This is a genomic window from Bradyrhizobium sp. Pa8 (assembly GCF_052588265.1).
In genome coordinates, this window is sequence record NZ_CP176767.1 from 1,016,765 (window position 1) to 1,074,435 (window position 57,671).

The following is a 57,671-nucleotide window of genomic DNA, read 5'->3' on the forward strand; positions in this document are numbered from 1 at the left end:
GTGCATCGCCGCAGGGTCGAGCAGGTGATCGAGTTCCTCGATCTCGAACCCTATCGCGACAAGCTGATCTCCGGCCTGCCCTATGGCGTGCGCAAGGTGATCGAGCTGGCGCGCGCGCTGTGCTCGGAGCCGAAACTGATCCTGCTCGACGAGCCGTCCTCCGGCCTGAATGTCGAGGAGACCGGCGACATGTCGTTCTGGATCCGCGACATGAAGAACGAGCTCGGCGTCACCGTTCTGATGGTCGAACACGACATGTCGCTGGTCAACCGCGTCTCCGATCGCGTCATCGCGCTGAACTATGGTCGCGTGCTGGCGATGGGCTCGCCCGCCGAGGTGCAGCAGCATCCCGATGTCGTCGCCGCGTATCTGGGAGCCTGACGCATGGACGCCGCCGTCACGCCCGACATCATCCTGAAACTCTCCAACATCGAGAGCTATTACGGGCCGATCATGGCGATCCGCGGCATCTCGCTGGAGGTGCCGCGCGGCCGCATCGTCACCCTGCTCGGCGCCAACGGCGCCGGCAAGACCACGGTGCTGAAGACGATCTCGGGCATTCTGGATCCGCAGAAGGGCACGATCGAATTCATGGGCAAGTCGATCCAGCGCATGGAGGCGGACCGGATCGTGCGGCTCGGCCTCAGTCACGTGCCGGAGGGGCGCGAGGTGTTCCCATTCCTCTCGGTGCGCGAGAACCTGATGATGGGGGCGTATCCGCGCCGGGATCGTGATGGCGTCGCGGAGGATCTGGAGCGCGTTTACGGCTATTTCCCGCGGCTGAAGGAGCGCATCAACCAGCCGGCCGGCCAGCTTTCCGGCGGCGAGCAACAGATGCTCGCGATCGGACGCGCACTGATGAACCGGCCGACCTTGCTGCTGCTCGACGAGCCCTCGCTCGGCCTGTCGCCGCTGCTGGTGAAGGAGATTTTCACCATCATCCGCCGCGTCAACGAGGAGCAGGGAATGTCGATCCTGCTGGTCGAGCAGAATGCCAAGGTGGCGCTGGAGACGGCGCATTACGGCTACGTGCTCGAGATCGGCCGCGTCGTGATGAACGACACCTGCGACCGCTTGATGCATTCCCAGGACATCCAGGAATTCTACCTTGGCGCCAAGGAGGCGGGCGCACGAGGCGAGCGGCGCTGGAAAAAGAAGAAGACTTGGCGCTAAGGGAAGGCGTTAAATGGATTGGCCCATCCGCAACGACAGACCGCCGGCAAGGCAGGCAGCGGAGGGGAGAGCGACAAGGAGGAGACGCGCATGGCCCGACCGGCGGTGCTGACGGTCGCTGATACGATCGCGAAGAGCTTCTTGCGCGCCGCCGAGACGCGGGGCGACAGGCCGGCCATCCGCGAGAAGAAATTCGGCATCTGGCAGCCGACCAGCTGGCGCGAGTGGCTGGAGATCTCGAAGGAGATCGCCTACGCGCTTCACGCCTCCGGCTTCCGGCCCGGCGACGTCGCCTCCGTCATCGCCAATGCCGTGCCGGAATGGGTTCATGCCGACATGGGGATCTTGTGCGCCGGCGGTGTTTCCTCTGGAATCTATCCGACCGATGCATCGTCCCAGGTCGAATATCTGGTCAACGATTCCCGGACCAAGGTGATCTTCGCCGAGGACGAGGAGCAACTCGACAAGGTGCTCGCCTGCCGCGCGCGCTGTCCGTCTCTGCAAAAGATCATCGTTTTCGACATGGAGGGCCTCAGCGGCTTCTTCGACGACATGGTGATGTCGCTCGACGAGTTCCGTGCGCTCGGCCGCAACCACATGGTCGGCCGCGAGGCGCTGTGGCAGGAGATGATCGACAGCCGCAGCGCCGGCGACCTCGCGGTGCTGGTCTACACCTCGGGCACCACCGGTCCGCCCAAGGGCGCGATGCATGCCAACCGCAGCGTCACGCACCAGATGCGGCATGCCAATGACTTCATTCCGGCCCGCGAGGACGAGGATAGGCTGATCTTTCTGCCGCTCTGCCACGTCGCTGAGCGCATCGGGGGCTACTACATCTCCGTCGCGCTCGGCTCGGTGATGAACTTTGCTGAAAGCCCTGAGACGGTCCCGGACAATCTGCGCGAGGTGCAGCCGACCATCTTCCTTGCGGTGCCGCGGATCTGGGAAAAATTCTATTCCGCGATCACCATTGCGCTGAAGGATGCGACGCCGCTGCAGCAATGGGTCTATCACCGCGCCATCAAGGTCGGCTATCGCATGGTCGATTGCCGGATCGAGGGCAGGGCACCGCCGCTCTCTCTGCGCATCGCCAATGGCATCGCCTACCGGCTCGCGTTCCGCAACATCCGCCGCATGATGGGGCTCGACCGCTGCCGCATCGCGTTCACCGGCGCTGCGCCGATCGCGCCCGAGCTGATCCGCTGGTATCTCGCGCTCGGCATCGACATGCACGAGGTCTATGGCCAGACCGAGAATTGCGGCGTCGCGACCATGATGCCGGCGGAGCGTATCAAGCTCGGTTCGGTCGGCACCGCCGTGTCCTGGGGCGAGGTCGCGCTGTCGCCCGATGGCGAGATCCTGATCAAGGGCGACTTCCTGTTCATGGGCTATCTGAATCAGCCCGAGAAGACCGCCGAGACCATCGACCATCGCGGCTGGCTGCACACCGGCGATGTCGGCACCATCGATAACGAAGGCTTTGTCCGCATCACCGACCGGATGAAGGACATCATCATCACCTCCGGCGGAAAAAACGTGACGCCGTCCGAGATCGAGAACCAGCTCAAATTCTCGCCCTACATCTCGGATGCCGTGGTGATCGGCGACAAGCGGCCCTATCTGACCTGCCTCGTGATGATCGACCAGGAGAATGTCGAGAAATTCGCCCAGGACCGCGACATCCCCTTCACCAATTATGCGAGCCTGTGCCGCGCGGCGGAGATCCAGGACCTGATCTGGCGCGAGATCGAAGGCGTCAACGGCAATTTCGCCCGCGTGGAGACCATCAAGAGATTTTACCTGATCGAGCGCCAACTGACCCCGGAGGACGAGGAGCTGACGCCGACCATGAAGCTGAAGCGCGGCTTCGTGAACAAGCGCTACGCTGCCGAGATCGAGGCGATGTATCGCCAGCGCGCGGTGGCGTAACCCACATGCCCCCGGAAAAGTGGGAACCGGTTTTCCGATAAGGGGCATGTGCAGAAAAGAAAGCCTGCCATTCGAGAAAGCGAAGGAGCTGTGGCCCCCGCCCTTCGCGCCATACGGGCCCAAAGGAGAGGAGACGTCAATGTCGAAATCGTTCAGCACGTTCGGCTTTGCTGTGAGTGCCGTGGTGCTCACCTGTCTGCCGGCCGCGGCGCAAACCAAGGTCACCAACGAAGGCATCTCGGCATCCGAGATCGTCATCGGCACCCATCAGGACCTGTCGGGGCCGATCAAGGGCTGGGGCGTGCCGGTTGCAAACGGCATGAAGATGGCGACCGACGAGATCAATGCGGCGGGTGGCATCAACGGCCGCAAGGTTCGACTGGTCGTCGAGGACAGCGGGTACGACCCGAAAAGGGCTGTGCTGGCTTCGCAAAAGCTGATCGAGCGTGACAAGATCTTCGCGATGGTGGGGCCAATGGGATCGCCGACCGTGCTCGCTGCGCAGGACATCCTGTTCGACGCCGGCGTGCTGCAGCTCTTCCCGCTGACGGCGGCCGAGTTCACCTTCAAGTTCGATCCGGCCAAGCCGCAGGAGCGGCTGAAGTTCAACAATCTGCTGCCCTATGTCGAAAGCACGCGGGCCGCGCTGAAATACATGATGGAGTGGAAGAAGTTCCAGAAGCCCTGCATCATGCATCAGGACGACGAGTACGGTAAGAACGTGCTCGACGGCTTCAACCAGCAACTCACCGCCATGAAGGTGCAGCCGGCCTCGATCACGAGCTACAAGCGTGGCGCTTCCGATTTCAGCGCGCAGGTCGCCAAGATGAAGTCCGACGGTTGCGATCTCGTCCTGCTCGGCACCATCCTCCGCGAGACCATCGGCGCGATGACGGAAGCCAGGAAGCTCGGTTGGGACGTAACCTTCCTGGGCGCCTCGCCGACCAACGTGCAGGAAGTTCCAACGTTGGGCAAGGACTCTGTTGAAGGACTCTATGCAGCGAGCCTCTTCGAGATTCCCTACGAGGACAGCGCCAAGGGCAAGGTGAAGGACTGGCTGGTCAACTACAAGAAGATGTTCAACTCCGACGCCAACACGCAGGCGATCATCGGCTACAACGCGATGATGACCTTCGCCTTCTATGCCGATAAGGCGGGCAAGGATCTGACCGGACAGAAGATGCTGGACTCGCTGGAGTCGGGCGAGAAATTCCTCGACATCTTTAACTCGCCTCCGACAAAGTTCTCCAAGACCGACCACCTCGCCAACACCATCACCCAGGTGCAGCAGGTCAAGGGCGGCCGCTGGGTGCTGGTGAAGGACAATCTGATGTTTTGATCTGGCTGACCCTCCCCTGGAGGGGGAGGGTCGATCGCGCAAAGCGCGAGCGGGGTGGGGTGATCTCTCAACACGGGCAGCGCTCGATGTGGAGAGACCGTCACCCCACCCCGCTACGCATTCCGCTTCGCTACATGCGTAACGACCCTCCCCCTCCAGGGTAGGGCTATCGCATATGAGCAAGGACAGTGAGGAGGAAGTCGTTGTTCCACCTCGCCTGAAGCATTTTATGGCTCGTTCGTGCCGGACCCGGCGTGGCTTGCAGGGCATTGATGGCCAGCTTGCGGATGACGGCAAGATTTTCGGGGGCGTGGTCCCTGCGGCTGCGGCAGGCATCCTCGTCGAACAGGACGTCAAGGACCCAGTGCAGGTTGTTCTCGATGCTCCAGTGGGCGCGGACGGCCTCCAGCAGCTTCTTGGCCGGCAGCAGGCGTGAGGCCAGAAAGTATCGAGCTGTGTGCTTGGCCGTCTTGCCCGTGCTGGAGCGCCAACTGTCGATGCGGCCGACGGCAGCGATCGCGGGGAAGGCGTATTGCTTTGCCAAATCCGGTGCCGGCGCGACGACGGCTTGCCGACGTTCGATGCGGCCGTGAGCCGACGCCTTGGGCTGGGACGCGCGTGCTGGCTTCCGAGCAGTGTCCAGCAGCGCCTTGGCGGCCTTGAAGAGCCGACCACGATTGCTCTTGATCGCCAATACATAATGCCCGTTGCGGTCGCGAATGGCCTGGGCAATGTCGGGGCGGCAATGCAGGGCGTCAGCTGTGACAAGAGCGCCATCCAGATCAAGCAAAGCCAGGACTTCGAGAACCCCGGCAACCTCGTTGCGATTGGGAGCCTTCCTCTGAGCCAACGCCATGCGTGTGCCTGCCGCCCAGACATTGACCATATGCAGCGGCGTGGCCTGCCGGCCCCGCGCGAAGGCGCCGCGTAACGCCTTGCCATCGATACTGACCACGCCCTTGACGCCGAAGCTCTTGCTGAACTTGCGCAAAACCGCCTCCAGCCCTTTAGGGTCCAGAGCGCGGAAGACGTTACTGAACGTATCGTGGCTGGGAATGCCGTATCTGAGCTGCAAGAATTGACGCAACAACTCCTCTCGACCTTTGCCGAAGAACTCGAACTCCGTGCAATTCTTGGCGCCGGCCAGTGTTGCCGCCAGGGCAATGACGATGATCTCCACCAGATCGTGTCGAACGTTGCTGGCGCGAGGATCCTTGAGCGGTCGAAGCAGGCGCTTGAGCTGGCGCATTCTGGTCTCCCTCGGGAAGCGAGAGAGACCCAAAGAATCCAGTTCCAACCGCTTGGCAACAGCCCTCCGCAGCCATATGCGATTCCCCTACCTGGAGGGGGAGGGTAAGAGCCCCTACGATCCCCCACCCGCCGTCCCCGAATTCACCGGCGCCAGCTCGTCTTCCCGGCAGCGCCAGCCGTCGGCGGCTTTCACGAAGGCGAAGGTCCGCTGGATTCTCAGGCGGCGCGTGACGTTGAAGGCCTCGCCGGATCGCTCCTTGCTGCCGACGCCGGGCTGCGGACGGCCGGTCCTGGGGTCCCAGCAGGTGCCGGTGCAGGTGGAAGCGACCTTGCTGCACATGGTGAAGGGCGCCAGCACGACCATCTCGATCTCGCCCGTGACCTGCGCCTCCTGGTCGGTCACCTGGCTGTCGAGCGCGTAGACGCGGTTGATGCGGAGGAAATTGCCGCACGAATTGGCGGCGTGAATCCGCGCGGCGCAGAAATCGACGGCATCGGTGTCGGGCGAGCGGGCCGCGACCTGCCGGCCGAACACTTTCTTCGGATCGCCCTTGGCGGCGGCGATCTCCTCGGTCTTGCGCTTCAGATGGTCGGCGAGACAATCTTCCGCGGACGAAAGCTCGGCAAGCGGCACGTTCTCCTTGCCGACGAGATTGCACTTGCGATCGCGCTCTCTCGTCCATCGGCCGTATTCGGCGAAGGCAAAGCGGGCCGCGGTCGGGTCCAGCCTGCCGATCAGGCCCAGCACCTGGCTGTTGAGCTCGGTTTCGGTGAGCGCCAGCGACGGGTCCGCGCAGATCAGCGCGCCCGCGGCCGTGTTGGCCGCGAGACAGTCGAAATCAGGATCACGCACGATTGCGGCGCGCTCTTCGGTGACCTTGAGGAGGCACGCCTTCACGCGGTCGAAATCGTCGGTGCGGATCGCGGTCTGGCCGACGATGCCGCAGCCGAGGTTGCGCTGTCGGATCCAGATCGCATTCTCCTCGATCGCGGGCAGGCGATCGGGCAGGCGGGCGAGCCGCGCCTCGATTGCCGTGCCGAGCTTCTCGGCGGCGGCGGCAAGCTCGGCGTCACCGCAGATCAATTGATTGCCGGGATCGCGGATCTGCTGGCAGTTGTTTCGGGCAAACAGCGGCAGCCTGTCGGCGATGGAGCGGTCGGATGGGCCCGATTGCGCGGAGCCTGGTGCCGCCGGCAATACCAGCAGCGCAAGCACAGACAGCACGATGAACCGCATTCCAGTCGCCCCCGCAAAGGCGCCATGCTAGCGCCCCGGATCGCGCGGCGAAACGGCTTTGTGGCGGGTGGTTCAGTGCGCCTCCGGCGCGGCCATCGACAACCGTACGGGTTCGTCGACATATTTCATCACGGCGGACTGGTAGAGCACGAACAGCGGCTGGTAGGTCTGGGCCGCGTCGTCCTCGACCATCGCCATGCGGCGGTTGTCGAGCATCAGCCAGTGGCCGTCCAGCTTTGCTGCGGCAACCGCATGCTCTTCGCCGGCCCTGACGTCGCGCACCACGACGATGCGGAGGTCCTCGTTGGCAAATCCGGCAAGCCGCAGCGCAGCCAGCTTGGCGATGGCATAGTCTTCGCAATCGCCGGCGCCCCGCGCGAAGGTCGCGAGCGGCGAGCTCCAGACGTCGTCGGCGCCGTCATTGGCGGCCCGGATGGCAAGATTGATGGCGCGATTGGTCTCACCCAGCTTCGCGCGGCCGTCGCGGCTGCGGGCCTGGTCGACGATGGCGATCAGCTTGAGCGCCGCGGGCGACGCGCAATTGTCCCGGTCGCCGTCGCACAGTGCGAGCTGCACCATGTCGTCGTCGAGCTTCTGCTTCAGCGCGAACCATTTCTGCTGGAGGCTGCCGGACGAGATGGCGAAGGCGAACACGCCGAACGGCTCGGCGGATTTGCGCACGAGGACGCCGGCTCCAGGCGACAGCAGCGTGCCGGCGCGGAGCTCGGCGGCCGATCCGAGCAGGATCAGTCCGCACAGCACAAGGACAGCGCGCCAGGCGCGCGAGCGAGCAGCGGTCTCCATCTGACATCCCCTTCCGGCTTCGCTAGGTCCCCCTCGACCTGTACGTGCCGGGCTTTGTTGCTTTCGCGGAGATAGTGCGAGACGGGCCGTTTTGTTCTGCTTAATGCGCCCGGCAGGGCTCCCAAAACCGTGGGACAGGCTGAAACGGGCCTGTCCAAATTGCGTAAAATTTTACGATTCGCCGGCTAGGAGGGCGCCGTCGCCGCGAAATGGAACCAATTGCAGGGAGAAGTTGCGGGCGGGCTGATTCTACCGCTTATGGCTAACAGCCCGCTATTTCACGGGTTCTGTTAGTTGGGTCACAGATTCTGTCCCGTATTTGCCGCAGGATGCTGCGGGGCACTACGAATAAAAGATGACACAAGTATCCGTCGTTTGATTTAACCGACTGATTACTTTGGATGACTGGAAATGCGTGAAAAGAAGCCGAAAACCGACCTCGGAATATTTGAAGAATTACTTCGGCTTCTCTGTGAAAGCGCCGCTACTGGGGGACTCCTCCGGCCAAGTGATGCGAATCACACAAGCAATAGATGGTTTCGCTAAGGACTTGGTAATGCTATTCAAGCTTAGGCGGTCGTTACTTACTTAAATTTTAACTCTTTTTGCGGTGCCCGGTTGAATTACGCTGGCAAATTTGACGCCACGATTCCCCTTGATGGCGAGGGTTCCCGCTCGGCCGCGGACGTTCATGTCGATTCCTTTACGGCCAAGCCTTTTATCGCCAAGCCCTTTATCGCGAAGGCGCACGGTCACGTGCCCGACGGCACGTTCGTTGTTCCCGATCCGAACCTGATCTTCAATGGCGAGTTCAAGCGCGCAGGTCTCGACCTCGTGCTGTCCCACGAGGGGCACGAGTTCGTCGTTCACGATTATTTCAAGGGCGACAAGCGCGCAGCGATCGCCTCGCCCGATGGCGCCCACCTCACTGGCGACGTCGTCAACGCACTCACGGGCCACGTCCAGGTTGCGCAGGCCGCGCCCGGTATCGCCGCCGCGCAGGTCATCGGCCATGTCACGAAACTCTCCGGCAGCGCGACCGCGGTCCGCAACGGCGTCTCGGTCACCCTGAACAATGGCGACAACGTCGAGAAGGGCGATGTGGTCTCGACCGGCGCGGATTCGACGCTCGGCATCACCTTCATCGACGGCACCGTGTTCGGCCTGTCCTCCAATGCGCGGATGGTGCTGAACGAGATGGTCTACGACCCCAACGGGTCGAGCAATTCCTCGCTGCTGAGCCTGGTCGCGGGCACCATCACCTTCGTCGCCGGCGAGACCGCCAAGCACGGCGACATGAAGATCGACACGCCGGTCGCCACCATGGGCATCCGCGGCACGGCGGTGCTGACCCAGATCAACTTCGTCGTTCCTGCCGGCGGCGGCGATCCGCAGCCGCAGGCGAGCTTCCAGGTGCTGGTCGAGCCGAACGGTACGACGGGCTCCTACATCCTGTTCGACAAGGTCACGCTGCTGCCGATCGCGACGGTCAACCAGGCCGGCCAGATGATCCAGATCAGCGGTGGCAACGTCTCGATCACCAACGGGCTGCTGTCGCCGGACGTGCAGAAGCTGATCACGGACGTGTTCACGCTGAAGTTCACCGACAACAACACCAACACCAAGCTGACCACGAACTTCACCGACACGATCACGCAGACCAGCGACGGCCTGGTGATCAAGACGCCGGCCGGCTACATCGCGACCGCGGTTTTCACGAACCTCAATCCGCAGGGAACGCAAGGGTCCGGCGATCACACGACGCCTTTCAACCGTTACCCCGGCAAGCCCGATGCGCGCAGCCTCGATAGCAGCGGCAATGTGAAGACGGCGTTCGCGCTGACCGAACGCGCGGACACAACCGGCGACACGACGCACTCCGACACGATCTCCGGCCGGATCACCTTCGTCGACCAGAACCTGGGCGACCGGCCCACGGTGAGCGTGAATCTCGCCGAGGCGCCGAACTATGTCTACAAGAGTGCCGGCCAGGACGTCACCGGCTCGCTCACCGCGCTCCAGAAGCAGGACATCGCGGCGACGCAGATCCAGATCAACGTCGTCGCCGACAGCGGCAACAACAACAACGGCTCGGCGGTCTGGACCTACACGATCCCCGACCACGTCTTCGACTTCCTCGCTGCCGGCGAAACGCTGACGCTGACCTACATGGTCCGCGTCGACAACAATTTCTCGGTCAGCCCCGAGACCGCCTTCATCCCGATCACGATCACGATCACCGGCACCAACGACAAGCCGGTGATCACCACCAGCGTTCCGGTCATCACCTTCGAAGGCGGCACCAGCGTGCCGGGCGGCCCGCTTACCAGCGATGTGCCGACGACGGGCACGCTGAACTTCGACGACGTCGATCTCACCGACAAGCATACGGTGTCGGTGGCGCTGACCAGCGCGACCCTGCCTGATGGCACCGTTCCGCCGGGCCCGCTCGCGGCGTTCCAGAGCGCGATGTCGGTCGCGATCGCGGCGGGTGCCGACAGCACCGGGGATGGTTCTGGCACCATCAACTGGTCGCTGGCCGATCTGCCGGTCTATCTCGCCGACTTCATCCCGAAGGGCGAGACGCTGACGCTGGTCTACACCGTGACGCTGACGGATTCGCAAGGCGCGACCTCGCAGCAGACCGTCACCGTCACCATCACCGGCACCGATGCGCCCGCGGTGGTGTGGATTGCGACGGACAAGGCCGGCGCTCCCTCGGGCGGCTTCTGGAACGACGCGGCGAACTGGGCAACCGGTACGGTCCCGACCATCAATGACGACGTCATCGTCATCACCGATCAGCTGCACGGCCTGACGCCGTCCTATCCGGTGACGATCGACACCGCGGCCTACGCCAAGTCGGTGACGATGAACGATTTCGGTGGCCCGCCGCCGAAGGTGATCGTTCAGAGCTCGCTGACGATATCAGGCGCGCTCAACATGGGCGCCGATTCGATCCTCACGACCGCCGCGACCGGAACGATGTCGGTCGGCGGCAAGGCCGAGATTCTGGGCACGAGCGTGCTCACCAATGCCGGCTATCTGACGCTCGCGGGCGGCGGTGATTTCGCCAGCGGCACCACGATCACCAATTCCGGCACGATCGAGCTGTCCGGCGGCACGCTGAAGACGCTCGCCACGATCCACAATGCCGGCGGCTTGCTGAGGGCCGATGCCGGCGCGACGCTGATCGTCGACAGCGCGACGGTCGATGGCGGCACCGTCAGCATTTTGGGCACGCTGGAGCTCGACGGCATCAGCCTGATCGAGAACGGCACGCTGAACAATTCCGGCACCGTCAACGTCAAGGGCACGGTCGAGTTCGCCCACGAGACCGTGTCCAACACCGCGGCCGGTGTGATCGAGGTGCTGGCCAACGGCTGGCTGACGATCCATCAGGGCTCCAGCGTTATCAATGACGGCCAGATCACGGTTGATGCCAGCGGCAAGCTGATCGTCAGCAATGCGACCATCGACGGAGCTGGTGCGGTGATCGGCACCATCGGCGGTGATGACGAGGGGGGCCCCGTCCTCAACGCCGGCATTCGCGGCGCAGGCACGATTACCAACAACGGTGAGATCGATCTGACCGGCGATGCCGTCCTTAGCGGCGGCATTCTGAACAACAACGCCGTCTTCAAGGCGAGCGGTGCGCGCAATGCGCTCAGCGATGAGGCCGTCATAAATGCCGGCATCATCGAAGTGCTCGCCAACGGCGCGCTCGCGATCGATCAGGGCTCGACCGTCGACAATTCGAGCGGCGACGTCATCGTCGACGGAAATGCCGCGCTGACGCTGGACAATGCCACGATCAGCGGCGGCGCCATCAAGGGTGCCGGCACGATCGACGTCACCGGTGCCAGCAAGATCGACAGCGGGGCTACGGTCAGCATCAGCACCCTCACGGTCGAGAGCGGCGTCACGCTGACGCTCGACGACGCGACCGTTTCGGGCACCGCGATCGTCAATCACGGCACCGTCAATGTCGATGCCGGCAAGACGCTGACGTTGAACGGTGCGAGCCTGGCCGGCGGCACGCTCACCATCGCCGGCACGCTGGAATCGACCGGCGCGAGCGCCATCGACAACGCCGACGTCGGCAACACTGGCACGATCTCCGTCACCAGCGGCACGCTGACGATCGATCCCGGCATCCTCCACGCCATCACCAATCACGGTCTGATCGAGGCGGTGACCGGCGGCACGCTGAAGCTCACGGCCGCCACCATCGCCAACGTCGGCGGCATCATTTCGGTCGACGGCGCGTCAAAACTCTATCTGACCGACGTCTCGATCAATGGCGGCAGCGTGACCAATGCCGGCAATCTCTACAGCGTCGCCGGCCTCAACACGATCACGGGCGGCGTCACCAACACCGGAACCATCGAAGTCCAGAGCGGCACGCTCAACCTGTCCGGCGGCATCACCGGCGCCGGCACGCTGATCATCGACGATAACACGACGCTGGAGCTTGGTGGTGCGGACGCGCAGACCGTCACCTTCGCCGGCGGCACCAATACGCTCGAGCTCGACAAGACGAGCCATGCCTTTACCGGCACTATCGCCGGTCAGGCCTCGACCGGCGGTACCTTTACGGTCACCGGCGATGCCGACATCAATTCGGGCAAGGGCGACGCGCTCGACTTCACCGCTTCGGGCGGGACGATCGGCAATCGCGGCAATATTGTGCTGACGCCGACCGGCACGCTGACCGGCGCGACCAACGGCATTGTCGTCACTCAGAATGGCATCGGCGACATCTCGCTGACGACATCAGGCGACATCACCGGCCAGACCGGCAACGGCATCGTGCTGCATGACGGCGCGAACGGCGCGGGCGATATCACGGCGACCATCGGCGGCGGCGTTTCCGGCGCGGTCGGTCTGGACATCGTCTCCCATGGCAACGGCGCAGTCACCGTCACCAACAACGGGCACATCACCGGCACGACCTCGTTCGGCATCAATGTCGACCAGGACGATGCGGGCGCGACCGGCTCGACGCACATCACCAACACCGGCTCCGTGGTCGGCGCCGATGGCGTCGCTGCGATCTCCATCCAGGAGAATGCCACCGGCGCTGCGACGATCATCAACTCCGGCACCATCGGGCCAGCCGATGCCGGCAGCGTGACCTCATCGACCTATGCGATCGTCGAGACTGGCGGCGAGATCACGATCAACAACACCGGCCACATCAACGGCAATATCTCGGTCGCCACCGCCACGTTCAATAACAACGCAGGCGGCACCTGGACGGTCGCCGGCAGCGGCGTGTTCGGCGATGCGTCCTCGATCGTCAATCACGGCGACATCGATCTGCATGGGGCCTCCATTTCCGGGACCGGGCTGAGCATCGCGAATTATGCGACCATCGATAGCTGGGGCACGGCGTCGATCTCGGGCACCATCGCCAATACCGGCACCATCGAAGTCCATGGCGGGGACCTGACGCTGTTCGGCTCGCTGTCGGGCACCGGCTCGGTCACCGTCGATGCTGGCGCGCTGCTGACGCTCGAGGGCACGGTTTCGCAAACGATCACGCTCGCCGGCGACGGCGCCCATCTTCAGATTGATACGTCGACATTTGGCGGATCGATCGCGGCGTTGTCCGCGACCGACACCATCGACCTGTCGACCATCAAGTACGGCCCCGACACCAGCGCCGTCTATGTCGCCAATGCCGATCCTGCGACCGGCGGTGTGCTGACGGTCACTGGTGACGACGGCCAGAGCATCAGCCTGAAGCTGACCGGCGCCGACTACAGCCACGCGCATTTCGCCGGCAGCGATGACGGCACCGGCCATACGCTGATCACGATCAACGCAGATGACGATGCGCCGGTCTTCACCACGCTCGGCGCGACGCTGACCGCAACCGTCCCCGAGCGCGAGAACACGACCGGCTCCGCCGCGCTCGACCCCACGCCGGCTGCCGCGACCGGCTCGATCGACTTCAAGGATATCGACCTGACCGACCGGCCGACGGCGGAGATCACGGGCCAATCCGTGACCTGGTTCGATACAGATGGCACGACTCACCTGGCGCTGACCGGCCAGGAAGCCGCGCTCGAGCACGCCCTGACACTCCTGTCGCAGACCGGCAACAAGAACAACGGCGCGATCGGCTGGACCTATTCGGTCGCCGACGGCGCGCTGGATTTTCTCGGCAAGGACCAGACCGCGAAAATCGTCTCCACCATCACGCTCGATGACCACGCGGGCCAGAAGACCACGACCGATGTCACCATCACGATCACCGGCACGAACGACGCGCCGGCGATCAACACCGACCAGATCAGCGTCACGCAGGAAGGAGACAAGGTCTTCGTCCACGGCCTCTCGGTCACCGACGTCGATGCCGGCGCCCATGAAACGTTCACGCTCGCCGCGACCGCGGCCTCCGGTAGCTGTGTCGATCCCGCATCGGCAGGCGACACGTTGGCCGACGTCAACTCGGCACTCCAGACGCTGGCCTATGCCGAGCCAAACGGGCCCGCGACGGACCCGGTTGCGGTGACGGTGACCGACGGCCATGGCGCGAGCGACAAGGTCAACCTGATCTTCAACCTGACCGGGGAAGGTCCGGTGACTCTCGCCGGCACGGCCGACAAGGACGTGTTCTTCGGCACCGGCTATCAGGACCAGTTCGTATTCGCGGCCGGTTCGAACCACGACACGATCGTGAACTTCACCTCGGGTACGGACAAGATCGACCTGTCGGCGGTGGTGACTTCCGATCCTCAGAGCTGGATCGATCAGCACGTGACCGCGTCAGGGACGGCGGACACCCTGATCACGATCAACGCAACGGACAGCATCCTCCTGAAGGGCGTCGCCCACGTCCAGGCGAGTGACTTCATCGTCCATGCCTGATGGCCGCTTCAGGCGCCGCGACCGCCTGCAGATCCGCTGCCGTTCGCCGCGAAAGCGTGATATCCAAGCCGAATGAAACGTCTGAAGATCCTGCGGCGGTGGTTTGCGCGGAAGCTTGGCTTCGCGCGGCTGATGTGCCTTGCGCTGCTGGTCGTCTTTGCAGGCTTTCGCGTCTGGGATCCGCCGCCGATCCAGGAATTGCGTCTGCGGACCTTCGACATGTTCCAGCTGATCGATCCGCGCCACAAGGCGGCGCGGCCGGTCACCATCATCGACATCGACGACAAGAGCCTCGCCAAGCTCGGCCAGTGGCCGTGGCCGCGCACGCGGATCGCCGACCTGATTGTCAACCTCACCAATCTCGGCGCGGTGACGATCGGCTTCGACATGGTGTTTTCCGAGGCCGACCGGCTCAACCCGGATCTCGTCGCGGGCCAGATGCGCTCTCTGGACGACGCCACCCGCGCCAAGCTGCGCGAGCTGCCGTCCAACGACCAGATCCTCTCGGACGCGATCAAGCGCTCGCAGGTGGTGCTGGGCGAAACAGGTCAGTCGGCCATTTCGTCCGAGATCGACAAGACGCTTCCCTTCACCGGCGTGGCGACGGTCGGGGAGGAGGGCGCCGAACGCTTCCTGTTCGAATTCCCCGGCCTGTTGCGCAATGTGCCCGAGATCGAGAAGGTCGCCGCCGGCCGCGGCCTGTTCACGATCAAGACCGAGCGCGACGGTCTGATCCGCCGCGTGCCGATGGTCATGCGCGCGCAGGGCCACATCATGCCCTCGCTCAGCCTCGAGATCCTGCGCGTCGTCACGAGAACGCCGACGCTGCTGGTCAGGACCGACAAGACCGGCGTGCGGGCCGTGCGTCTCAAGGGCGTGGAGATTCCGACCGACAAGAACGGCCAGCTCTGGGTGCACTATGCTCGCCAGGACCCATCGATCTACGTCTCCGCTGCCGACGTGCTCGACAACAGCGTGCCGCAGAGCAAGATCGCCGGCAAGCTGGTGCTGGTCGGCACGTCCGCGGTCGGGTTGAACGACCTCAAGACCACGCCGGTGTCCTCGACCATGCCGGGCGTCGAGATCCATGCCCAGGTGCTGGAGAGCGTGCTCAGTGGCGCGATGATCTCGCAGCCGAACTATGCGCTCGGCGTCGAGCTGATCGCCGCGCTCGTGATCGGCCTGCTCGTCATCATCTTCACGCCGAATCTCGGCCCTGTCCGTCTGGTGCTCGCGGGCGCGATGTTCGCCGCCATCCTGGTCGGGGTGTCCTGGTTCTTCTATGCGCAGGACCGCTACCTCATCGACTTCACCTATCCGCTGCTCTCGACTACCGCGATCTATCTGACACTGATCTTCGCCAGCTTCGTGCGCGAGCAGCGTCAGCGCGTGCAGATCCGTGGCATGTTCGCGCAATACATGTCGCCCGTCCTGGTCGAGCAGCTCGCGCAGTCGCCCGAAAAGCTCGTGCTCGGCGGCGAGGAGCGCGAGATGACGATCATGTTCTCCGACGTGCGCGGCTTCACCACGATCTCGGAGAGCTACAAGCAAGATCCGCAAGGCCTGATCGCGCTGATGAACCGCTTCCTGACGCCGCTGACGGACGTCATCATCGATCAGAAGGGCTACATCGACAAGTACATGGGCGACGCCATCATGGCGTTCTGGAACGCGCCGCTCGACGATGCCGAGCACGAGGTCAACGCCTGCGAGGCCGCGATCCAGATGCTGGAGCAGATCGACGTGGTCAACAAGGAGCGCGAGCAGGAGGCCGTCGACGGCGGTCCCGTCTACATCCCGCTCAATGTCGGCATCGGCCTCAACACCGGCATCGGCGTCGTCGGCAACATGGGCTCCGAACTGAAGAAGAACTATTCGGTGCTCGGTGACAGCGTGAACCTCGCCTCGCGCCTGGAGGGGCAGTCGAAGGAGTACGGTTTCCCGATCATCGTCGGCTCCAGGACCGCGCTCGCCGCCAAGGACAAGTTCGCGATCCTCGAACTCGACTTCATCATGGTCAAGGGCAAGACCGAGCCGGAGGTGATCTACGCCATCGCCGGCCGCGAGGACGTGATGCATTCGGGCGCCTTCCAGCGCCTGCGCAACGTCACCATCGAGATGCTCGGCTGCTACCGCGGCCGCGACTGGCAGAGCGCGCTGGACGCGATCGAGCGCGGCCGCCGCAGCGAGGACGCCGACACGCTGGAAAAACTGTTCAAGCTGTACGAGGCGCGGATCAAGGAATTCCAGATCAATCCGCCGGCGGAGGGATGGACCGGGGCGTATGCGCTGCTGACGAAGTAGCGGTGTGAGTGTGTGGCCATCGCCGGCGCTGCACTGAAAGTGTCTTCCCCGCGTACGCGGGGACCCATACTCCCAGGGAGATGTTATCGCGCGAGCTGGTAACTCCGAGTCTTCGTCAAACTACTCCCTGTGGTTATGGGTCCCGGGCTCGCGACGACGTCGCGCCCCGGGACGACAGCGGTGTTTGACGCGGTAGCTTGGCGCCACGCTACCTGCGCCAAACATCAACTCCCGTAGGGTGGGCAAAGGCGCGCAAGCGCCGTGCCCACCATCTCTCGTCGCGTCGCTCGAAGTGGTGGGCACGCTTCCGCCTTCGCTCTACGAGCTACGGCGGACAAGTCGCTTTGCCCACCCTACGACACCGCCGCCCCCTCACTCCGTCCCGATCGTCGTCAGATCCTGGAACCAGTGCTGCGCCTGCACGAACTGCTTGATCTTCGGCGACAGCGCGTGCGGGTTGGTGTCGTGGACGACCCAGACCAGCGCGGCATCGTCGACGATCAGCGCGTGCGCCTGCGCGATCAGATCGTCCTGCTTGGCGGTATCGAACGTCTGCTTGGCCTCGCTGATCAGCGCGTCGACCTTCGGGTTCTTGTAGCCGCCCCAGTTGACGCCGACGGGCGCGATCTGGTCGGAGGCGAAGAAGCGGACGATGGCGTAGAGCGGGTCGGAGGTGACATAGGCGATGTTGTTGGCGGTGATGCCGGCGTTCATCTCGTCGGCCGCGCCCTTGCGCCAATGCGTATATAATGTCTCGAGCTCGACCACCTTGAAGTCGATCTCGATGCCGACCTCCTTGAAACTCTGCTGCAGGAATTCGTTCATCGGCAGCGACAGCATCTGGCCGGTGCCGCCCTGCGCGATGATGAAGGTGGCCTTCAGCGGCTTTGCCTTGGAGTAGCCGGCCTCTTCGACCAGTTTCTTGGCTGCAGCCAGATCATATTTCAGCTCGAAACTCGGTTTGCCGAACCACGGGCTCGACGGATCGACCTGGCCCTTGGCCGGTTTTGCGAGGCCATTCATCAGGCCGACGACTTCGTCACGATTGATCGCGAGGTTCAGCGCCTTGCGCAGGCGGATGTCGGTCCAGGGCGAACCCGGCAGCACGCTGAGATGATAATTCCAGACATGCGGCGTGACGTTGTCGACGATTTTCATGCCGGCCGCCTTCAGCTGCGGCACGGCGTCCGGCGCCGGCGTCTCGATCAGGTCCACTTGCCCTGCGAGCAGCGCATTGGTGCGCGTCAGCGCTTCCGGCATCGGCACCAGCACGATCTTGTCGGCCTTCGGAATGCGCTTCTTGTTCCAGTAGTCCGGATTCTTCGTGAGCTCCGCAAGTTCGCGCGGCACGAGCTTGGTCAATTTGAACGGACCGGTGCCGGAGGGCTGGCTCGCGAACTTGTCCCAATCCTTGCCGAGCTTCTCGTATTGCGCCGGGCTCGAGACCAGGAACCACAGCATCTGATAGGGAAAAAAGGAATCGACTGTCTTGGTCGTGATCTCCACCGTGAAATCGTCGATCTTGGCGTAGCTCGCGACCGAAGGCAGGCGGGTCTTCACCTGCGCGCTCTGTCGCTTGTCGAATTGCGGCGCCTTGTCGTTGAGCACCTTGTCCAGATTCCAGATCACCGCATCGGCGTTGAACTCGCTGCCGTCGTGAAACTTCACGCCCTTGCGCAAAGTGAACCGCCATTTGGTCTTGTCGGCATCATCCACCTTCCATTCGGTGGCGAGCCCGGGCACCAGCTTGCCGGGGCGGTCGGCGACATCCATCTCCCAGGCGACCAGCGGATCGTAGATCGTGTATGCCGTGAACTGATAGGCGCCGGCGCCGCGATCGGGCTGCCCCGTCGTCAGCGGGATGTCCGCCATCGAGATGCCGTAGCGCACCACCGTTTCGGCGCGCGCCGTGATCGCGGATAACGCCAGCGCAAGCACGGCGAGGCAGGTCGATAGTCGGATACGCATGGCCCAGAGCTCCCAGGAGATTTCAGGGCCAAACTTGCAATCTTGATGCCAGAATAGGCAGCGCGGGGCTCGCGCCAGTGCGCGACAACATGGACTTGTCGCAGCAGGGCCAATCTGCAGAATAAATTAGCCTGCTGGCATAGCCATTGCATACGATTGCATCAAAATTAATCATCGGAAGCCGGAAAGGGACTGAAGCGATGCTTATGAAGATGACGACACGCGCGGCGCTGGTTGCGGCGCTGGCTCTGACGACAGCGGCCGCGTGGCCGCGCGCGGCTAGTGCAGAGACTGTGCTGCGGATCGGCATGACGGCTGCCGATATTCCGCGCACATTGGGCCAGCCCGATCAGGGCTTTGAAGGCAACCGCTTCACCGGCCTCACCATGTACGACGCGCTGACCGGCTGGGACCTGTCCTCTGCCGACAAGGCGAGCGTGGTGATCCCTGGCCTTGCGACCGAGTGGAAGGTCGACGACGCCGACAAGACCAAGTGGGTCTTCAAGCTGCGCCCCGGCGTCACCTTCCATGACGGCTCGCCGTTTAACGCGGACGCCGTGGTGTGGAACGTCGAGAAGGTGCTGAAGCAGGATGCGCCGCAGTTCGACGCCAGCCAGGTCGGCGTCACCGCATCGCGCATGCCGACGCTGGCCTCCGCCAGGAAGATCGACGACATGACGGTCGAGCTCACCACCAAGGAGCCCGACAGCTTCCTGCCGATCAACCTCACCAATTTGTTCATGGCGAGCCCGGCGAAGTGGCAGCATTTCTACGACAAGGCGGAAAGCGCCGACGCCAAGGCGAAGTCGCAGGCCGCGTGGACTGCCTTTGCCAAGGATGCCGCGGGCACCGGCCCGTGGAAGATGGCGAGCTTCACTCCGCGCGAGCGGCTCGAGCTGGTCAAGAACGCGGCCTATTGGGACAAGGCGCGCGTGCCCAAGGTCGACAAGATGGTGCTCTTGCCGATGCCGGAGGCGAACGCGCGCACCGCGGCGCTGCTCTCGGGGCAGGTCGATTGGGTTGAGGCGCCGGCGCCGGACGCGCTGCCCGAGCTGAAGCAGCGCGGTTTCAAGCTCTACGCCAATGAGCAGCCGCATGTCTGGCCCTGGCAGTTCTCGCGCGTCGAGGGCTCGCCCTGGAACGACATCCGCGTGCGCAAGGCCGCCAACCTCTGCGTCGATCGCGAAGGTCTCAAGGACGGCCTGCTCGCCGGCCTGATGGTGCCGGCGACCGGCACCTTCGAGCCCGGCCATCCCTGGCGCGGAAAGCCGGCTTTCGAGATCAAATACGACAAGACTGCTGCGCAAAAACTGATGCAGGAGGCCGGCTTTGGTCCGAGCAAAAAGTTGACGGTGAAGATCCAGACGTCGGCGTCGGGCTCGGGCCAGATGCAGCCGCTGCCGATGAACGAATATCTCCAGCAGGCGCTCGCCGAATGCTATTTCGACGTGAAGCTCGACGTCATCGAGTGGAACACGCTGTTCACCAACTGGCGCCGCGGCGCCAAGGACCCCAGCGCCAACGGCTCGAACGCGACCAACGTCACCTATGCGGCGATGGACCCGTTCTTCGCGCTGGTGCGCTTCCTGCAATCGGGCATGGCGCCGCCGGTCTCCAACAATTGGGGCTTCATCCACGAACCCAAGTTCGACGAGCTGGTGAAGAAGGCACGCCAGACCTTCGACCCCGCCGCGCGCGACGCCGCGCTCGCCGAGCTGCACGCGGCCTCCGTCGACGACGCCGCCTTCCTCTACGTCGCTCACGACGTCGGCCCCCGCGCCATCAGCCCGAAGGTGACGGGCGTCGTGCAGCCCAAGAGCTGGTTCATCGACTTCTCGCTGGTGTCGATGCAGTAGTTCGCGCCACACGCTCAGTGCACCCTCTCCACTTGTGGGAGAGGGTGGCTTCGCGGCAGCGAAGCCGGGTGAGCGGTCTCTCTCCGCGAGCGACCCTCTCTCTCATTCGATAACGCTGTATCTGCGGATAGATACCCCTCATCCGGCCCGCTGATCGCGCGCCACCTTCTCCCGCAAGGGGAGAAGGAAGAAAGAAGACCAGTGCTCGCCTATATTGCTCGCCGCATCGTCTATGTCATTCCGATCGTCATCAGCGTGGCGCTGGTGTGCTTTCTGCTCGTGCACATCACGCCGGGCGATCCGCTGGTTGCCGTGCTGCCGGCCGACGCCTCGCAGGAGCTCGCGGCGCAGCTCCGCGCCGCCTACGGCTTCGATCGCCCGCTGCCGGTGCAGTTCGGGCTGTGGCTGCTGCGCGCGCTGCACGGCGATCTCGGCAACTCCATCGCGACGGGGCGCCCGGTGCTCGCCGAGGTCATGCGCGCGGTCAGCAACACCGTCACGCTCGCGATTGCGGCCGCCATCATCGGCTTCACCATGGGCATCCTGCTCGGCCTGATCGCCGGCTATTTCCGCGAGACCTGGATCGACAAGGTCGCGACCTCCTTCGCCATCGCCGGCGTCTCCGTGCCGCATTACTGGCTCGGCATGGTGCTCGTCATCATCTTCTCGGTGCAGCTGAACTGGCTGCCCGCGGTCGGCGCCGGACCGAACGGCTCCAACTCCTGGGCCTGGGACTGGGCGCATCTGAAATATCTCGTGCTGCCGGCGATCACGACCTCGGTGATCCCGATGGGCATCGTCACCCGCACCGTGCGTGCGCTGACCGGCGATATCCTCTCGCAGGATTTCGTCGAGGCGCTGCGCGCAAAAGGCCTGCACGAAACCGGCGTGTTTCGCCACGTCATCAAGAATGCCGCGCCCACCGCGCTCGCGGTGATGGGGCTTCAACTGGGTTACATGCTCGGTGGCTCGATCCTGATCGAGACCGTGTTCTCCTGGCCTGGATCGGGCTTCCTGCTCAACTCGGCGATCTTCCAGCGCGACCTGCCGCTGCTGCAGGGCACGATCCTGATCCTGGCGCTGTTCTTCGTCTTCCTCAATCTGCTGGTCGACATCGCGCAAGCCGCGATCGACCCGCGCATCAAGCGGGGCTAGCCGATGAGCGAGCTTCCGTTGTCCGCCACCGCCGATGCCGCGCTCCAGGCCGCGCCCGCGACCAAGGCGCGTGGCTATTGGGCGACCGTTGGCCGCCGCATCGCCCGCGACAAGGTCAGCATGGCCTGCGCGCTGGTGCTGCTTCTGATCTTCCTGTCCGCGGTGCTCGCGCCGTGGCTCGGACTTGAAGATCCTTACAAGGGCTCGATGATCCGCCGCCTACGCCACATCGGTACGGTCGGCTACCCGCTCGGCACCGACGAGCTCGGCCGCGACATGCTGGCGCGTCTGGTCTATGGCGGGCGGTTGTCGCTGGTCATCGGCATTTTGCCCGTGATCCTCGCCTTCTGCATCGGCACCTCGCTCGGCCTCGTCGCCGGCTATGTCGGCGGCAAGCTCAACACCGCGATCATGCGCACGATCGACGTGTTTTATGCCTTTCCCTCCGTGCTGCTGGCGATCGCGATCTCCGGCGCGCTCGGTGCCGGCATCCTCAATTCCATCGTGTCGCTGACGGTCGTGTTCGTGCCGCAGATCACCCGCGTCGCCGAGAGCGTTACCACCGGCGTGCGCAACATGGACTTTGTCGAAGCCGCGCGCGCGTCAGGCGCGGGGCCCTTTACCATCATGCGCGTGCATATCCTCGGCAACGTCTTGGGCGCGATCTTCGTCTATGCGACCAGTCTCATTTCGGTCTCGATGATTTTGGCCGCAGGTCTCTCCTTCCTCGGCCTCGGCACAAAACCGCCGGAGCCGGAATGGGGGCTGATGCTGAACACGCTCCGCACCGCGATCTACGTCAATCCCTGGGTCGCAGCATTGCCGGGCGCGATGATCTTCGCGGTCTCGATCTGCTTCAACCTGCTCTCGGATGGCCTGCGCAGCGCCATGGACATCAGGAACTAGGCCATGAGCGAGAGCAACACATCCGTTGAAATGCTGGAGCCGGTCGAGGACGTCGGCGGCGTCGCGCAGCCACTGCTCCAGGTTAACGGCCTGACCAAGCATTTTCCTGTTCGCGGCGGGCTGTTCGCCGCGAAACGCACCGTGCGCGCGGTGGACAATGTCTCCTTCTCGGTCGCGAAGGGCGAGACCGTCGGCATCGTCGGCGAATCCGGCTGCGGCAAGTCGACCACCGCGCGGCTGCTGATGCATCTGATGCCGCGCGATATCGGCGACATTATCTATGACGGCATGACCGTCGGCCAGTCGCTGTCGTTGCGCGAGCTGCGCCGCGGCATGCAGATGGTGTTCCAGGACTCCTACGCCTCGCTCAATCCGCGCCTGACGATCGAGGAATCGATCGCGTTCGGCCCGAAAGTGCACGGCATGGCGGATGGAACGGCCCGGGCGCTGGCCCGCGAGCTGCTCGGCAAAGTCGGCCTGCGGCCGGAAAACTTCGCCAACCGATATCCGCACGAGATCTCCGGCGGCCAGCGCCAGCGCGTCAACATCGCGCGTGCGCTGGCGCTGTCGCCGCGACTGGTGATTTTGGATGAAGCCGTCTCGGCGCTCGACAAGTCCGTCGAGGCACAGGTGCTGAATTTGCTCGCCGATCTCAAGCGCGAGTTCGGCCTGACCTATCTCTTCATCAGCCACGACCTCAACGTCGTGCGCTACATCAGCGATCGCGTGCTGGTGATGTATCTCGGCGAGGTCGTCGAGCTCGGCCCGGTCGACCAGGTCTGGGATGACCCTGCGCATCCCTATACGCGCGCGCTACTTGCCGCGATGCCCTCGTCGGACCCGGATCGTCGCACCGAGAAGCCGCCGATCACCGGTGACCCGCCCAATCCGATCGATCCGCCGCCGGGCTGCCGCTTTCACACCCGTTGCGCGTTTGCGGAGCCGCTCTGCGCAAATGCAGCACCAAAGCTCACTGCTGTCGATAGAATAGGCCACGAGGCCGCGTGCTACATGGCGATTCCGGGTTCAGGCCATAGCCGCGCACCCGCAGAGGAAACAGCATGACAAGACCGACACCCAAAGAGATCAAGCCGATCGCGCAGATCGCCGGCGTCCCTGTTGATGACGAGATCGCGACGCGTATCTCCAATTCCATCGGGCCGGCGTTCGAAGGCTTTGCGGCCATCGCCGGCACGCTGCCGTTCGATCTCGAGCCCGCGCTCTATCCGATCGCGCAGACGCAGAAGGTGTCGAAATGAGCCGAGAGCCTGCATTGATGACGCTCACCGAGGTCGCGCGCGCGATCGCGATGAAGAAGGTGTCCTCGCATGAGGTGACGCGCGCGCTGCTGCACCGCATCGCGCAGTGGCAGCCGCATCTGAACGCCTTCATGTCGGTTGAAGCCGAGTCCGCGTTGAAGGCTGCCGCGGCTGCCGACGCCGAGCTTGCGACGGGCAATGTCCGCGGTCCGCTGCACGGCGTGCCGCTCGCGCACAAGGACATGTATTACGACGCAGGCCACGTCTCGACCTGCGGCTCGCTGATCCGCCGCGATTTCGTGCCGGCCGTCACGTCGACGGCCTTGCAGCGGCTGAAGGACGCCGGGCAGGTCCGCCTCGGCACGCTGCATCTGGCCGAATTCGCCTATGGACCGACCGGCCACAACGCCCATTACGGCCCGGTCTGCAATCCCTGGAACGTCGCGCACATCACCGGCGGCTCGTCCTCCGGCTCCGGCTCGTCGGTCGCGGCGCGCCTGACTTTCGCGGCGCTCGGCTCGGACACCGGCGGTTCGATCCGCATGCCCGCGCATTTCTGCGGCGTCACCGGGCTGAAGACCACCGTCGGCCGCGTCAGCCGCGCCGGCGCGATGCCGCTGTCGCAATCGCTCGACACGGTCGGCCCGCTCGCGCGCACCGCCGAGGATTGTGCGCTGCTGCTGGCGCTGATGGCTGGCGCGGACCCTGCGGATTCCACCTGCAGCCACGAGCCGCTGTCCGACTATGTCAGCGCCACCAAGGGTTCGCTCAAGGGCCTGAAGATCGGCGTGCCCGCGTCCTTCTATATCGACGATCTCGACAGCGAGGTCGCGCGCGTGCTGGACGAGACCATCGCGGTGCTCAAGCGCGAGGGTGCCGACATCGTCACAGTCGAGCTGCCGGACCAGCGGCAATTGTCTTCGGCAAGCCAGCTCGTGCTCGCGGCCGAAGCGGCCGCCTTTCACAAGCGCTGGATGATCGAGCGTCCGCAGGACTACGGTCCGCAGGTCCTGATGCGGCTTCAGAACGGTCTTGCCGTTCCCGCCATCACCTATCTGGAGGCCATGCGCTGGCGCGGCCCCGCACTCGCCGCGCACAATGCGGCCACCGCCGGTGTTGACGCGATCATCGCGCCGGCATCGCCGGTGCCGGCACCGACGATCGAGGAGAGCGACGTCGGCGGCGGTCCGAACGCGCCGGCCATGGTGCAGCGGCTGACGCTGTTCACCCGCCCGGTGAATTTTCTCGGCCTGCCGTCGCTCACCATTCCCTCCGGCTTCACCAAAAGCGGCCTGCCGGTCGGCATGCAGCTGATCGGCCGCTCCTTCGATGAAGCGACCTTGCTCACCATCGGCGCCGCCTTCCAGCGCGTCACCGACTACCACGACCGGGTACCCAAACTGCCGTCATGACAAAGCTCGTCGACATCTCAGGCCTCAACATCCGCTTCACCGGGGAGCGCACGGTCTATGCCGTGAACGATCTCAGTCTCTCGCTCGGTGACGGCGAGGTGCTGGGCCTGCTCGGCGAGTCCGGTTCCGGCAAGAGCGTGACCCTGCGTGCGCTGATGCGGCTGCTGCCGAAGAAGCGCACGCAAATTTCGGGCAAGGTCAACGTGATGGGCCGCGACGTGCTCGCCATGAACGACGAGGAGCTGTCGTCGTTCCGCGGTCAGACCGTCTCGATGATCTTTCAGGAGCCCGCGCTCGCGCTCGATCCGGTCTACACCATCGGCGCGCAGATCGCCGAAAGCGTCGTGCGCCACGAAGGCAAGAGCTTTGCCGAAGGGCGGGCGAGGGCGCTCGAAATGCTCGAGGTCGTGCGCATTCCCTCCGCAAAGCGCCGGCTCGATGCCTATCCGCACGAGATGTCCGGCGGCATGCGCCAGCGCGCGATGATTGCGCTTGCGCTCGCCTGCCGCCCGAAGATCTTGCTCGCGGATGAGCCGACCACCGCGCTCGATGCCACCGTGCAGATCCAGATCCTGCTGCTGCTGCGCGAGCTTCAGCGCGAGTTCGGCATGTCCGTCATCTTCGTCACCCACGACATCGGTGTTGCGATCGAGATCTGCGACCGCGTCGCGGTGATGTATGCCGGCCAGATCGTGGAGCAGGGGACGCTCCGCGACATCGTCCGTACGCCGGTGCACCCCTATGCCAAGGGCCTGCTCGCCTCCACCATCCACGGCGCCAAGCGCGGCGCGCGGCTGGAGACCATCCCCGGCACCCCGCCCTCGCTGGCCGAAAAGCCGAACAACTGCTCCTTCGCCCCCCGTTGCGCGGTGACCCAGCCGCGGTGTCTGGAGCAATTGCCTGCGAATGTGGAGGTCGGACCGGGCCGAGCGGCGAGGTGCGTGCTGGCGGAGCCGGTGACGGCGCTGTCGAGCACGTAAGAGATCAAGCGCAGCTATCTCCAGGAGCACAACTGCGCTCCCTCCCCCGCAAGGGGGGCGAATGAGAGAGCGGCGCGTCCCTCACTTCAAATCGCGCACTTCTTCAGAATCCCTCTACGACAACACCGACTTGTCACAGTTCACCTCGCGCCACCGGCCAACTGCACCCCTACTGTGTATGGGGTTGTTTTCGACTTTTTTGTTTCCGCAGCCGCAACCGGGGCGCGGGGAACAGCATTCAGACCCCGTTCATCCCGGTTCCCGTTCCATGCCGGGCATTCCTAGGAGAGGGACCTCACTTATGTACATTTCCAACGAAGGCCTGCTCGTCATCCTGTTTGTCGGCTTGATCGCCGGCTGGCTGGCGGGAAAGATCGTGCGGGGCGCCGGGTTCGGCATCATTGGCGACATCGTGATCGGCATCGCCGGCGCGCTGGTGGCGAGCCTCTTGTTTCCAAAACTGGGCATCCGCCTCGGCACCGGCCTCGTGTCCGAGATCATCTATTCCGCCATCGGCGCCATCATCCTGCTCCTGGTGGTGCGGCTGGTGCGCGGCGGCGGCCGGTTCTAGCGTCACATTGGCTCAGTGGGTCAGAACTTTCGCCTCTCCCCCGCTGGGGAGAGGCCGCGATGTCTGCTATAAAAAGCCGCAAAGACTGTGAAATACCGGACTTGCGTGCGAGGCCGTCAGGGGTTGATGTGCCCATCAGGGTTCTGGATTAAATCGGCTGCGCTGGTTGCAGGGGAATACGATGTTAATCCAGGTCGAGTACCCCTGAACCGCCTGTGAAATCGGGGGCTCTGGCCCCTCATCTGAAAGAGATCAGACTGATGGCAGCCGTACCTGGCGTCCGCCGTTCAGAGCTCGGTGACGCCCTGCGTGCTTGTCGCACGGCGTTCATCGGCGTCGGCTTGATGAGCTGCATGATCAACCTGCTCTATCTGACCGGGTCGATCTTCATGCTGGAGGTCTACGACCGGGTTCTGCCGAGCCGCAGCGTTCCGACTCTCGTCGGCCTGATCATCCTCGCCGGCTTCCTTTATATGGCGCAGGGCGTGCTCGACATGATCCGAAACCGGATCCTGGGGCGGGTCGGCACGGCGCTCGATGAAGCCCTCAACAAGCGCGTGTTCGACACCGTCGTGCGCCTGCCGCTCCTGGTCGGCAGCCGCAATGAGGGCCTGCAGCCGCTGCGCGACCTCGACAATGTCCGCTCCTTCCTCGGCGGCATGGGCCCGAGCGCGTTCTTCGACCTGCCCTGGCTGCCGCTCTATCTCGCCATCTGCTTCGCCTTCCACGTCATGATCGGCCTGACCGCCTTGGTCGGCGCCATCATCCTGGTCGGGCTGACGCTGGTCACCGAGTTCCTGTCCCGCCAGCCGGCGAAGGAGGCGATGGGCCTTGCCGCCCAGCGCAACGATCTCGCCGCCTCCAGCCGACGCAACGCCGAAGTCATGGTGTCGATGGGCATGACCGGCCGGATGAACCAACGCTGGAGCGAGGCCAACGAAAAATACCTCGACGGCAACCAGCGTGCGAGCGACGTGGCCGGCGGTCTCGGCGCGGTCGCAAAAGTGCTGCGCATGATGCTGCAATCGGCCGTGCTCGCGGTCGGCGCCTATCTCGTCATCCACCAGGAGGCGACCGCAGGCATCATCATCGCCGGTTCGATCCTCTCCGCCCGCGCGCTCGCGCCGGTCGATCTCGCCATCGCGCACTGGAAATCCTTTGTCGCGGCACGTCAGAGCTGGCAGCGCCTCACGCGCCTGCTGGAGCAGATGCCGCCGCAGACGATGCCGACCCAGTTGCAGGCGCCCACCAGTCGTCTGTCGGTCGAGGGCATCGCCATGGTGCCGCCGGGCGATCAGCGCCTCATCGTTCAGGACGTCACCTTCGCGCTCACCGCCGGCAACGGCCTCGGCGTAATCGGGCCGAGCGGCTCCGGCAAATCGTCGCTGATCCGCGCGCTGGTCGGCGTCTGGCATCCGGTCCGTGGCAAGGTGCGGCTCGACGGCGCTGCGCTCGACCAGTGGGCCTCCGACATGCTCGGCCGCCACATCGGCTATCTGCCGCAGGACGTCGAATTGTTCGGCGGCACCATCGCGCAGAACATCAGCCGTTTTGATCCCGAGGCCACCTCTGACGGCATCATCTCCGCGGCGAAAGAAGCCGGCGTGCACGAGATGATCATCAAGATGCGCGAGGGCTACAACACGCAGGTCGGCGAGCAGGGCACTGCGCTCTCCGCGGGCCAGGCGCAGCGCGTGGCGCTGGCGCGTGCGCTCTACGGCAACCCGTTCCTGATCGTGCTCGACGAGCCCAATTCCAATCTCGACACCGAAGGCGACGAGGCGCTGACCCGCGCCATCCGCGCGGCGCGCGAGCGCGGCGCCATCGTCATCGTGGTGGCGCACCGTCCCATCGGCGTCGAGGCGGTCGACCAGATCCTGGTGCTGCGCGACGGCCGCATGCAGGCCTTCGGGCCGAAGGAACAGGTGCTTGCCCAGGTGCTCCAGCCGCGCGTGACGCCGCCGGCACCGATCAAGATCGTCAGCGAAGGCGGAGTGCCCAAGTCATGAGCACGATGGCTATCGGCGGCGGAAAGCCCGCCGCGAAGAGGAGCGTGCGGGATTCCATCAGGTTTCACCTGATGCTCGGGCTGGCCATCGTGCTGGCCCTCGTCATCGGCCTCGGCGGCTGGGCCTCGACGGTGCAGATCTCGGGGGCCCTGATCGCGCCGGGCCAGGTTGTAGTCGAATCCAACGTCAAGAAAGTGCAGCATCCGACCGGCGGCGTGGTCGGCGAGCTGCGCGCCCGCGACGGCGACGTGGTCAAGGCCGGCGATATCGTGGTGCGGCTCGACGACACCGTCACCAAGGCGAACCTCGCCATCGTCACCAAGAATCTCGACGCCGCGCTGGCGCGCACGGCGCGGCTCCAGGCCGAGCAGCGCGGTGTCGACAAGATCGAGTTTCCGCAATCGCTGCTCGATCGCGGCAGCGATCCCGACGTCAAGAACCTGATCGCCGCCGAAACCAAGCTGTTCGACGTCCGCGTCAATGGCCGCGCCGGGCAGAAGGCGCAGCTCCGCGAGCGTGTCCAGCAGCTCAACGAGGAGATCGAAGGACTCTCAGCGCAGGAAAAGGCCAAGGACAGGGAGATCGTCCTGGTGCAGCAGGAGCTGGTCGGTGTCCGCGATCTCTATGAGAAGCACCTGGTGCAGATCTCCCGCCTGACGACGCTCGAACGCGACAGCGCCCGCCTCAACGGCGAGCGCGCGCAATACATCGCCTCGCGCGCGCAGGCCAAGGGCAAGATCACCGAGACCGAGCTCCAGATCATCCAGGTCGACAAGGACATGGTGAGCGAGGTCTCCAAGGATCTGCGCGAGACCAACGACAAGATCGGTGAAATGATCGAGCGCAAGGTCGCCGCCGAAGACCAGCTCCGCCGTGTCGACATCCGGGCGCCGCAGGACGGCATGGTGCTGCAATCGACGGTGCATACCGTCGGTGGCGTCGTCACTGCCGGCGACGCGCTGATGCTGATCGTGCCGCAGGCGGACGATCTCCAGGTCGAGGCCAAGGTCAATCCGGTCGATATCGACAAGCTCCAGATCGGCCAGAAGACGTTGCTGCGGCTGTCCGCGTTCAACCAGCGCACCACGCCCGAGCTCAACGGCGTCGTCAGCCGCGTTTCGCCCGACGTCACCACCGACCAGCGCACCGGCCAGAGCTACTATACCATCCGCGTGTCGATGTCCCCGGAAGAGGTCGCCAAGCTCGGCGACTCCAAGCTGATCCCGGGCATGCCGGCGGAAGCCTTCGTCCAGACCGGCGACCGCACCATGCTGTCCTATCTGATGAAGCCGCTGCACGACCAGCTGATGCGGGCCTTCCGCGAGAAGTGACGCGCGAAAGCGCGTCATGCCGGAGCGCGCCGCACATTCGCTGTCATCGCCCGGCCTGACCGGGCGATCCAGTATTCCAGAGGCGGCTGTGATTGAACCGGGACGCCGCGGCGTACTGGATGCCCCGGTCAAGCCGGGGCATGACGGCGGAGCGTGTGGTCCACAAACCGCCCTTCGCTGACGATTGCCATCGTTCTTTGCTATACTTCGACTCAAGCCCAGCAACCCGGCGGTCGAACCATGCAATCCCCACCCTCCATCGCCACCAAAGCCTTTTCCGACGTTTCTGCGGCCGTCGCCCGCCTCGAAGAGATCTACGAGCGCAACACGAAATTCCTGCGCGACCGGTTCGAGGCCTATGTCGGCGGCGAAGCGGTCACGACGCGGGTGCGGGCTTACTATCCCTTCGTCCGCGTCACCACGGCGACGTATGCGCGGCTGGACTCGCGTCTCGCCTACGGCTTCGTCGCCGGCCCCGGCGTGCACGAGACCAGCGTCACGCGGCCGGATCTATTCCGCGCCTATCTCACCGAGCAGATCGGATTGTTGATCCAGAACCACGGCGTTCCCGTCGAGATCGGTGAATCCGCCGAGCCGATCCCGATCCACTTCGCCTATCGCCGCGACATCAACATCGAAGCCGCCATCACCACCAGCGAGAATTCCCTTGTGACGCGATCGCTGCGCGACGCGTTCGACGTGCCTGATCTCGCCACCATGGACGATGCGATCGCCGACGGCACTTTCGAGCTTCAAGCGGGCGCGCCCGAGCCGCTGTCCCTGTTCCGGGCTGCCCGTGTCGATTATTCGTTGCGGCGGCTCTATCACTACACCGGCACCGATCCGGAGCATTTCCAGAATTTCGTGATCTTCACCAACTACCAGTTCTATGTCGATGCCTTCGCGCAGCTCTGCCAGCAGCGGCTGCAGTCCGGCGAGGCCGGCCTCGAAGCCTTCGTCGCGCCCGGCAATGTGATCACGGGCAGCGGCGGCGCAGCGAGCGGGGTGGCGCCTGCCCGTGCGCCGCAGATGCCGGCCTTCCATCTGGTCGCGCCTGGCTATCGCGGTATCACCCTGATCAATATCGGCACCGGCCCGTCGAACGCGCGCAACGTCACCGACCACGTCGCGGTGCTGCGCCCGCATGCCTGGCTGATGCTCGGCCATTGCGCAGGCCTGCGCAACACGCAACGGCTCGGCGACTACGTGCTCGCCCACGGCTATGTGCGCGAGGACCACGTGCTCGACCGCGAGCTGCCGCTCTGGGTGCCGATCCCGGCACTGGCCGAGATGCAGGTCGCGCTCGAACAGGCGGTCGAGGACGTCACAGGGCTCGAGGGTTTCGAGCTGAAGCGCCTGATGCGCACGGGCACCGTCGCGAGCGTCGACAACCGCAACTGGGAGATCTCGGGGCCCGAGGTGATCCGCCGCATGTCGCAGTCGCGCGCGGTCGCGCTCGACATGGAATCGGCCGCGATCGCCGCCAACGGCTACCGCTTCCGTGTTCCCTACGGCACGCTGCTGTGCGTCTCCGACAAGCCACTGCATGGCGAGATCAAGCTCGCGGGCATGGCCAGCGAATTCTACCGCCGCCGCGTCGGCCAGCATCTCGAGATCGGCCTGAAGGCGCTGGAGCGGCTCAAGCAGCAGGAATCGGAACGGCTGCATTCGCGAAAGCTCCGCAGCTTCGCCGAAGTCGCGTTCCAGTAAGGACAACAGAACTGCCGTACGAACGTTGACGTCTCCGTGAGCGCAGCGCCCCGGAATATCGCTGCCAAGGCAGGGTTATCACGTTGTCAGGGGCCGCTTGAACAGCACAGGAGACGGAGATGTTCGCGAAGATGATCACGCTCGTCACGCTGGGTACATTTGCGGCGGCGCTGCTGGGCTCGCCGGTGTTTGCCGCGGGCGGAGGCGGGGGAGGCGGCGGTAACGGCTCCACCGATCCCTATGCCGGCGCCTATTCGGATCAGAGGCCGCAGCCAACCTATCCGAAGCGCCCGGGCACCAAGGCAACCCAGAAAGGCAAGAAGCCGAACAACCAGTCCAGCATCGGCGATCCCGCATTCGCGGCCGGCTACCGCGTCGCCTATGACACCATCTACGAGCGCAACGACTATGCGGCTGCGATCGCGCAATTGAAATCGCTCGGCCATGACGACCATCCGAGCGTCGCCAACCTCATCGGCTACTCCTACCGCAAGCTTGGCGACTACGAGCAGTCGCAGGTCTGGTACGAGCGCGCGTTGAAGGCAGATCCGAACCACGTATTGACGTGGCAGTATTACGGATTGTGGCAGCTCGAGCGGGGCAACCGCGAGCAGGCGCTCTATCATCTCGGCCGGATTGCTGCCATCTGCGGGACGGATTGTGAGGAGTATCGATCGCTGGCCGCGGCACTCGACAAGCCGACCGGCACGGCGCTCGCCTACTGACGTTGGAGCCGGGCCGACCGACGGAAGCTCGCTGTTGATGAACATCGCATGACAGCGATGCCTCTTGGCGCGGATGGTGACAAAGCGTCAGATTTTCAGCATTGTCCCGTTCGGGGGCGCGAACGGGACAATTGGATGCCGCTGTCGCGCGACAGGATCATCGGCCACGACCTCGAACGGTTGGCCTTCCGCTTCACGATGATGCGTGAGGATGAGGTCGTGCATTGCCAGATCAGCGATGCCGCGATGGACGAGCTCGCGGGCATGCAGGGCACCGAGAGCAGCGCGCGCCAGGCGCAGTTCCTATCCCTGCGTGAGACCATCGAGCGGCTCGCGTCGGATATCTATGACGAGGCGCCGCGGGTCCAGGGATATGTGGTGCGGATCTTCATGCGGCATCTGGCAAGATAGCAGGGCATGCGCGCAACTCGCCATGGCTGCGAAAGGATTCATTAAGGGCAGCCTGTAGTTGCAATGGATGGCGGTGACCCGGCGTGAGATGATCACTCGCGGTAACCCCCACCAAAACTCTCACATGACCAGAAGATCAGTCCTGCTGCTCGTCGTCGTCGCCCTGATGGCCGGAAACCTGGCATATGCGAGCCTCTCCGGGCCGAGCGCGTTTGCGCGCGATTTCGATCAGAACATAGCGCGTTATCCGTTGGCCGCATCGATCGCCCACAGCGATCCCGGTCTCAGGCAGATATTCCTTCGGGAGACTGAGGCGGCGTTCAATGAAGGCGGATGGTCCGCCGCCAGCGGTGCGCTCAACTTGATCCTGGCCACCGAGATGGAAGCCTATGCCGACGACGAGCACATCAATGCCGTGGACCGGGCGGAGCTGGCGGCCCTTCTGAAGCTCGCGAGCGACCCATTGGCATGCAAGTCCTACCTTCTGGCTGGTTCCCAGCCCGGTGAGTTTGCGGACGCAGCGCAAGAGTTGGCGGATCTTGGGTCGGCACATCGGGCAGCGATCGCAAACGGCTTCGAACGCAAGATGAAGGGTGTAGCCCGGGCAGAACCGAGCGATGCGGAGCTCGCGGCGATCGAAACGCAATTGCGTCTGGGGCCATTCGCGGAGCTCACCCGACAGGAGCTTGGTGCCCAGTCGAGATATCTCGACGGTAACCCCGGTCTGATGTGCAGCGCGGCGACCAAGAAGCAGCTCAATCTGCTTTCAGCAGACAGGGCCGACTCTGCTTACGCCTCGCGCATGCGGAGAGCCAGGAACTACAACATCGATATCGTCGAGGTTCGCGCGAAGCTATGCCGCGAGCCCGGCAACGGCTTGTCCTGCTCTTAGGCCGGCACGGCGCCGGGCCGAGGGCCGCGTCACGGCTTGGCGCTTTCGGCGAAATGCTTGCGAAAGAACGCAACGACATCTGCGTGAAGCCGTCGGTGGAAATCGACGCGATCGAAATCCGGCGCATCAGTGCAGACGGCGGGGGCCTCCCGGGCGTCCTTTGGGGTGCAGGTCGCGAGGAAGGAAAAATGCCGGGCATTGTCCACGAAATGGTAGTCCGGCTTGATCGGAAGCCTTTCATTGATGGCTGCCGCACAGCATCCGGATAGACCATCGGCATTCTGCGCGGGGTCAGAACTCCACAATTGAATCGGCACTGTTATTCCTTTCAGATTCTCCTCAGGGAAGACGAACACCGGATAGGGATCGATGATGACCGCGGCCTTGACGCGCGAATCATGGGTCGTCGGCTGATCAGGAAGCTCGCCGCTTTCGAGTTGTTTGCACGCCTTCAGGCTGGAGGTCTCGCAATTCGGCAATCCCTTGCGCAGATCGGGCTTGCCGCCGATGACGGCAAGGCCGGTGTAGCCGCCAAACGAAAACCCGTAGAGCCCGATGCGCTGAGGATCGATGCGGGATGCGTCCGGCCACCCGTCCAGCATATAGTCGATGAGCCGGCTCATATCCGTGGGGCGCTCGACGAGAACCGAAAGACTGTCGGTGCGGCTGGTGTCACGCCAGGTGTCGCCGGGATGATTGAGCGCCGCCACGACGAACCCGGCGTCGGCCAAAGCCGCGGCCGTGTCATGGTGACCGCCGAACCATCCTCGACGGCCGTGCGACATCACGATGAGTGGAAGCTTTTCTCCGGTGACCGGACATGCGGGCACGGCGAAGAAGGTGGCGCCACGCGCATCCATCTCGCGAGGTGGCTCTGCGCACGGAGTCCAGACCAGCAATCGGATTGCCGGTGCCGCCGGACCGGCAGGAATGTCGAAGTTTCTGACCCCGGCGGCTTGCGCCGTTGTTATCCCAAGGACGAGCAGGATAGCGAAGACGAATGCAGGAAGTCGCATCATTGGTCCTATCGAGCCTGGGCGGTGACGCGCTCGCTCATGCGCCGGCACGACGGCCGGCCCGGCAAGAAATCGGAAGCGTGTGCGGTTCCCATGTGAGGCCGTTCAGCGCTCCAGATTCCGCAGCAACAACTTCAGCGCCGTCGCCGCGAACGTTTGCATGTTCGCAAACCGGTCGTTGTTGCCCGTCTCCAGCGTGATCACCTCCGCCGCAGGTCCGGAAACCGCCATGCAACTGTGCCCGGCGGCGTCGCCGTAGCGGTTGCCGGTGGGGCCGGCGGCGCCGGTTTCGGACAGGCCCCAGTCGCAGCCGAAGCGGCTGCGCATCTGTTCGGCCAGCAGCTTTGCATAAGGCTCCGACGAGGAGCGAAAGCCCTTCATTCCTTCGTCCGAAATATCCATCAGCACGCGCCTGGCATCGCGGGTGTAGACCACGGTGCCGCCGAGGAAATAGGCGGAGGCGCCGGGCACCGCGAGCAGGCTGGCCGAGATCAGGCCGCCGGTCGAGGATTCAGCCACTGCAATGGTCTGTTTGCGCGCGATTAGCCGGGCCGCGACCTGTTCCGCAATGCCGACGAGCTCTTTCATCCCTTTAACCTCTCAGTCCTCGCAACGGAGCTGTGCCTTCCTAGCATATGACAGCGGCCTTGGCCGAGTTGCGGGCGACGGGCAGGCCTGCTTGAATGGTGGACAAGACAAAACGTGACGAGGAAACGTGAAGGAGACGTGATGGCGTCCCTGATCGCCGGCGGGGTGGATTGCGACGTCCATCCGGCCGTGCCGCATCTGACCAGCCTGCTGCCTTACCTGAACGACTATTGGCGCGATCAGGTGACGACGCGCGGCATGGTCGACCTTGTCTCGCAATCCTACCCGCAGAATTCGCCGATCGTGGCGCGTCCCGATTGGCGGCCGGAAACGGGCAAGCCCGGCGCAAGCCTGGATGACATGCAGCGCCATCTGCTCGATCCCTTCCAGCTCACGCACGCCATCTGCAATCCACTCTACGGCGTGCAGATGGTGTTTTCGGAAGATTTGCAGGCCGCCTTCTGCCGCGCGTTGAACGAGTGGCTGGTGAAGGAATGGCTCGATCGCGATTCACGGCTGCGTGGTTCGATCGTGATCCCCACGCAAAGTGTCGAGAAAGCCGTCGCCGAGATCGAGCGCTGCGCACAGGACCGCCGCTTCGTGCAGGTGCTGATGCTGGTCATGGGCGACACGCCGCTGGGCAAGCGCGTGCTGTGGCCGATCTACGAGGCGGCGGAACGGCTCCAGCTGCCCGTCGGGATTCACGCCGGTTCCGCCTATCACAATCCGCCGACTGCTGTGGGCTGGGGTTCCTATCACATCGAGGATTATGTCGGTCAGGCTCAGGCGTTCCAGACCCAGCTCACCAGCCTGATCGTCGAGGGCGTGTTCGCCAAATATCCGCGGATGAAAATGGTGATGCTCGAATCCGGCGTCTCCTGGATCGCCCCTTTCCTCTGGCGCCTGCACAAGTTCTGGCGCGGGGTGCGAATGGAGACGCCATGGGTCGATCGCGCGCCGCTCGACATTGTGCGCAGCAACATCCGGTTCTCTTTACAGCCATTTGATGCGCCGCCGGAACCCGAGACATTAATTCGCCTGTTTGATCATATGCAGTCCGACGAATTGGTTCTATTCTCCACGGACTATCCGCACTGGCAGTTCGACGGCCAGGACGCGCTGCCCGAGGGCCTCACCCCCGATCTCGTGCGCAAGATCATGATCGAAAATCCGCATGCGACCTATCCCCGCCTGACTTAGCCCGCTGCCAAAGGAGGCAAGGCGATGAATGTCCAATTCCGCGAGAGCACCGAAGCCGCTTCCCCACTGACCGTCAAAACCGCAATCGCGGACTGCGACATCCATCCGGCACGCGCCACCCGCACCGAGCTTTATCCTTATCTGGCCAAACGCTGGCAGCACCATCTCGAAGTCTACGGCGTCCATGCCTATCAGGGCATGATGGAAGGCCCGCCCTATCCGAAGGCCCAGCCCAACGCATCGCGCCGCGACGCCTATCCGCCGGAAGGCGGACCGCAGGGCTCTTCGTTGTCCTTCATGCAGAAGCAGCTGCTCGATCCCAACAACGTGGAACTCGGGGTGCTCAATCCGCTCAATACCGGGCAGGGCATCCGCAATCACGAGCTCTCGGCGGCGCTGTGCTCGGCGATCAACGACTGGCAGATCGACAAATGGACCAGCAAGGACAAGCGTCTGAAGGCGTCCATTGTCGTCGGCAATGAGGACGGCCTGTCGGCCGCCGCCGAAATCCGCGAGCGCGCCGGCGACAAGAATTTCGTGCAGGTCCTGCTGCTCAGCCGCAACGTCGAGCCGCTCGGCCAGCGCCGCTACTGGCCGATCTATCAGGCCGCGGAAGAGGCTGGACTTCCGGTCGGCGTGCACGCTTTCGGCTTCGGCGGCAATCCGATCACGCCGTCCGGCTGGCCTTCCTATTACATCGAGGAGATGGTGGGCCACTCGCAGTGTCAGCAATCGGCGTTGGCGAGCCTTGTCTTGGAAGGCGTGTTCGAGCGCTTTCCGAAGCTGAAGATGGTGATGATCGAGGCCGGCTTCGGCTGGGCTCCGTCGCTCGCCTGGCGGCTCGACAAGGTCTGGCACCGGCTGCGCAGCGAAGTGCCGCATGTGAAGCGTGCGCCCTCGGAATATATCCGCGAGCAGGTGTGGTGGACCACGCAGCCGATGGAGGACCCGGAGCGGCGCGAGGACCTGTTCGACGTCATCAAATGGATCGGCTGGGACCGTCTGCTGTTCGCAACCGACTATCCGCATTGGGACTACGACGATCCGTCGCGCGTGCTGCCGGCGGGCGTCAGCGACGCTAACCGCGAAGCGTTCTATCTCAGCAATGCGCGCAAGCTCTATGGGATAGCCGCATGATCCGGAAAAGTGTGAAGCGGTTTTCCGATCAGATCATGCGGAAGACATAAGCATGGCGCGGCACGTGATTGCGGCGGTGGATGAGCTTCCGCCGGGCACGCGAAAATTTCTGGAGATCGACGGACGGCCGATCGCGGTCTTCAACATCAAGGGCGAGTATTTCGGCCTGATGAACCGCTGCCCGCATCAGGGCGCGGCGCTGTGCGAGGGCCCGCTGATCGGGCTCGCGCAATCAAAGGATCCCGGCGAGATCGAATACACCAAGCTCGGCGAGATCATCCGCTGCCCCTGGCACGGTTGGGAGTTCGACATCCGCACCGGCCAGTCCTATTGCGACCCCCGCCGCTTCCGCGTGAAGGCCTATCCGGCGCATGTCGAGCCGGGTGCGAGCGTTGTGAAGGGGCCCTATGTCGCCGAGACGATTCCCGTGAAGGTCGAGAGCGACTACGTGGTGGTGGAGCTCTAGCCGCACTGTCATTCCGGGGCAGCCCGCAGGGCTGAACCCGGAATCCATCGTGCGACAGGAATGCTGGGAGAAATGGATTCCGGGCTCGCCTCTTCGAGGCGCCCCGGAATGACAGCCGTCCTAATGTCCCGCGACCGGCTCCGCCACCGGATCATATGTCGGCACCGCCTTGCCGCCGCCGCGATACACGACGAGCGCGGCGATGATGCCGAGCGCCGCCGCGAACATCAGCCAGAGACCGGGTGCGGCCTTGTTGCCGGTGTAGTCGATCAGCAAGGTCGAGGCGAACGGCGTGAACGTGCCGAACAGCGCGGCGGCGAGCGCGAAGGCGAGCGAGAAGCAGGTGGTCCGCACATGCGCGGGCACGATCTCGACCAGCGCACCGAGCATGGTGCCGCTGTACATGCCGAAATAGAACGAGAACATCATCTCGACGGCGAGCAGCTTGCCGAATGTCGGCGCGGCCACCAGCCAGGACAGCGCCGGGTAGGCGGTGAACAGCGCCAATGTGGCGATGCCGATCAGCACCGGCTTGCGGCCGATGCGGTCGGACAGCGCGCCGCCGACCGGATTCCAGAAGAAGTTGGTCACGGCGACGAGCAGCGTCACGAGCAGTGCGTCCTGCGTCGAGAGCTTCAGCACCGTCTTGCCGAAGGTCGGCGTGTACACGGTGACGAAGTAGAACGTCGTCGTGGTCAGGACCGCGATCATCATGCCGAGGATGACGATGCGCCAATTGGCGAACGCGGAGGCGAACACCTCGCTCGCGGTCGGATGCTTCTTCATGGCGAGGAAGGCCGGTGTCTCCTCGAGCGTCCGCCGCAGGAAGAAGATCAAGGGAATGATCAGGCAGCCGACGAAGAAGGGAATGCGCCAGCCCCAGGCGGCAACGGTGTCGGCCGGCATCACCTCGGACAGGATGAAGCCCAGGATCGAGGCCACGAAGATCGCGACCTGCTGGCTCGACGACTGGAACGAGGTGTAGAAGCCGCGATTGCCGGGCGTGGAGATTTCCGCGAGATACACCGAGACGCCGCCGAGCTCGACGCCGGCGGAGAAGCCCTGCAGCAGGCGGCCGATCAGCACGATGACGGGCGCCGCGATGCCGATGGTCGCATAGCTCGGGCAGAACGCGATCACGACGGTGCCGATGGCCATGATGCCGAGCGTGACGATCAGACCCTGGCGGCGGCCGATGCGGTCGATGTAAGCGCCGAGCACGATGGCGCCGACGGGGCGCATCAAGGCGCCGAGCCAGAACACGCCAAAAGTGTTGAGCAGCGACGCCGTCTCGTTGGTGGAGGGGAAGAACGCCTTGCCGATCGCGGCGGCATAGAAGCCGAACAGGAAGAAATCGAACTGCTCGAGAAAATTGCCGGAGGTGGCGCGCAGGATCGCGCCGATGCGCGACTTGATCTCGGGCGGATTGGTTGCTGGTCCAGCCATGACGTTACTACTCCCCTGGAAGGCGCGGCCGGGCCGGAACTCATTTCACGGCAAGGCAGCAGATTGCCTGCTGCGACAATCTGTCCTACCCCTCTCGCGCGGGGCGCGGCGAGTCAATCGATTTCACCGCGGAAGCTGATGATTTTTCAGACTTTATTCTGCGTTGCAGCGATCATCCACTCGCGGAACGCGGCGAGCTTCGGCGGCTCGCGTCGACCTTCCGGCGCGACCAGGTAGAAGCCCGCATCGGCCGGCAGCGCGATCTTGAAGGGCACCACGAGCCGGCCCTTGGCGATGTCGTCCTGAACGTAGGAGGTCCGGCCCATCGCCACGCCGATGCCGTCGATTGCGGCCTGGATGGTCATGAAGATCATGTCGAAGGTGATGCCGGGCTGCCTGGCGATGTCGCCCGGAAGGCCGGCCGCCGTCAGCCACAGCCGCCAGTCATCGCTGTTGGCATTGGAGGTGTGCAGCAGCGGATAGCCTTTGAGATCCTCAGGCTGGCGCAGCGGCTTGTCGCCGCGCAGCAGCGACGGACTGCACACCGGAAACAGCTCGTCCGCCATCAGCCAGTCGGCGCGCAGTCCCGGCCATTGACCGCGGCCATAGCGAATCGCGGCATCGACATTGTCGCGCTGGAAATCGACGAGGCTGGTCGAGGTGGTGATGCGGACGTCGATGCCGGGGTGCTGGTCCTGGAAATCGGTCAGCCGCGGCAGCAGCCATTTCGCGGCGAGCGATGCCAGCGTCGAGACGGTCAGCACCTTGTCGTCGTCCTTGCGCAGCAGCCGGTCGGTCGCAAGGCGGAGGTCATTGAAGGCGGCGCGGACGCCCGGCAAATAGTCGCGCGCTTCCGGCGTCAGCGCCAGCGCGCGGTTCTGCCGGACGAACAGGCGGATGCCGAGTTCCTCCTCGAGCCGCCGGATCTGATGGCTGATCGCGGTCTGGGTCACGTTCAGCTCGGACGCGGCCAGCGTGAAGCTGAGATGGCGCGCGGCGGCCTCAAAGGCCCGCAATCCGTTCAGGGAGGGCAATCTGGCAGTCATTTGGCAGCAGGATGCATGACGTTATTTCATGCGAAGGGGTACAAATTGTCGTTTGTCGCAGCGCGGTAGCAAGCAGATATTAGCGATCAAGTTAGCTCAAGGAGCTGAAAATGTCTACTTTGACCCAGAATTCGATGACAAATCATCATGGGCCTGGTCTCATCCAGCAGATCGGCGAGACGCTGCACGTCTGGCACGAGCGTTACCGTACCCGGCGTGAGCTGACCCACTGGACGGCCCGCGATCTCCACGACGTCGGCCTGTCCTGGACCGACATCGCCTACGAGGCTGACAAACCCTTCTGGCGGGCCTGATTGGCCGCCAGGCCGGCGCCGCCTGATCACAGGGGCGCCGGCGGTCCCTCTTTCCGCAGGGCTCGTGTCATGAGCACTCTTCGCCTGGAAGATCTGAAGCAATATTCGGACACGCTGCGCACCCGGCAGGGAGAGGCGATCAACGTTCGCTTCGTCGAGCCGCGCGACACCGAGGAGCTTCAGCACTATTTCCGCTCGCTCACGACCCGCTCCCGCTACAACCGCTTCTTCGGCGCCATCAGCGAATTGCCGAAGGGCCTGCTGAGCGAATTCCTCGACGTTGGAGCGCGCGAACGCTTTTCCGTTGTCGCGACGAAGATGGTCGACGGCTTCGAGACCATCGTCGCCGAAGCGCGCTACGCCTTCCATGCCGAGACCTCGACGCTCGAGTTCGGCCTGTCGGTCGACGATCGCTGGCAGGGCCACGGCATCGCTACCGCGCTGATGAAGAATCTCGAGTGCCGCGCGGCCGCGCTGGGTGCCGAGCACATGTTCGGCGACACCCTGCGTTCCAACGAGACCATGATCTCGCTCGCCCGCAAATCCGGCTTCGCTTTCGTCAATCATCCCGACGACTGGAAGCTGGTGCGCTTCGACAAGGAGATCGCCGTCGCACCGAAAGACATTCCCTGTGCGAGCTGGCGCCTCGCCGCCCTTTCCCGTCAGGCCGACAGCCCCTCAGCCTCGGCCTGACACCACTCCGAGCCCGGCCTGGTCATCCAGAGCCGGGCCTTTTTTTGCCTTCGCTTAAGCGCCGTCATTGGTGAAATCGGTCGAGGTCGCGACCGACCGCCATCCCGCCAGCTCCCGTGCAACGAAGAGGTTCTTCGCCTCGATCCGCTCCACGGTGTCGCTGCCGAGGGGCAGGCGCAGCGGCGGGTTCTTGGCATCGACCAGCGTCAGGAAGGCCTGCGCCAGCTTGCGCGGATCGCCACGCTGACCGTGATTGAATTCGGCGGCGTGAGCGCGGGTCTTGCCGACGCTCTCGTGATAGTCGTCGATCACCTGCGCGGTGCGCGACAGCGAGGTATCGTCGAGGAAGTCGGTGCGGAAGAAGCCCGGCTCGACCACGGTGACCTTGATGCCGAGCGGCGCGACTTCGCCGGCCAGCGCTTCGCTGATCCCCTCGACCGCGAACTTGGTCGCGCCATAGACGCCCCAGCCGGGATAACCGGTGTAGCCGCCGACCGACGAGATGTTGATGATGTGGCCGGAACGCTGGCGACGCATATGCGGCAGCACCGCGCGGGTGACGTCGAGCAGGCCGAACACATTCGTGCCGAACAGCTTTTGCGTCTCCGCGTCGCTGGCCTCCTCGATCGCACCCAGCAGGCCATAGCCGGCATTGTTGACGAGGATGTCGATGCGCCCGAAGCGCTTCACGGCCTGGCCCGCCGCCTCATGCGCCTCGGCCTCGCTGGTGACGTCGAGCCGGGTGGCCAGCAGGCGCTCGTGCGTGCCGAGGCGCGCGGTGACGGTGGACGGATCGCGCGCGGTCGCGACTACGGCATCGCCGGCCTTCAAGGCGGCTTCGGCGATCAAACCGCCAAATCCGCGCGATGCTCCTGTGATGAACCAGACACGCATGATGTCGCCCTTTCCATTTTGGCCCGGCGATGTGCCGAAGCCGATGGGCAAGGTGTAGCGGCTCGCCATAGCTGAGATAATCCGCTATATGTTTCGCAAGCTCCTGAGCAGAATTCATCAGTGCGGATCGACCCGTCCGACCTCGCGATCTTCCTCGCCATCGCCCGCCACCGCAGTTTTCGCGCGGCGGCGACCGAGCTCGGCGTCACGCCATCGGCGCTCTCCCACGCTTTGCGCAATGTCGAAGAGCGGCTCGGCCTGCGCCTCGTCAACCGCACCACCCGCAGCGTCGCGCTCACCGAGGCCGGCGAGCGGCTGTTTGCCCGCATCACGCCGGCCTTTCGCGACATCGACGACGCGCTCGAGGACCTCAACAATTTCCGCGGCAAGCCCGCCGGCACGCTGCGCTTCACTGCCGCGCGCCAGTCCGCGCAGCTGGTGCTGCTGCCGATCGTGACGCGCTTCTTGAAATCATTCCCCGATGTCAGCGTCGAGATCGTCATCAACGACGCCCTGATCGACATGGTCGCGGCCGGCTTCGATGCCGGCGTCCGCTTCGGCGAGACCATCGCCGCCGACATGATCGCGGTGCCGATCGGCCCGCGGCATCGCTTTGCCGTGGTCGGCGCGCCCGCGTTCTTCAAGTCGCACAAGCCGCCCGCCACGCCGCGCGACCTGAAAGGCCTGCCCTGTATCCGCTACCGCTTCACCTCCGGCGCGCTCTATCATTGGGAGTTCGAGCGCGGCGGCATCGAGCTCGCGATCGACGTCACTGGACCGCTGACGATGAACGACCAGGACCTGATGGTCGATGCCGCGCTGGATGGCGCTGGGCTTGCCTATGTGTTCGAAGCACAGGTCGAAGCGCTGCTCGCCAAGCGCAAGCTGGTTCGCGTGCTCGCCGACTGGTGTCCGGCCTATCCCGGCTTCTTCCTGTACTATCCAAGCCGCCGCCAATTGCCGGCAGCGCTGCGCGCGTTCGTGGATTTCGCGCAGGCGCCCGCCAAATCGTCAACTGCGTAGCCCGGATGGAGCGGAGCGCAATCCGGGATTCGTGCCCCGCTCGCTCTCCGTCATCCTGAGGTGCGAGGCATGGGACGCAACGCGTCCCATGGAGAGCCTCGAAAGACGAACGGCCCCGCTGTCGCCCCGGCATTCGATTCCCTGCGGTAACAGTCGGGCCGTCGCCCTTCGAGGCCTGCGCTTCGCTTCGGCGCCTCAGGGTGACGGTCGAGGATTGTCGAATGCCTACTTCCCCGTGAACACCGCTTTCCGCTTCTCGATGAAGGCCTGCACGGCTTCCTTGTGATCAGCGGTCGTGGTCAGGCGGATCAGCCGTCCGGCTTCGTGGTCGCGGGCGGTTTCGAAATCGAACAGCAGGGCCTCGTCGAGATTGTCCTTCATGTAGCGGAGCGCAAGTCGCGGGCCTTCGGCGAGCGACTTGGCGAGTGCAAAGGCTTCAGCCTGCAATTTGTCGTCGGGAACGACGCGGTTGACGAGGCCGATGGCCTCGGCCCGCGCGGCGTCAACGCGATCGCCGGTGAACAGCAGTTCGCGGGCCCGCGCGGTGCCGACCAGCCGGGTGAGCAGCCAGGCGATGCCGTAGTCGCCGCTCAGCGCGATGCGGGCGTAGCCGGTGGCGACGAAGGCCGATTGTGCGGCGATGCGGATGTCGCAGGCCATGGCAATGGCGAGCCCGGCGCCGACCGCAGGCCCCGGTAGCGCCGCGATGGTCGGCTTGCGCACCGACACCAGCGCGCCGGTGAGCAGCCGCTGCCGTTCCTGGAGATCGGCGACCTTGTCATCAAAGGACATGTCGAGCTTGGCTTGGTCGCGATGCGCGCCCATGCCCTTGACGTTGCCGCCGGCACAGAAGGCCGCGCCCGCGCCGGTGATCAGCAGCGCACCGACTTCGGGGCTCTCGCCGCAGGTGCGGATCATCGTCCGCAGTGCCGGCGTCAAGGTGTCCGACAGCGCGTTGCGCGCATCCGGCCGGTTCAACGTGATCACCGCGACGCGGTCGCGGATGACGCAGAGGAGTTCATTGGTGCCGGTATCGATGGTGGTTTCCGTGGTCATCTCCGCTCTCTCCCTTCGTCATTGCGAGGAGCGAAGCGACGAAGCAATCCAGTCTGTATCCGGGGAGACATCTCTGGATTGCTTCGCTTCGTTCGCAATGACGGTTGTTGTTGCTTTAACGCCTCAAAACTTCTCCACCCACGGCCGCAGCTCCAGCTCCCAGCTCCAGGCGCTGCGCGGCTGCTGCAGCACGTTCCAATAGCTCTGCGCGATCGCGTCGGGATCGAGCATCGAATCCGGCTTCTCGGCGGGTTCCGCGTGCGCCGCGCTGCGAATGCCGCCGTCGATCACGAAATGCGCGATGTGGATGCCCTGCGGCGAGAGCTCGCGCGCCAGGCTCTGCGCCAGCCCTCGCAGCGCGAACTTGCCCATCGCGAACGAGGCCGACTGCGCATAGCCCTTGACGCTTGCGGATGCGCCGGTGAACAGGATCGCGCCGTGCTTGTTCGGCAGCATGCGCTTGGCCGCCTGCTGCGCCACCAGGAAGCCGCCATAGGCGCTGATCGCGATCGCCTGCGCGACATCGGCCGGAACGAGATCGACGAACGGCCCGCGCGTGCGGCCGCTGGCGTTGTAGACGACGAGATCGGGCGTGCCGATCTCGCGTTCGACCAGGCCGAACAGCCGCTCGACCTCCTCAGGCTCGGTGGCGTTGCAGGCATAGGCCTTGGCGCCGGTCTCGCTACAGAGCGCGCCTAGTTTCTCGATCTTGCGCGCGGCCAGCGCGACGCGGATGCCTTGCGCAGACAGCAGCCGCGCCAGCGAGCCGCTCAGGCCTTCGCCGGCGCCGACGATGAGCGCGATCTTGTATTTCGGATGTTCCATGGCGTGATCTCTCGGAGACGGGAAGCCGTTGATCTATGCATCCGCCGCGCGGACAACTAGCCGGGTCGGTCACAATTCCGCAGAGCGAATTGCTCCTTCACGGCGATCATGCCTCCCTGACAATTTGCGGCTTTATCGCTATCCGCGACTGGAGCATGATCGACATCAATCAACGCGGCAAGCGCCAAAACAGCGCAAAATGTTCGCAGGGCGGAAACCGAAGAGGACGATCATGCACAAGCCGGTCACAGGTCAGCCAAAAACTGTCGCGGCCGCACCGTCCGGTCTGCTGGCGCCCGATACGTCAGGCATGAATTTCTATCGCGCCGATCCGGCGCTGACTGATCTGTTGCGTATCCATCTGCCGGACACGCTGTTCCGCCACATCGAGCCGCATCTCGATCGCCTCGGCGAACTCGCCGGCGGTCATCTCGATGATTGCGCGCGGCTCGCCGACCGGCACACGCCGGTGCTGCACCAGCGCGACAAGTTCGGCCGCGACGTGCAGTGGATCGAATATCATCCGGCCTATCGCGAACTGGAGAACGCCGCGTTCGGCGAATTCGGCATCCACGCGCTTTCGATCCGCAAGGGCATCATGGGCTGGCCGGACAAATATCCCGTCGTGGCAAAACACGCCTTCACCTTCCTGTTCAACCAGACCGAATTCGGCATGGGCTGCCCGATCAACGTCACCGACGGCTGCGCAAAGCTCTTGGCGAATTTCGGCAGCGAGGCGCTGAAGGCGAAATACCTCGACGGTCTCACCCAGACCGACATGAGCATGCTGACCCAGGGCGGCCAGTTCATGACCGAGAAGGAGGGCGGCTCCGACGTCGGTACGCTGACCACGCGCGCCGTGCGGGAGGGCGACCATTGGCGTCTCCATGGCGAAAAATGGTTCTGCTCGAATGCAGATGCCAAGGTCGTGATGCTGCTGGCGCGTCCCGAAGGCGCCGGCCCCGGCACGCGCGGCGTCGGCCTGTTCCTGATGCCGCGCTTCCTCGACGACGGTTCGCAGAACCACTATCGGATCGTGCGCCTCAAGGACAAGCTCGGCACCCGCTCGATGGCCTCGGGCGAGATCAAGCTCGAAGGCGCGATCGCCTATGCCGTCGGAAAGCTCGACCGCGGTTTCGTGCAGATGGCCGAGATGGTCAATTCGTCGCGGCTCTCCAACGGTGTCAAGTCGACCGCGCTGATGCGCCGCGCCTATCATGATGCGATGACGGTGGCGAAGAACCGCGTGGTGTTCGGCAAGCGCATCATTGATCTGCCGCTCGGCCGCCGGCAGATGCTGAAGATCATGCTGCCGGTCGAGCAGGCGCTGTCGATGAGTTTTCTGACCGCCGACGCACTCGACCGCGCCGAGGCTGGCAGTCAGGATGCTGCGGCGCTGCTGCGCATCCTCACGCCGACGCTGAAGTTCCGTGCGACGCGCGATGCGCGCAAGGTTTGCGGCGACGCGCTCGAGATGCGCGGCGGCATCGGCTATATCGAGGAATTCGCCACGCCCCGCCTGCTGCGCGATGCGCATCTCGGCTCGGTCTGGGAGGGCACCGGCAACATCGTCGCCATCGATGCGCTCCGGCGCGCGGTCGGCCGCCACGGCGCAGAATCCGCGCTCGCTGCCGATCTGCATGCGCGGCTCGATGATAGCGCGTCGGTCCCGCAGGCCTGGCGCGACAATTTGCGTGGTCTCGTCGATCGCGCCGTCGGGTTCGCGCGCGAGGTCGCGGGCAATTCCGAGAACGAGGCCGATGCGCGCCGCGCGACGAGCCTGCTCTATCACGTCGCAAGCGCGGTCGCGCTCGCCTGGGAAGCGCATCGCATCCACGAGATGCGCGGCGATGCGCGCCGGCTGCTGCTGTCGCGCCTCGTCATCGACCATCGCGTGTCGCCGAGCGATCCGTTCCGGCTGACGGAAAATGCCGCGCAAGCGAAGATCGCAGCGCTGCTGCTCGGTGACCGCGATGCCGGCATGAGCGAGGTTGGCGAACTGGTTCTGGCGGCGTAGGCTGCGCGCCACGATCAAATCAAAAAACGCGATAGGGAGTGCTCGATGAAGGCCGCCGTCCTCTATGAAGTCAATCAGCCGCTGGTCATCGAGGATGTCAGCCTGCCGAAGCCGGGCCCGCGCGAGGTTTTGATCCGGACTTCGGTCGCGGGCCTCTGTCACTCCGACCTGCATTTCATAGAAGGTCTCTATCCGCATCCGCTGCCCGCGGTGCTCGGGCACGAATCCGCCGGCATCGTCGAGCAGGTCGGCTCCGACGTCACCTATGTGAAGCCGGGCGATCACGTCGTGACGTGCCTGTCGGTGTTCTGCGGCACCTGCGACAACTGCACCACCGGCCGCACGGTGCTCTGCACCGACACCACCGTAAAGCTGCTGCCGGGCGCTTCCAACCGGATGCAATGGTCGAAGCCGGAGAAGCTGCATCAATTCCTCAACCTCTCGTCCTTCGCTGAGCAGATGCTGGTGCACGAGAATGCGATCGTCAAAATCCGGAAGGAAATGCCGCTCGACCTCGCCGCGCTGATCGGCTGCGGCGTCATCACCGGCTACGGCGCGGTGGTGAACACGGCGAAGGTGACGGCCGGCGAGACCGTGGCCGTGATCGGCTGTGGCGGTGTCGGCATGGCCGCGATCAACGGCGCGCAGATCGCAGGCGCGGGCCGTATCATCGCGATCGACACCAATCCGGCAAAGCTCCAGCTCGCGACCAAGCTGGGCGCGACCGATATCATCAATCCCGCCGACGGCGACGTCGTGAAGCAGGTCCGCGACCTCACCAATGGCGGCGTGCATCATTCCTTCGAGGTGCTCGGCCGCAAGGAGACCGCGGAGCAGGCTTTTGGCATGCTGGCGTCCGGTGGCACGGCCACCATCGTCGGCATGATCCCGTTCGGCCAGAAGATCGAGCTGCACGGCTTCGACTTCCTGCGTGAGCGTAGGATCCAGGGCTCATCGATGGGCTCCAACCATTTTCGCGTGGACATGCCGAGGTTGGTCGATTTCTACCTGCGCGGCCGCCTGCACCTGGAAGACTGGATCTCGGCCAAGCTGAAACTGGCGGAGATCAACGAGGGTTTTGCCAACATGAAGGCCGGCAAGACGCTGCGCAGCGTGATTGTGTTTGACAGCTAGCGCTGGCGTTCGCCGGTGTTGCGCCAAGATCGGTGTCATCGCCCGGCTTGCCGGCTTCGCTAAGGCTTCGGCGGCCAAGTGAGTTCTTGGCCCGGAGAAGACCCTTGGCGGAGACGGGACCGGGCGATCCAGTATTCCAGAGACCGGTTGTGATTGAACCGAGAGGCCGCGGCGTACTGGATGCCCCGGTCAAGGCCGGGGCATGACAGCGGAATACGACGCCCGCTACGCCTTCTTCGCTGCCAGCGCGTCCGCAACCGCCGTACGGATGTCGGCCACCGAGAACGGCTTGGTCACGACGTCATGCACCAGCGCATTCAAATTCGAGGCGCGCTCGCGCTGGTCGGCAAAGCCGGTCATCAGCAAAATGGTGAGGTCAGGGAAATCGCGCGCGGCGGAGAGCGCCAGCGCGATGCCGTCCATCACCGGCATCTGGATGTCGGTGAGCAGGAGATCGAACGCGCCGTTCTCGCGGGTCAGGATTTCCAGCGCCTCGGCGCCGTCCTGCGCGGTGACGGTCTCGTGGCCATCCATGGCGATGGCGCGCGCGACCAGCTGGCGCATCGAATCCTCGTCGTCGGCGATCAGGATTTTGGGCATGAGACCAACCTTGGGACCAACCTCACGGCCAACCTTCCTCGCGGGATCTGCAAAATCGATTATACGCTGCCGCCGGCAATGTCGCGTCGGTTGAAGAAGCGAACGTCGATATTGCGACCCTCCGGCGGCGGCGAGGCCAGGCGCGAGCGGAAGAAGGCGCGTTCACCCGGCTGCAGCACGGTCTGCTCCAGCACGGTGTTCCAGGCGTAGATCTCCGCCCCCTGCGCGTCGCGCACCGCAAAGCGGAGCCGCGGGATATCGAGCGGCTTCTTGCTTTGACCGACGATCACGCCCTCGATCACCAGCACCTGCTTACCGTCCACGGTCTCGCTAGAGAGCTTGACGTCCTTGAACGCCAGCCCGCGCAAATTAACTTCGAGTCCGATCATCTTGTAGAACGCCGCCGTCTGCGGCAGCAGCCGGACCATGTCGCCGCGCCAGATGACCAGCGCCAGCACCAGCGCGCCCATGGCGGCGCAGGCGGTCGGCAGGCCGAAATGGGATTTTCGCGCGGCCTCGGTGGGGGCCTGACGCCTCACCCGTGCCCCGCGGCGGCTGAACAGGCCGCGGAACCAGGACTGGTGCTGCGCGCCGGCGACGTCATCCTCGGCGGCGCGGGCCGCCGCTGACCATTCGTCCTCGGTCTCCTGGGCGTCCTCGGCCGGCCAGTCGCTGGCGATCGAGGGGCTGTCGACGACAGGCGTGTCGGCGGCGCCGTCGTCCCTGGCGTAGGAGTTCCACTGCTCGGCGAGGTCGGACTGGTCGTCGGCCTGGCGGGCCGCCGCCATGGCCGGGACGGACGCCTCCTCGATGGCATCCTCGGCATAGGCGACCCAGGTCTCCTTGCAGCGGGAGCAGCGGACCGTCCGTCCGTTCGCCCCCAGGCTCGCGGGCTTGATGGCGTAGGATGTCGTACAATGGGGGCAGACGATATGCATGGACACGAGCCTTGATGCACGGACTGGTCTTGACGATGCTTCGGTCGCGGCGAACCGGGCATCCCAGATGCTACAGAGCGACCGTTAACGAACCGGAAACCATAACGGCCGCAAAACCCGTTGATCGCGTGTGGCGGAGCGCAGCAGCGCGGCCCGCGCCCCCTCTCGAACGGAGCTGAGCTTGGTTCGGTTCGAAAATGTCGGATTGCGTTACGGACTGGGGCCGGAGATTCTGCGCGACCTCAGTTTCGAGATTCCGGCGCATTCCTTCCAGTTCCTCACCGGCCCGTCCGGCGCCGGCAAGACCTCGCTGCTGCGTCTGTTGTTCCTGTCGCACCGGCCGACGCGCGGCCTCGTCAATCTGTTCGGCCACGACATCTCGCAGCTAGGCAAGGACGAGATCGCGGATTTGCGCAAGCGCATCGGCATCGTGCTCCAGGACTTCCGCCTGCTTGACCACATGACGACCTATGAGAACGTCGCCTTGCCGTTCCGCGTCATGGGCCGCAGCGAGTCGAGCTACCGCAAGGAGGTGATCGATCTGTTGCGCTGGGTCGGCCTTGGTGACCGCATGGACGCGCTGCCGCCGATTCTGTCCGGCGGCGAGAAGCAGCGCGCGGCGATCGCGCGCGCCGTGATCTCGCGGCCGCAGCTCCTGCTCGCCGACGAGCCGACCGGCAGCGTCGATCCGACGCTCGGCCGCCGGCTGCTGCGGTTGTTCATCGAGCTCAACAAATCGGGTACCGCCGTCATCATCGCCACCCACGACATCGGCCTGATGGACCAGTACGAGGCGCGACGCTTCGTGCTGCACCAGGGGCGGCTGCACGTCTATGAGTAGGCCCGACGACCGCGGCGTGCTGGTCGATCTCGGACAGGAGCGTCCGCAGCTTCCGCCCAAGGCGCGCAACATGTCGCCGATCGTGCCGCGCGCCTCGATCCACGGCCGCGCGCTGGTTGCCGTCGTCGCCATCATGACCTTCCTCGCCTCGATGACCACGGGCACGGTGCTGCTCGTCAGCGCCTCCGCCGCGGAATGGCAGTCGGACGTTGCAAGCGAAATCACCATCCAGGTCCGCCCGCAGACCGGCCGCGATCTCGATCGCGACACCGCGGCGGTGACGGAGGCCATGCGCGCGCAGGCCGGCATCGTCGAGGTCAAGCCGTTCACCAAGGACGAGAGCGGCAAGCTGCTCGAGCCCTGGCTCGGCACCGGCCTGTCGATGGATGATTTGCCGGTGCCGCGCATGATCATCGCGCGCGTGCAGCCCGGCACGCCGCTCGATCTCGGCGCCTTGCGCGCGCGCGTGACCCAGGCCGCCCCAAGCGCCAGCGTCGACGATCACCGCGCCTGGATCGAGCGGATGCGCTCGATGACCAACGCCACTGTGCTCGCCGGCATCGGCATCCTCGCCCTCGTCATCATCGCGACCATCATCTCGGTCTCGTTCGCGACCCGCGGCGCCATGGCGGCGAACCGCCCGATCGTCGAGGTCCTGCATTTCGTCGGCGCCGGCGACCGGTACATCGCCAACCGCTTCCTGCGTCACTTCCTCAGGCTGGGCCTGGAGGGCGGCGTGATCGGCGGCGGCGCCGCTATGCTGGTGTTCGGCTTCTCCGAGTCGATCGCCGGCTGGTTTTCCGGGACCCCCGTCGGCGACCAGTTCGCAGCTCTGCTCGGCACCTTCTCGCTGCGGCCGTCGGGCTACATCGTGCTCGCCGTGCAGGCGGTGCTGATCGGCGCCATCACCGCGGTAGCCTCGCGCCAGACGCTGTTCGCGACGCTGAATGACGTCGATTGAGCCCGATAAACCGGACTCCACTTCGCCTCAAAACGTCCTAAAATCATCCGGGGAAGGGATCACCGACATCATATGACCTCGCCGACCGACGATCGATCGCCGAAACTGCCGCGCGGCTGGCTGCGCGCGGCATTGGTATCGACGATCGCGTTCGTCTTCGTCGGCGCGGCGGCGGGCTTCATTGCCTTCCTGTCGCAATTGCGCGGCGCCGAGATCGCGCCGGACCGCAAGGCTGATGGCATCGTGGTGCTGACCGGCGGCTCCTCGCGGGTGTCGGATGCGATGGAGCTCCTGGCGGCCGGCTACGGCAAGCGGCTCCTGATCTCCGGCGTGCACCCGACCTCGACGGCGAGCGACATCTCCCGGACGCTGCCGGAGAACCAGTCCTTCATGCATTGCTGTGTCGATCTCGACCGCACCGCGGTCTCGACCCGCGGCAACGCGGCGGAAGCGCGGCGCTGGGCCGAGGGACGTGGCTTCAGATCGCTGATCGTCGTCACCTCGAATTATCACATGCCGCGCGCGCTGGTGGAGTTCTCGCATGCGATGCCGGAGACCACGCTGATCCCGTTCGCAGTGGTCGGCGAAAAATGGCGCGAGGAGCCGTGGTGGACCTCGCCTTCCACCTTGCGGCTGCTCCTGTCCGAATACGTCAAGTACATCGCCGCCGAGCTGAGGGTGCGGCTGGAGGATTTCGGGATTGACCTTTCGCCCGAGATGTCGGAGCAGCCTGCAGGCGTGGCGCAGAGGCGGCCCGCCACGGCACAGGCCAATTGATCGGACCATCGATGTTTTTGATTTTCCTGCGCTCGCTCCTGTTCAACGTGCTGTTTTACGCCGTGCTGGTGTGTCTCGCGATCGTGGCGCTGCCGACCTTCGCATTGCCGCCGCGCGCCATGCTGACGGTCGCGCAATGGTGGGCGAAGGCGACGCTGTTCCTGATGCGCGTGATCTGCAACATCAAGGTCGAGTTTCGCGGCGTCGAGAAGATCCCGGCAGGGCCGCTGGTGATCGTGGCGAAGCATCAGTCGTTCTGGGAGACGTTCGTGCTGCCGGGCTTCTTCAACCGTCCGATCTTCATCCTCAAGCGTCAGCTCATGCAGATCCCGGTGTTCGGCCAGTTCCTGGTCAAGACTGGAATGATCGCAATCGATCGCAAGGCCGGCGTGAAGGCGCTGCTGGACATGACGCGGCGGGCGCGCGAGGCGGTGCGCGCAGGCGGGCAGCTCGTGATCTTTCCGGAAGGCACACGCCGGGCGCCCGGCGCTGCGCCCGATTACAAGACCGGCTTTGCGCAGATCTATTCATCCTGTGGCGTGCGGTGCCTGCCGATCGCGCTCAATTCCGGCTTGTTCTGGCCACGCCGCACCTTCATGCGCTATCCCGGCACGCTGGTGGTCGAGTTCCTCGATCCGCTGCCATCAGGCCTGCCGAAAGACGAGTTTCTCTCTCGCGTGCAGACCGCCATCGAAGACGCGACCGCTCGTCTCGTGGAAGCGGGCCGGAAAGAGCAGGAGCAGCTGATCGGCTCGTCGCCGAGTTACGCGCCGTCGGAGCGCTAGCGGTTCTCGCGATCTTCGGCAGGAGCCGGCGCGTGCAGCGAATGCGCATCACCATGCAGCATGGTCGCGAGCTGATGCAATTGCGTGTCGCGAAAACCTTCGGCCTCGATCGCCTTCACCGTTGCCGTCACGTAGTCGCGGTTGGCGCCGGATTGGCCATGGCCCTGGACGACATGGCGATGCTGGTCGGCGAGCGACAGCCGGCCGGCATATTGGACATGACCGCGGTCGACGACATAGGCGAGCGCGGAAACGCGCTGTCGCGCATCGTTCTCAAGCCACACCGAGCGCATCACCTCGCGATAGACGGAGGTGACCTGCTCGCGCGCCCGCAGATAGGCGACGACGTCGGCGCGGTCCTTCTCGGCGACGCGAAAAGCAATGCCGCGGCAGGCGCCGCCGCGGTCGAGCCCGAGCACCAGGCCCGGCTGCTCCGGCGTGCCGCGATGTACGAAGGAATAGACGCAGAGCGCGCGGTGCTCGCCGACCAGCCGCGCCGGGACGCGTTCCCTGAATTCGAAGCCCGGCCGCCACATCAGCGAGCCATAGCCGAACACCCAGAGGTCGCCCTTGGCTGTTGTGACGGAGGGAAGGGTGATTTCCGACATTTCGGGCACGGCTACCAGAACGACGCCCCCAAGCGAAGCGAATTCTCGGCCTTTCGGGGCGGCCGAACCCCGCTTACATTTGACAAAATCTGAGGTCAAAGGGTCGCCGCATGTCAGATATGACCGTTGCCACAGGCCGCCGCCCCCGTTGGGGCCTTTTCATCGCCCCCATTATCCTCCTGATCCTCGCCGTCGCGTGGAGCTGTTTCTGGTTCTATGCGGCCTCGCAGGCCGAAATCGCCGCAGACGCCTGGCGGGCGCAGGAGGCCAAGTCCGGCCGCATCTATGATTGCGCCAAGCGCTCGATCGCCGGCTTCCCGTTCCGCTTCGAGGTCCAGTGTTCCGGCGCCAGCGTCGCCCTGGTGTCGCAGAACGCCAGCAAGACGCCGTTCACGGCCAGGCTCGACAACATCCTGGTCGTCGCTCAGGTCTACGATCCCAAGCGCGTCATCGCCGAATTCTCCGCGCCGGCGACGCTCACTGACGGCGTCACGCAAAACACCTTCGTGGTGAATTGGAGCAAGGGCCGCAGCAGCGTGGTCGGCCTGCCGGCGGTGCCGGATCGCGCCTCCATCGTGTTCGACGATCCCGTCATCAATCGTCTCGACGGCAGCGTGCAGGTGCCGCTCGCGCGTGCCAAGCAGGTCGAACTGCACGGTCGCCTCGCGGACGGGTCGCCGTCGGATCATCCTGTCATCGAGACCGTGCTGCACGTCGCGCAGGGCAGCATCCAGGGCGTTCATCCCTTGCTCGCCGAGCCGTTCGAGGCGGACACGCGCGCGAAGATCACGGGCCTCTCCGACCTCACGCCAAAGCCGTGGCCGCAACGCTTCCGCGAGATCCAGGCCGCCGGCGGTCACATCGAGATCGTGCAGTCGCGCGTCCAGCAGGGCGAGATGATCGCGGTTGCGGCCGGAACGCTCGGCCTCTCGGCCAATGGCCGACTCGACGGCGAATTGCAGATGACGGTGACCGGCCTCGAGCGCGTGATCCCGGCGCTCGGCATCGAGAAGATGCTGGAGGAGGGGGTGCCGCAGGCCACCCTCGACCGCGTCGCGCCCGGCGTGAAGTCGCAGGACCTCAACAATCTGTTCGGCGCACTCGACCGCGCCGTTCCCGGCCTCGGCAAGGTCATCAAGCAGAACGCCAATGCCGGCGTCGCGGCCGGCATCAATTCGATCGGCACCGAGAGCACGCTTGAGGGCAAGAAGGCGAGGAGCTTCCCCCTGAAGTTCGTCGACGGCGCCGTGCTACTCGGCCCGGTCAAGGTCGGGCAGATCCCGCCGCTGTATTGAAGCCTCGTCATTCCGGGGCGATGCGTAGCATCGAACCCGGAATCCATTTCACCGCGTGCGCTGTGGCCCAATAGATTCCGGGCTCGCCCTTCGGGCGCCCCGGAATGACCAGGAGCTTCACGGCTTCTTGCCGAGCTGCCCATGCTGGCGGCCGAAATCTGCCGCCGCCGAATCCTGGCCGATCTCGACGATGCCGCGGCGGATGGCGCGCGTGCGGGTGAAGTGGTCGAACAGCGCCTCGCCGTCGCCGCGGCGGATCGCGCGGGTAAGCTTGGCGAGGTCCTCGGTGAAGGTGCCGAGCATTTCCAGCACGGCCTCCTTGTTGGCGAGGAAGACGTCGCGCCACATCGTCGGATCGGACGCCGCGATGCGGGTGAAATCGCGAAAGCCGCCGGCCGAGAACTTGATCACCTCGGACTCCGTCACCTGCGCCAGCTCGTCGGCGGTGCCGACGATGGTGTAGGCGATCAGATGCGGCAGATGGCTGGTGATCGCGAGCACAAGATCATGATGATCCGGCGTCATGATCTCGACCTTGGCGCCCATCGCCGCCCAGAATGCGCGCAGCCGATCGGTGGCCGCCACATCGACGCCTTCCGGCGGCGTCAGGATGCACCAGCGGTTGATGAAGAGCTCGGCGAAGCCGGAATCGGGGCCGGAATGCTCGGTGCCCGCGACGGGATGCGCCGGCACGAAATGAATGGTCTTCGGCAGATGCGGCGCCATGTCCCTGACGATCGCGCCCTTGACCGAGCCGACGTCGGAGACGATCGCGCCGGGCTTCAGATGCGCCGCAATCTCCTGCGCCACCGGCCCGCAGGCGCCGACGGGAATGCAGAGGATGACGAGATCGGCATCCTTCACCGCTTCCGCATTGGTCGCCACGACCTGGTCGACGATGCCGAGCTCCATCACCCGCGCGCGCGTCTTCTCCGAGCGCGCGGTGGTGACGATCTCGGAGGCCAAGCCCTGGAGCTTCGCAGCGCGCGCGATCGAGCCGCCGATCAGGCCGAAGCCGATCAGCGCAACGCGCTGGAAGTGCGGCTGTACGCTCATTTGCCGGCCATGAAATCGCGCAAGCCGTCGACGACGAGGCGGTTGGCCTCCTCGGTGCCGATGGTCATGCGCAGCGAATGCGGCAGGCCGTAATTCTTCAGCGCGCGCAGCACGAGGCCCCGCCGGGTCAGGTAGGCATCGGCCTCGTCGGAGGTCTTGCCCTTTTCCGGGAAGTGGATCAGCACGAAATTGGCGACGCCCGGCGTCACCTTCAGTCCGAGCTTGCCGATCTCCTCGGTCAGCCAGTTGCGCCAGGTCTCGGTGAACTGCTTCGACATCGCCTGGTGCGCGGTGTCCTCGATCGCGGCGACCGCGGCATACATCGCCGGCGTCGACACGTTGAAGGGACCGCGGATGCGGTTGACCGCGTCGATGACGTGCTCGGGCCCGAACATCCAGCCGATGCGCAGCGCGGCGAGGCCGTGGATCTTGGAGAAGGTGTGCGTCAACACGGTGTTCTCGGTGGTGGCGACGAGCTCGATTCCCATCTCGTAGTCGTTGCGCGAGACGTAATCGGAATAGGCGGCATCCAGCACCAGCAGCACGTGCGAGGGCAGGCCGGCGCGCAGCCGCTTGACCTCGTCGAACGGCACATAGGTGCCGGTCGGATTGTTGGGGTTCGCGAGCCAGACCAGTTTCGTCTTTGGCGTCACCGCCTTGAGGATGGCATCGACGTCGCAGGTGAGGTTGGTCTCCTGCGCGACGACGTTCCTTGCGCCGACCGCCATGGTCGCGATCGGGTAGACCAGGAAGCCGTGGGTGGTCGAGATCGCCTCGTCGCCCTGGCTGAGATAGGTGTGGGCGAGCAGATTGAGGATCTCGTCCGAGCCGGCGCCGCAGATGATGCGGTTGGG

General features: G+C 64.7%; 49 protein-coding genes (2 of these 49 running past the window's edge). 33 read left to right on the top strand and 16 right to left on the bottom strand.

The window, feature by feature from the left end; all coding sequences use genetic code 11:
* The 4 genes from ACKWRH_RS04770 to ACKWRH_RS04785 all read left to right on the top strand — a co-directional run.
* Positions 1-381, top strand: partial view of an ABC transporter ATP-binding protein gene (locus ACKWRH_RS04770; protein ID WP_445219530.1) — the 3' portion only. 378 nt of this gene lie to the left of the window's left edge; only the last 381 of its 759 coding nucleotides appear in the window; the start codon falls outside the window, past its left edge; it ends in the stop codon at positions 379-381.
* A gap of 3 nt (positions 382-384) precedes the next feature.
* Positions 385-1,173: an ABC transporter ATP-binding protein gene (locus ACKWRH_RS04775; RefSeq protein WP_166077418.1), complete on the top strand. Its 789-nt coding sequence runs from the start codon at positions 385-387 to the stop codon at positions 1,171-1,173.
* 90 nt (positions 1,174-1,263) lie between these two features.
* Positions 1,264-3,102, top strand: a complete 1,839-nt coding sequence (locus ACKWRH_RS04780; protein WP_445219531.1) for an AMP-dependent synthetase/ligase — start codon at positions 1,264-1,266, stop codon at positions 3,100-3,102.
* 139 nt (positions 3,103-3,241) lie between these two features.
* A complete protein-coding gene (locus tag ACKWRH_RS04785; RefSeq protein ID WP_445219532.1) occupies positions 3,242-4,441 on the top strand; it encodes an ABC transporter substrate-binding protein in 1,200 nt (399 codons plus the stop codon).
* 166 nt (positions 4,442-4,607) lie between these two features.
* On the opposite strand, the gene ACKWRH_RS04790 is transcribed toward ACKWRH_RS04785, so the two are convergent.
* The 3 genes from ACKWRH_RS04790 to ACKWRH_RS04800 all read right to left on the bottom strand — a co-directional run bounded on the left by ACKWRH_RS04790 (position 4,608) and on the right by ACKWRH_RS04800 (position 7,733).
* Positions 4,608-5,690: an ISAs1 family transposase gene (locus tag ACKWRH_RS04790; RefSeq protein WP_445215716.1), complete on the bottom strand. Its 1,083-nt coding sequence runs from the start codon at positions 5,688-5,690 to the stop codon at positions 4,608-4,610.
* 114 nt (positions 5,691-5,804) lie between these two features.
* On the bottom strand, positions 5,805-6,929 hold the full coding sequence (locus ACKWRH_RS04795) for a lysozyme inhibitor LprI family protein (protein WP_445219533.1): 1,125 nt from the start codon (positions 6,927-6,929) through the stop codon (positions 5,805-5,807).
* 72 nt (positions 6,930-7,001) lie between these two features.
* Positions 7,002-7,733: a transglutaminase-like cysteine peptidase gene (locus ACKWRH_RS04800; protein WP_445219534.1), complete on the bottom strand. Its 732-nt coding sequence runs from the start codon at positions 7,731-7,733 to the stop codon at positions 7,002-7,004.
* Between the two features lie 618 nt (positions 7,734-8,351).
* On the opposite strand from ACKWRH_RS04800, the gene ACKWRH_RS04805 reads away from it, so the two are divergent.
* Positions 8,352-14,612 carry a VCBS domain-containing protein gene (locus tag ACKWRH_RS04805; RefSeq protein ID WP_445219535.1) on the top strand — a complete coding sequence of 2,087 codons (6,261 nt, stop codon included), beginning with the start codon at positions 8,352-8,354 and terminating at the stop codon, positions 14,610-14,612.
* 72 nt (positions 14,613-14,684) lie between these two features.
* Positions 14,685-16,916: a CHASE2 domain-containing protein gene (locus ACKWRH_RS04810; RefSeq protein ID WP_445219536.1), complete on the top strand. Its 2,232-nt coding sequence runs from the start codon at positions 14,685-14,687 to the stop codon at positions 16,914-16,916.
* Positions 16,917-17,288: 372 nt separating this feature from the next.
* Here ACKWRH_RS04810 and ACKWRH_RS04815 read toward each other — a convergent pair whose 3' ends face one another.
* Positions 17,289-18,884, bottom strand: a complete 1,596-nt coding sequence (locus ACKWRH_RS04815; protein WP_445219537.1) for an ABC transporter substrate-binding protein — start codon at positions 18,882-18,884, stop codon at positions 17,289-17,291.
* A 200-nt stretch (positions 18,885-19,084) separates the two neighbouring features.
* Here ACKWRH_RS04815 and ACKWRH_RS04820 point away from each other — a divergent pair, with 200 nt between their 5' ends.
* The 14 genes from ACKWRH_RS04820 to ACKWRH_RS04885 all read left to right on the top strand — a co-directional run bounded on the left by ACKWRH_RS04820 (position 19,085) and on the right by ACKWRH_RS04885 (position 34,101).
* Positions 19,085-20,740, top strand: coding sequence for an ABC transporter substrate-binding protein (locus ACKWRH_RS04820; protein WP_445219538.1), 1,656 nt, complete (start codon positions 19,085-19,087; stop codon positions 20,738-20,740).
* 201 nt (positions 20,741-20,941) lie between these two features.
* Positions 20,942-21,895: an ABC transporter permease gene (locus ACKWRH_RS04825; RefSeq protein WP_014498430.1), complete on the top strand. Its 954-nt coding sequence runs from the start codon at positions 20,942-20,944 to the stop codon at positions 21,893-21,895.
* A gap of 3 nt (positions 21,896-21,898) precedes the next feature.
* Positions 21,899-22,801 carry an ABC transporter permease gene (locus tag ACKWRH_RS04830; RefSeq protein ID WP_445219539.1) on the top strand — a complete coding sequence of 301 codons (903 nt, stop codon included), beginning with the start codon at positions 21,899-21,901 and terminating at the stop codon, positions 22,799-22,801.
* A 3-nt stretch (positions 22,802-22,804) separates the two neighbouring features.
* On the top strand, positions 22,805-23,866 hold the full coding sequence (locus ACKWRH_RS04835) for an ABC transporter ATP-binding protein (RefSeq protein WP_445219540.1): 1,062 nt from the start codon (positions 22,805-22,807) through the stop codon (positions 23,864-23,866).
* The gene (locus ACKWRH_RS04840) at positions 23,863-24,060 is read left to right on the top strand and encodes a hypothetical protein (RefSeq protein WP_018321359.1); all 198 of its coding nucleotides are present in this window, start codon (positions 23,863-23,865) and stop codon (positions 24,058-24,060) included. Before ACKWRH_RS04835 ends, ACKWRH_RS04840 begins: the two co-directional genes overlap by 4 nt.
* Entirely contained in the window at positions 24,057-25,472 is a 1,416-nt protein-coding gene (locus tag ACKWRH_RS04845) for an amidase (protein WP_445219541.1), read from the top strand. The genes ACKWRH_RS04840 and ACKWRH_RS04845 overlap by 4 nt, the downstream gene beginning before the upstream one ends.
* Positions 25,469-26,452: an ABC transporter ATP-binding protein gene (locus ACKWRH_RS04850; RefSeq protein WP_445219542.1), complete on the top strand. Its 984-nt coding sequence runs from the start codon at positions 25,469-25,471 to the stop codon at positions 26,450-26,452. Before ACKWRH_RS04845 ends, ACKWRH_RS04850 begins: the two co-directional genes overlap by 4 nt.
* Positions 26,453-26,753: 301 nt before the next feature.
* Positions 26,754-27,023, top strand: coding sequence for a GlsB/YeaQ/YmgE family stress response membrane protein (locus ACKWRH_RS04855; RefSeq protein WP_014498424.1), 270 nt, complete (start codon positions 26,754-26,756; stop codon positions 27,021-27,023).
* Positions 27,024-27,283: 260 nt separating this feature from the next.
* A complete protein-coding gene (locus tag ACKWRH_RS04860; RefSeq protein ID WP_445219543.1) occupies positions 27,284-29,032 on the top strand; it encodes a type I secretion system permease/ATPase in 1,749 nt (582 codons plus the stop codon).
* Complete coding sequence (locus tag ACKWRH_RS04865; protein ID WP_445219544.1) at positions 29,029-30,363, top strand: HlyD family type I secretion periplasmic adaptor subunit; 1,335 nt, start codon at positions 29,029-29,031, stop codon at positions 30,361-30,363. The genes ACKWRH_RS04860 and ACKWRH_RS04865 overlap by 4 nt, the downstream gene beginning before the upstream one ends.
* Before the next feature lie 240 nt (positions 30,364-30,603).
* Positions 30,604-32,073, top strand: coding sequence for an AMP nucleosidase (locus tag ACKWRH_RS04870; RefSeq protein ID WP_445219545.1), 1,470 nt, complete (start codon positions 30,604-30,606; stop codon positions 32,071-32,073).
* A gap of 119 nt (positions 32,074-32,192) precedes the next feature.
* A complete protein-coding gene (locus ACKWRH_RS04875; RefSeq protein WP_445219546.1) occupies positions 32,193-32,798 on the top strand; it encodes a tetratricopeptide repeat protein in 606 nt (201 codons plus the stop codon).
* 135 nt (positions 32,799-32,933) lie between these two features.
* On the top strand, positions 32,934-33,209 hold the full coding sequence (locus tag ACKWRH_RS04880) for a DUF1488 family protein (RefSeq protein ID WP_063980827.1): 276 nt from the start codon (positions 32,934-32,936) through the stop codon (positions 33,207-33,209).
* A 67-nt stretch (positions 33,210-33,276) separates the two neighbouring features.
* Positions 33,277-34,101, top strand: coding sequence for a hypothetical protein (locus tag ACKWRH_RS04885; RefSeq protein ID WP_445219547.1), 825 nt, complete (start codon positions 33,277-33,279; stop codon positions 34,099-34,101).
* Positions 34,102-34,130: 29 nt separating this feature from the next.
* On the opposite strand, the gene ACKWRH_RS04890 is transcribed toward ACKWRH_RS04885, so the two are convergent.
* Together ACKWRH_RS04890 and ACKWRH_RS04895 are read right to left on the bottom strand one after the other, a co-directional pair.
* The gene (locus ACKWRH_RS04890) at positions 34,131-35,168 is read right to left on the bottom strand and encodes an alpha/beta hydrolase family protein (protein ID WP_445219548.1); all 1,038 of its coding nucleotides are present in this window, start codon (positions 35,166-35,168) and stop codon (positions 34,131-34,133) included.
* 54 nt (positions 35,169-35,222) lie between these two features.
* Positions 35,223-35,705: a CinA family protein gene (locus ACKWRH_RS04895; protein ID WP_445219549.1), complete on the bottom strand. Its 483-nt coding sequence runs from the start codon at positions 35,703-35,705 to the stop codon at positions 35,223-35,225.
* A gap of 141 nt (positions 35,706-35,846) precedes the next feature.
* On the opposite strand from ACKWRH_RS04895, the gene ACKWRH_RS04900 reads away from it, so the two are divergent.
* Genes ACKWRH_RS04900 through ACKWRH_RS04910 form a run of 3 tightly spaced genes read left to right on the top strand, consistent with a single transcriptional unit; the run spans position 35,847 to position 38,508 of the window.
* Positions 35,847-36,905, top strand: a complete 1,059-nt coding sequence (locus tag ACKWRH_RS04900) for an amidohydrolase family protein (protein ID WP_445219550.1) — start codon at positions 35,847-35,849, stop codon at positions 36,903-36,905.
* Positions 36,906-36,929: 24 nt separating this feature from the next.
* On the top strand, positions 36,930-38,042 hold the full coding sequence (locus tag ACKWRH_RS04905) for an amidohydrolase family protein (protein ID WP_445219551.1): 1,113 nt from the start codon (positions 36,930-36,932) through the stop codon (positions 38,040-38,042).
* A 52-nt stretch (positions 38,043-38,094) separates the two neighbouring features.
* The gene (locus tag ACKWRH_RS04910; RefSeq protein ID WP_028149261.1) at positions 38,095-38,508 is read left to right on the top strand and encodes a Rieske (2Fe-2S) protein; all 414 of its coding nucleotides are present in this window, start codon (positions 38,095-38,097) and stop codon (positions 38,506-38,508) included.
* Positions 38,509-38,628: 120 nt separating this feature from the next.
* Here the strand turns inward: ACKWRH_RS04910 and ACKWRH_RS04915 are convergent, their stop codons facing one another.
* A complete protein-coding gene (locus ACKWRH_RS04915) occupies positions 38,629-39,954 on the bottom strand; it encodes an MFS transporter (protein WP_445219552.1) in 1,326 nt (441 codons plus the stop codon).
* A gap of 146 nt (positions 39,955-40,100) precedes the next feature.
* Positions 40,101-41,000, bottom strand: coding sequence for a transcriptional regulator GcvA (locus ACKWRH_RS04920; RefSeq protein ID WP_445219553.1), 900 nt, complete (start codon positions 40,998-41,000; stop codon positions 40,101-40,103).
* Between the two features lie 110 nt (positions 41,001-41,110).
* Between ACKWRH_RS04920 and ACKWRH_RS04925 the strand changes: the two genes are divergently transcribed.
* Positions 41,111-41,314, top strand: a complete 204-nt coding sequence (locus tag ACKWRH_RS04925) for a DUF1127 domain-containing protein (RefSeq protein ID WP_445219554.1) — start codon at positions 41,111-41,113, stop codon at positions 41,312-41,314.
* A gap of 69 nt (positions 41,315-41,383) precedes the next feature.
* The gene (locus tag ACKWRH_RS04930) at positions 41,384-42,007 is read left to right on the top strand and encodes a GNAT family N-acetyltransferase (protein ID WP_445219555.1); all 624 of its coding nucleotides are present in this window, start codon (positions 41,384-41,386) and stop codon (positions 42,005-42,007) included.
* 54 nt (positions 42,008-42,061) lie between these two features.
* Here ACKWRH_RS04930 and ACKWRH_RS04935 read toward each other — a convergent pair whose 3' ends face one another.
* Positions 42,062-42,901 carry an oxidoreductase gene (locus ACKWRH_RS04935; RefSeq protein ID WP_445222625.1) on the bottom strand — a complete coding sequence of 280 codons (840 nt, stop codon included), beginning with the start codon at positions 42,899-42,901 and terminating at the stop codon, positions 42,062-42,064.
* Between the two features lie 120 nt (positions 42,902-43,021).
* On the opposite strand from ACKWRH_RS04935, the gene ACKWRH_RS04940 reads away from it, so the two are divergent.
* On the top strand, positions 43,022-43,924 hold the full coding sequence (locus ACKWRH_RS04940; protein WP_445219556.1) for a LysR family transcriptional regulator: 903 nt from the start codon (positions 43,022-43,024) through the stop codon (positions 43,922-43,924).
* A gap of 225 nt (positions 43,925-44,149) precedes the next feature.
* On the opposite strand, the gene ACKWRH_RS04945 is transcribed toward ACKWRH_RS04940, so the two are convergent.
* Both ACKWRH_RS04945 and ACKWRH_RS04950 read right to left on the bottom strand, forming a co-directional pair.
* The gene (locus ACKWRH_RS04945) at positions 44,150-44,980 is read right to left on the bottom strand and encodes an enoyl-CoA hydratase (protein ID WP_445219557.1); all 831 of its coding nucleotides are present in this window, start codon (positions 44,978-44,980) and stop codon (positions 44,150-44,152) included.
* 123 nt (positions 44,981-45,103) lie between these two features.
* A complete protein-coding gene (locus ACKWRH_RS04950; RefSeq protein WP_445219558.1) occupies positions 45,104-45,805 on the bottom strand; it encodes an SDR family NAD(P)-dependent oxidoreductase in 702 nt (233 codons plus the stop codon).
* A 232-nt stretch (positions 45,806-46,037) separates the two neighbouring features.
* Between ACKWRH_RS04950 and ACKWRH_RS04955 the strand changes: the two genes are divergently transcribed.
* Positions 46,038-47,822: an acyl-CoA dehydrogenase family protein gene (locus tag ACKWRH_RS04955; RefSeq protein WP_445219559.1), complete on the top strand. Its 1,785-nt coding sequence runs from the start codon at positions 46,038-46,040 to the stop codon at positions 47,820-47,822.
* Between the two features lie 45 nt (positions 47,823-47,867).
* Positions 47,868-48,956, top strand: coding sequence for a Zn-dependent alcohol dehydrogenase (locus ACKWRH_RS04960; protein ID WP_445219560.1), 1,089 nt, complete (start codon positions 47,868-47,870; stop codon positions 48,954-48,956).
* A 225-nt stretch (positions 48,957-49,181) separates the two neighbouring features.
* Here ACKWRH_RS04960 and ACKWRH_RS04965 read toward each other — a convergent pair whose 3' ends face one another.
* Positions 49,182-49,556, bottom strand: a complete 375-nt coding sequence (locus ACKWRH_RS04965; protein WP_028147294.1) for a response regulator — start codon at positions 49,554-49,556, stop codon at positions 49,182-49,184.
* A gap of 59 nt (positions 49,557-49,615) precedes the next feature.
* Complete coding sequence (locus tag ACKWRH_RS04970) at positions 49,616-50,494, bottom strand: MJ0042-type zinc finger domain-containing protein (RefSeq protein ID WP_445219561.1); 879 nt, start codon at positions 50,492-50,494, stop codon at positions 49,616-49,618.
* A 181-nt stretch (positions 50,495-50,675) separates the two neighbouring features.
* Between ACKWRH_RS04970 and ftsE the strand changes: the two genes are divergently transcribed.
* The 4 genes from ftsE (at position 50,676) to ACKWRH_RS04990 (ending at position 53,858) form a co-directional block, all read left to right on the top strand.
* Positions 50,676-51,335, top strand: coding sequence for a cell division ATP-binding protein FtsE (ftsE, locus tag ACKWRH_RS04975; RefSeq protein ID WP_014491659.1), 660 nt, complete (start codon positions 50,676-50,678; stop codon positions 51,333-51,335).
* Positions 51,328-52,296, top strand: a complete 969-nt coding sequence (locus tag ACKWRH_RS04980; protein ID WP_445219562.1) for a cell division protein FtsX — start codon at positions 51,328-51,330, stop codon at positions 52,294-52,296. The genes ftsE and ACKWRH_RS04980 overlap by 8 nt, the downstream gene beginning before the upstream one ends.
* Before the next feature lie 72 nt (positions 52,297-52,368).
* The gene (locus ACKWRH_RS04985) at positions 52,369-53,073 is read left to right on the top strand and encodes a YdcF family protein (protein ID WP_445219563.1); all 705 of its coding nucleotides are present in this window, start codon (positions 52,369-52,371) and stop codon (positions 53,071-53,073) included.
* A gap of 11 nt (positions 53,074-53,084) precedes the next feature.
* On the top strand, positions 53,085-53,858 hold the full coding sequence (locus ACKWRH_RS04990) for a lysophospholipid acyltransferase family protein (protein ID WP_445219564.1): 774 nt from the start codon (positions 53,085-53,087) through the stop codon (positions 53,856-53,858).
* On the opposite strand, the gene ACKWRH_RS04995 is transcribed toward ACKWRH_RS04990, so the two are convergent.
* Entirely contained in the window at positions 53,855-54,466 is a 612-nt protein-coding gene (locus ACKWRH_RS04995) for a gamma-glutamylcyclotransferase (RefSeq protein ID WP_028147288.1), read from the bottom strand. The two genes, ACKWRH_RS04990 and ACKWRH_RS04995, sit on opposite strands and share 4 nt — an antisense overlap.
* 110 nt (positions 54,467-54,576) lie before the next feature.
* Between ACKWRH_RS04995 and ACKWRH_RS05000 the strand changes: the two genes are divergently transcribed.
* Complete coding sequence (locus tag ACKWRH_RS05000; RefSeq protein ID WP_038942666.1) at positions 54,577-55,761, top strand: DUF2125 domain-containing protein; 1,185 nt, start codon at positions 54,577-54,579, stop codon at positions 55,759-55,761.
* Positions 55,762-55,878: 117 nt separating this feature from the next.
* Here ACKWRH_RS05000 and ACKWRH_RS05005 read toward each other — a convergent pair whose 3' ends face one another.
* Together ACKWRH_RS05005 and ACKWRH_RS05010 are read right to left on the bottom strand one after the other, a co-directional pair.
* Complete coding sequence (locus ACKWRH_RS05005) at positions 55,879-56,817, bottom strand: prephenate/arogenate dehydrogenase family protein (protein WP_445219565.1); 939 nt, start codon at positions 56,815-56,817, stop codon at positions 55,879-55,881.
* On the bottom strand, positions 56,814-57,671 hold the 3' portion of the coding sequence (locus ACKWRH_RS05010) for a pyridoxal phosphate-dependent aminotransferase (RefSeq protein WP_445219566.1). Its footprint extends 237 nt past the window's final position; 858 of the gene's 1,095 nt are visible here — the last part of the coding sequence; its start codon lies off the right edge, out of view — the gene reads right to left on this strand; the stop codon is at positions 56,814-56,816. Before ACKWRH_RS05010 ends, ACKWRH_RS05005 begins: the two co-directional genes overlap by 4 nt.

Coding starts and splice junctions, on each gene's coding strand:
- ACKWRH_RS04785 (WP_445219532.1), top strand. CDS start 3,242: ATGTCGAAATCGTTCAGCACGTTCGGCTTTGCTGTGAGTGCCGTGGTG.
- ACKWRH_RS04820 (WP_445219538.1), top strand. CDS start 19,085: ATGCTTATGAAGATGACGACACGCGCGGCGCTGGTTGCGGCGCTGGCT.
- ACKWRH_RS04795 (WP_445219533.1), bottom strand. CDS start 6,929: ATGCGGTTCATCGTGCTGTCTGTGCTTGCGCTGCTGGTATTGCCGGCG.
- ACKWRH_RS04965 (WP_028147294.1), bottom strand. CDS start 49,556: ATGCCCAAAATCCTGATCGCCGACGACGAGGATTCGATGCGCCAGCTG.
- ACKWRH_RS04930 (WP_445219555.1), top strand. CDS start 41,384: ATGAGCACTCTTCGCCTGGAAGATCTGAAGCAATATTCGGACACGCTG.
- ACKWRH_RS04960 (WP_445219560.1), top strand. CDS start 47,868: ATGAAGGCCGCCGTCCTCTATGAAGTCAATCAGCCGCTGGTCATCGAG.
- ACKWRH_RS04810 (WP_445219536.1), top strand. CDS start 14,685: ATGAAACGTCTGAAGATCCTGCGGCGGTGGTTTGCGCGGAAGCTTGGC.
- ACKWRH_RS04880 (WP_063980827.1), top strand. CDS start 32,934: ATGCCGCTGTCGCGCGACAGGATCATCGGCCACGACCTCGAACGGTTG.
- ACKWRH_RS04990 (WP_445219564.1), top strand. CDS start 53,085: ATGTTTTTGATTTTCCTGCGCTCGCTCCTGTTCAACGTGCTGTTTTAC.
- ACKWRH_RS04980 (WP_445219562.1), top strand. CDS start 51,328: ATGAGTAGGCCCGACGACCGCGGCGTGCTGGTCGATCTCGGACAGGAG.
- ACKWRH_RS04835 (WP_445219540.1), top strand. CDS start 22,805: ATGAGCGAGAGCAACACATCCGTTGAAATGCTGGAGCCGGTCGAGGAC.
- ACKWRH_RS05000 (WP_038942666.1), top strand. CDS start 54,577: ATGTCAGATATGACCGTTGCCACAGGCCGCCGCCCCCGTTGGGGCCTT.
- ACKWRH_RS04955 (WP_445219559.1), top strand. CDS start 46,038: ATGCACAAGCCGGTCACAGGTCAGCCAAAAACTGTCGCGGCCGCACCG.
- ACKWRH_RS04905 (WP_445219551.1), top strand. CDS start 36,930: ATGAATGTCCAATTCCGCGAGAGCACCGAAGCCGCTTCCCCACTGACC.
- ACKWRH_RS04845 (WP_445219541.1), top strand. CDS start 24,057: ATGAGCCGAGAGCCTGCATTGATGACGCTCACCGAGGTCGCGCGCGCG.
- ACKWRH_RS04815 (WP_445219537.1), bottom strand. CDS start 18,884: ATGCGTATCCGACTATCGACCTGCCTCGCCGTGCTTGCGCTGGCGTTA.
- ACKWRH_RS04935 (WP_445222625.1), bottom strand. CDS start 42,901: ATGCGTGTCTGGTTCATCACAGGAGCATCGCGCGGATTTGGCGGTTTG.
- ACKWRH_RS04850 (WP_445219542.1), top strand. CDS start 25,469: ATGACAAAGCTCGTCGACATCTCAGGCCTCAACATCCGCTTCACCGGG.
- ACKWRH_RS04895 (WP_445219549.1), bottom strand. CDS start 35,705: ATGAAAGAGCTCGTCGGCATTGCGGAACAGGTCGCGGCCCGGCTAATC.
- ACKWRH_RS04780 (WP_445219531.1), top strand. CDS start 1,264: ATGGCCCGACCGGCGGTGCTGACGGTCGCTGATACGATCGCGAAGAGC.
- ACKWRH_RS04910 (WP_028149261.1), top strand. CDS start 38,095: ATGGCGCGGCACGTGATTGCGGCGGTGGATGAGCTTCCGCCGGGCACG.
- ACKWRH_RS04875 (WP_445219546.1), top strand. CDS start 32,193: ATGTTCGCGAAGATGATCACGCTCGTCACGCTGGGTACATTTGCGGCG.
- ACKWRH_RS04945 (WP_445219557.1), bottom strand. CDS start 44,980: ATGACCACGGAAACCACCATCGATACCGGCACCAATGAACTCCTCTGC.
- ACKWRH_RS04900 (WP_445219550.1), top strand. CDS start 35,847: ATGGCGTCCCTGATCGCCGGCGGGGTGGATTGCGACGTCCATCCGGCC.
- ACKWRH_RS04920 (WP_445219553.1), bottom strand. CDS start 41,000: ATGACTGCCAGATTGCCCTCCCTGAACGGATTGCGGGCCTTTGAGGCC.
- ACKWRH_RS04950 (WP_445219558.1), bottom strand. CDS start 45,805: ATGGAACATCCGAAATACAAGATCGCGCTCATCGTCGGCGCCGGCGAA.
- ACKWRH_RS04830 (WP_445219539.1), top strand. CDS start 21,899: ATGAGCGAGCTTCCGTTGTCCGCCACCGCCGATGCCGCGCTCCAGGCC.
- ACKWRH_RS04865 (WP_445219544.1), top strand. CDS start 29,029: ATGAGCACGATGGCTATCGGCGGCGGAAAGCCCGCCGCGAAGAGGAGC.
- ACKWRH_RS04840 (WP_018321359.1), top strand. CDS start 23,863: ATGACAAGACCGACACCCAAAGAGATCAAGCCGATCGCGCAGATCGCC.
- ACKWRH_RS04915 (WP_445219552.1), bottom strand. CDS start 39,954: ATGGCTGGACCAGCAACCAATCCGCCCGAGATCAAGTCGCGCATCGGC.
- ACKWRH_RS04790 (WP_445215716.1), bottom strand. CDS start 5,690: ATGCGCCAGCTCAAGCGCCTGCTTCGACCGCTCAAGGATCCTCGCGCC.
- ACKWRH_RS04925 (WP_445219554.1), top strand. CDS start 41,111: ATGTCTACTTTGACCCAGAATTCGATGACAAATCATCATGGGCCTGGT.
- ACKWRH_RS04855 (WP_014498424.1), top strand. CDS start 26,754: ATGTACATTTCCAACGAAGGCCTGCTCGTCATCCTGTTTGTCGGCTTG.
- ACKWRH_RS04885 (WP_445219547.1), top strand. CDS start 33,277: ATGGCGGTGACCCGGCGTGAGATGATCACTCGCGGTAACCCCCACCAA.
- ACKWRH_RS05005 (WP_445219565.1), bottom strand. CDS start 56,817: ATGAGCGTACAGCCGCACTTCCAGCGCGTTGCGCTGATCGGCTTCGGC.
- ACKWRH_RS04985 (WP_445219563.1), top strand. CDS start 52,369: ATGACCTCGCCGACCGACGATCGATCGCCGAAACTGCCGCGCGGCTGG.
- ACKWRH_RS04800 (WP_445219534.1), bottom strand. CDS start 7,733: ATGGAGACCGCTGCTCGCTCGCGCGCCTGGCGCGCTGTCCTTGTGCTG.
- ACKWRH_RS04870 (WP_445219545.1), top strand. CDS start 30,604: ATGCAATCCCCACCCTCCATCGCCACCAAAGCCTTTTCCGACGTTTCT.
- ACKWRH_RS04860 (WP_445219543.1), top strand. CDS start 27,284: ATGGCAGCCGTACCTGGCGTCCGCCGTTCAGAGCTCGGTGACGCCCTG.
- ACKWRH_RS04970 (WP_445219561.1), bottom strand. CDS start 50,494: ATGCATATCGTCTGCCCCCATTGTACGACATCCTACGCCATCAAGCCC.
- ACKWRH_RS04775 (WP_166077418.1), top strand. CDS start 385: ATGGACGCCGCCGTCACGCCCGACATCATCCTGAAACTCTCCAACATC.
- ACKWRH_RS04995 (WP_028147288.1), bottom strand. CDS start 54,466: ATGTCGGAAATCACCCTTCCCTCCGTCACAACAGCCAAGGGCGACCTC.